The 57,671-nt window shown below is 64.3% G+C and carries 47 protein-coding genes and 13 pseudogenes (1 of these 60 running past the window's edge); 35 read left to right on the forward strand and 25 right to left on the reverse strand.

Annotated elements, in window-relative coordinates:
- Positions 1-79: 79 nt before the first annotated feature.
- Positions 80-292, forward strand: a complete 213-nt coding sequence (locus BVER_RS03310) for a COG4648 family protein (protein ID WP_157055908.1) — start codon at positions 80-82, stop codon at positions 290-292.
- Between the two features lie 244 nt (positions 293-536).
- On the opposite strand, the gene BVER_RS35860 is transcribed toward BVER_RS03310, so the two are convergent.
- Complete coding sequence (locus tag BVER_RS35860) at positions 537-752, reverse strand: hypothetical protein (RefSeq protein ID WP_198155146.1); 216 nt, start codon at positions 750-752, stop codon at positions 537-539.
- 12 nt (positions 753-764) lie between these two features.
- Here BVER_RS35860 and BVER_RS35865 point away from each other — a divergent pair.
- The 16 genes and pseudogenes from BVER_RS35865 to BVER_RS03380 all read left to right on the forward strand — a co-directional run.
- A pseudogene (locus tag BVER_RS35865) lies at positions 765-1,094 on the forward strand (AMP-binding protein); the annotation flags it as partial.
- A 42-nt stretch (positions 1,095-1,136) separates the two neighbouring features.
- Positions 1,137-1,940 carry an ApeI family dehydratase gene (locus tag BVER_RS29780; protein ID WP_232316358.1) on the forward strand — a complete coding sequence of 268 codons (804 nt, stop codon included), beginning with the start codon at positions 1,137-1,139 and terminating at the stop codon, positions 1,938-1,940.
- Positions 1,937-3,151, forward strand: coding sequence for a glycosyltransferase family 2 protein (locus tag BVER_RS03325; protein WP_370444176.1), 1,215 nt, complete (start codon positions 1,937-1,939; stop codon positions 3,149-3,151). The genes BVER_RS29780 and BVER_RS03325 overlap by 4 nt, the downstream gene beginning before the upstream one ends.
- Positions 3,079-3,663, forward strand: a complete 585-nt coding sequence (locus BVER_RS36175; RefSeq protein WP_370444177.1) for a lysophospholipid acyltransferase family protein — start codon at positions 3,079-3,081, stop codon at positions 3,661-3,663. The genes BVER_RS03325 and BVER_RS36175 overlap by 73 nt, the downstream gene beginning before the upstream one ends.
- Positions 3,656-4,090, forward strand: a complete 435-nt coding sequence (locus BVER_RS03330; RefSeq protein ID WP_050452082.1) for an acyl-CoA thioesterase — start codon at positions 3,656-3,658, stop codon at positions 4,088-4,090. The genes BVER_RS36175 and BVER_RS03330 overlap by 8 nt, the downstream gene beginning before the upstream one ends.
- Complete coding sequence (locus BVER_RS03335) at positions 4,087-4,728, forward strand: LolA family protein (RefSeq protein ID WP_050452083.1); 642 nt, start codon at positions 4,087-4,089, stop codon at positions 4,726-4,728. Before BVER_RS03330 ends, BVER_RS03335 begins: the two co-directional genes overlap by 4 nt.
- Before the next feature lie 53 nt (positions 4,729-4,781).
- Positions 4,782-5,384 (forward strand): hypothetical protein, encoded by a 603-nt coding sequence (locus BVER_RS33295; protein ID WP_232316359.1) that lies wholly within the window; start codon positions 4,782-4,784, stop codon positions 5,382-5,384.
- A complete protein-coding gene (locus BVER_RS03340; protein WP_232316360.1) occupies positions 5,338-7,125 on the forward strand; it encodes an MMPL family transporter in 1,788 nt (595 codons plus the stop codon). The genes BVER_RS33295 and BVER_RS03340 overlap by 47 nt, the downstream gene beginning before the upstream one ends.
- 2 nt (positions 7,126-7,127) lie before the next feature.
- Positions 7,128-8,309 carry a beta-ketoacyl-ACP synthase gene (locus BVER_RS03345; protein WP_050452117.1) on the forward strand — a complete coding sequence of 394 codons (1,182 nt, stop codon included), beginning with the start codon at positions 7,128-7,130 and terminating at the stop codon, positions 8,307-8,309.
- A 3-nt stretch (positions 8,310-8,312) separates the two neighbouring features.
- The gene (locus tag BVER_RS03350; protein WP_050452084.1) at positions 8,313-8,798 is read left to right on the forward strand and encodes an ApeP family dehydratase; all 486 of its coding nucleotides are present in this window, start codon (positions 8,313-8,315) and stop codon (positions 8,796-8,798) included.
- A 4-nt stretch (positions 8,799-8,802) separates the two neighbouring features.
- Complete coding sequence (locus tag BVER_RS03355; protein WP_050452085.1) at positions 8,803-9,528, forward strand: 3-ketoacyl-ACP reductase FabG2; 726 nt, start codon at positions 8,803-8,805, stop codon at positions 9,526-9,528.
- A 23-nt stretch (positions 9,529-9,551) separates the two neighbouring features.
- A pseudogene (locus BVER_RS03360) lies at positions 9,552-10,752 on the forward strand (beta-ketoacyl-ACP synthase).
- Complete coding sequence (locus BVER_RS03365) at positions 10,749-12,002, forward strand: beta-ketoacyl-[acyl-carrier-protein] synthase family protein (RefSeq protein WP_050452086.1); 1,254 nt, start codon at positions 10,749-10,751, stop codon at positions 12,000-12,002. Before BVER_RS03360 ends, BVER_RS03365 begins: the two are co-directional and overlap by 4 nt.
- Positions 12,003-12,049: 47 nt before the next feature.
- A complete protein-coding gene (locus tag BVER_RS03370) occupies positions 12,050-12,499 on the forward strand; it encodes a hypothetical protein (RefSeq protein ID WP_050452087.1) in 450 nt (149 codons plus the stop codon).
- A 34-nt stretch (positions 12,500-12,533) separates the two neighbouring features.
- Positions 12,534-13,803 (forward strand): annotated as a pseudogene (locus BVER_RS03375) (NAD(P)/FAD-dependent oxidoreductase).
- Between the two features lie 24 nt (positions 13,804-13,827).
- Positions 13,828-14,424 (forward strand): LysE family translocator, encoded by a 597-nt coding sequence (locus BVER_RS03380; protein ID WP_050452118.1) that lies wholly within the window; start codon positions 13,828-13,830, stop codon positions 14,422-14,424.
- A 192-nt stretch (positions 14,425-14,616) separates the two neighbouring features.
- Here BVER_RS03380 and BVER_RS03385 read toward each other — a convergent pair whose 3' ends face one another.
- The 3 genes and pseudogenes from BVER_RS03385 to BVER_RS33305 all read right to left on the reverse strand — a co-directional run.
- On the reverse strand, positions 14,617-15,129 hold the full coding sequence (locus BVER_RS03385) for a GNAT family N-acetyltransferase (RefSeq protein WP_050452088.1): 513 nt from the start codon (positions 15,127-15,129) through the stop codon (positions 14,617-14,619).
- A 103-nt stretch (positions 15,130-15,232) separates the two neighbouring features.
- Positions 15,233-16,228, reverse strand: coding sequence for a fimbria/pilus outer membrane usher protein (locus BVER_RS33300; protein ID WP_050452089.1), 996 nt, complete (start codon positions 16,226-16,228; stop codon positions 15,233-15,235).
- Positions 16,229-16,667: 439 nt separating this feature from the next.
- Positions 16,668-17,021: pseudogene (locus tag BVER_RS33305) on the reverse strand (fimbria/pilus outer membrane usher protein); the annotation flags it as partial.
- Here BVER_RS33305 and BVER_RS35085 point away from each other — a divergent pair.
- Entirely contained in the window at positions 16,963-17,097 is a 135-nt protein-coding gene (locus BVER_RS35085; protein WP_269750738.1) for a hypothetical protein, read from the forward strand. The pseudogene BVER_RS33305 and the gene BVER_RS35085 overlap by 59 nt on opposite strands.
- Positions 17,098-17,841: 744 nt before the next feature.
- On the opposite strand, the gene BVER_RS03400 is transcribed toward BVER_RS35085, so the two are convergent.
- From BVER_RS03400 to BVER_RS03410, 3 genes are read right to left on the reverse strand one after another with little or no spacing between them, the layout of a single operon-like run.
- Positions 17,842-18,291: a fimbrial biogenesis chaperone gene (locus BVER_RS03400; RefSeq protein ID WP_083452026.1), complete on the reverse strand. Its 450-nt coding sequence runs from the start codon at positions 18,289-18,291 to the stop codon at positions 17,842-17,844.
- Positions 18,174-18,425 (reverse strand): hypothetical protein, encoded by a 252-nt coding sequence (locus tag BVER_RS31145; RefSeq protein ID WP_157055912.1) that lies wholly within the window; start codon positions 18,423-18,425, stop codon positions 18,174-18,176. Before BVER_RS31145 ends, BVER_RS03400 begins: the two co-directional genes overlap by 118 nt.
- Before the next feature lie 11 nt (positions 18,426-18,436).
- The gene (locus tag BVER_RS03410) at positions 18,437-18,883 is read right to left on the reverse strand and encodes a Csu type fimbrial protein (RefSeq protein ID WP_157055916.1); all 447 of its coding nucleotides are present in this window, start codon (positions 18,881-18,883) and stop codon (positions 18,437-18,439) included.
- Positions 18,884-19,220: 337 nt separating this feature from the next.
- Between BVER_RS03410 and BVER_RS03415 the strand changes: the two genes are divergently transcribed.
- The 6 genes and pseudogenes from BVER_RS03415 to BVER_RS03440 all read left to right on the forward strand — a co-directional run bounded on the left by BVER_RS03415 (position 19,221) and on the right by BVER_RS03440 (position 26,011).
- Positions 19,221-20,192: a SphA family protein gene (locus tag BVER_RS03415; RefSeq protein WP_050452094.1), complete on the forward strand. Its 972-nt coding sequence runs from the start codon at positions 19,221-19,223 to the stop codon at positions 20,190-20,192.
- A 239-nt stretch (positions 20,193-20,431) separates the two neighbouring features.
- Positions 20,432-21,517, forward strand: a complete 1,086-nt coding sequence (locus tag BVER_RS03420) for a linear amide C-N hydrolase (RefSeq protein ID WP_050452119.1) — start codon at positions 20,432-20,434, stop codon at positions 21,515-21,517.
- 112 nt (positions 21,518-21,629) lie between these two features.
- Positions 21,630-22,309: pseudogene (locus BVER_RS03425) on the forward strand (DUF3348 domain-containing protein).
- 10 nt (positions 22,310-22,319) lie between these two features.
- Positions 22,320-24,786: pseudogene (locus BVER_RS03430) on the forward strand (DUF802 domain-containing protein).
- Positions 24,783-25,431, forward strand: a pseudogene (locus BVER_RS03435) (OmpA family protein). Before BVER_RS03430 ends, BVER_RS03435 begins: the two co-directional pseudogenes overlap by 4 nt.
- The gene (locus BVER_RS03440; protein WP_050452095.1) at positions 25,424-26,011 is read left to right on the forward strand and encodes a DUF2894 domain-containing protein; all 588 of its coding nucleotides are present in this window, start codon (positions 25,424-25,426) and stop codon (positions 26,009-26,011) included. Before BVER_RS03435 ends, BVER_RS03440 begins: the two are co-directional and overlap by 8 nt.
- Here the strand turns inward: BVER_RS03440 and BVER_RS03445 are convergent.
- The 9 genes and pseudogenes from BVER_RS03445 to BVER_RS03475 all read right to left on the reverse strand — a co-directional run bounded on the left by BVER_RS03445 (position 26,008) and on the right by BVER_RS03475 (position 36,893).
- The gene (locus tag BVER_RS03445; protein WP_050452096.1) at positions 26,008-26,991 is read right to left on the reverse strand and encodes a transketolase family protein; all 984 of its coding nucleotides are present in this window, start codon (positions 26,989-26,991) and stop codon (positions 26,008-26,010) included. The two genes, BVER_RS03440 and BVER_RS03445, sit on opposite strands and share 4 nt — an antisense overlap.
- The gene (locus tag BVER_RS03450) at positions 26,988-27,842 is read right to left on the reverse strand and encodes a transketolase (RefSeq protein ID WP_050452097.1); all 855 of its coding nucleotides are present in this window, start codon (positions 27,840-27,842) and stop codon (positions 26,988-26,990) included. The genes BVER_RS03445 and BVER_RS03450 overlap by 4 nt, the downstream gene beginning before the upstream one ends.
- A gap of 28 nt (positions 27,843-27,870) precedes the next feature.
- A complete protein-coding gene (locus tag BVER_RS03455) occupies positions 27,871-29,202 on the reverse strand; it encodes an MFS transporter (protein WP_050452098.1) in 1,332 nt (443 codons plus the stop codon).
- 80 nt (positions 29,203-29,282) lie between these two features.
- Positions 29,283-30,019, reverse strand: a pseudogene (locus BVER_RS03460) (SDR family NAD(P)-dependent oxidoreductase).
- Between the two features lie 112 nt (positions 30,020-30,131).
- A pseudogene (locus BVER_RS03465) lies at positions 30,132-31,012 on the reverse strand (LysR substrate-binding domain-containing protein).
- A gap of 16 nt (positions 31,013-31,028) precedes the next feature.
- Positions 31,029-31,784: a response regulator gene (locus tag BVER_RS33310; protein ID WP_232316361.1), complete on the reverse strand. Its 756-nt coding sequence runs from the start codon at positions 31,782-31,784 to the stop codon at positions 31,029-31,031.
- Positions 31,785-31,944: 160 nt separating this feature from the next.
- A pseudogene (locus tag BVER_RS35470) lies at positions 31,945-32,596 on the reverse strand (ATP-binding protein); the annotation flags it as partial.
- The gene (locus BVER_RS03470) at positions 32,563-35,895 is read right to left on the reverse strand and encodes an ATP-binding protein (RefSeq protein WP_232316362.1); all 3,333 of its coding nucleotides are present in this window, start codon (positions 35,893-35,895) and stop codon (positions 32,563-32,565) included. The gene BVER_RS03470 and the pseudogene BVER_RS35470, both read right to left, overlap by 34 nt.
- Before the next feature lie 212 nt (positions 35,896-36,107).
- A complete protein-coding gene (locus tag BVER_RS03475; protein ID WP_050452099.1) occupies positions 36,108-36,893 on the reverse strand; it encodes a substrate-binding domain-containing protein in 786 nt (261 codons plus the stop codon).
- Positions 36,894-37,142: 249 nt separating this feature from the next.
- On the opposite strand from BVER_RS03475, the gene BVER_RS03480 reads away from it, so the two are divergent.
- The 3 genes from BVER_RS03480 to BVER_RS03490 all read left to right on the forward strand — a co-directional run bounded on the left by BVER_RS03480 (position 37,143) and on the right by BVER_RS03490 (position 40,158).
- Positions 37,143-38,051 (forward strand): tetratricopeptide repeat protein, encoded by a 909-nt coding sequence (locus tag BVER_RS03480; protein ID WP_050452100.1) that lies wholly within the window; start codon positions 37,143-37,145, stop codon positions 38,049-38,051.
- A 252-nt stretch (positions 38,052-38,303) separates the two neighbouring features.
- A complete protein-coding gene (locus tag BVER_RS03485; protein WP_050452120.1) occupies positions 38,304-38,558 on the forward strand; it encodes a DUF6723 family protein in 255 nt (84 codons plus the stop codon).
- A gap of 205 nt (positions 38,559-38,763) precedes the next feature.
- On the forward strand, positions 38,764-40,158 hold the full coding sequence (locus tag BVER_RS03490) for an MFS transporter (RefSeq protein ID WP_050452101.1): 1,395 nt from the start codon (positions 38,764-38,766) through the stop codon (positions 40,156-40,158).
- Between the two features lie 21 nt (positions 40,159-40,179).
- On the opposite strand, the gene BVER_RS03495 is transcribed toward BVER_RS03490, so the two are convergent.
- The 5 genes from BVER_RS03495 to BVER_RS03515 all read right to left on the reverse strand — a co-directional run bounded on the left by BVER_RS03495 (position 40,180) and on the right by BVER_RS03515 (position 45,952).
- Entirely contained in the window at positions 40,180-41,136 is a 957-nt protein-coding gene (locus BVER_RS03495) for an ABC transporter permease (RefSeq protein WP_050452102.1), read from the reverse strand.
- 14 nt (positions 41,137-41,150) lie between these two features.
- The gene (locus BVER_RS03500) at positions 41,151-42,140 is read right to left on the reverse strand and encodes an ABC transporter permease (protein ID WP_050452103.1); all 990 of its coding nucleotides are present in this window, start codon (positions 42,138-42,140) and stop codon (positions 41,151-41,153) included.
- Positions 42,130-43,692 (reverse strand): sugar ABC transporter ATP-binding protein, encoded by a 1,563-nt coding sequence (locus tag BVER_RS03505; protein ID WP_050452104.1) that lies wholly within the window; start codon positions 43,690-43,692, stop codon positions 42,130-42,132. The genes BVER_RS03500 and BVER_RS03505 overlap by 11 nt, the downstream gene beginning before the upstream one ends.
- 83 nt (positions 43,693-43,775) lie before the next feature.
- Complete coding sequence (locus BVER_RS03510) at positions 43,776-44,774, reverse strand: ABC transporter substrate-binding protein (RefSeq protein ID WP_050452105.1); 999 nt, start codon at positions 44,772-44,774, stop codon at positions 43,776-43,778.
- 104 nt (positions 44,775-44,878) lie between these two features.
- Entirely contained in the window at positions 44,879-45,952 is a 1,074-nt protein-coding gene (locus BVER_RS03515) for a LacI family DNA-binding transcriptional regulator (protein ID WP_050452121.1), read from the reverse strand.
- Between the two features lie 215 nt (positions 45,953-46,167).
- Between BVER_RS03515 and BVER_RS03520 the strand changes: the two genes are divergently transcribed.
- Both BVER_RS03520 and BVER_RS03525 read left to right on the forward strand, forming a co-directional pair.
- Positions 46,168-46,956, forward strand: coding sequence for a phytanoyl-CoA dioxygenase family protein (locus BVER_RS03520; RefSeq protein ID WP_050452106.1), 789 nt, complete (start codon positions 46,168-46,170; stop codon positions 46,954-46,956).
- The gene (locus BVER_RS03525) at positions 46,953-47,909 is read left to right on the forward strand and encodes an aldose 1-epimerase (RefSeq protein ID WP_050452107.1); all 957 of its coding nucleotides are present in this window, start codon (positions 46,953-46,955) and stop codon (positions 47,907-47,909) included. The genes BVER_RS03520 and BVER_RS03525 overlap by 4 nt, the downstream gene beginning before the upstream one ends.
- Positions 47,910-47,919: 10 nt before the next feature.
- Here the strand turns inward: BVER_RS03525 and BVER_RS03530 are convergent, their stop codons facing one another.
- Both BVER_RS03530 and BVER_RS03535 read right to left on the reverse strand, forming a co-directional pair.
- A complete protein-coding gene (locus BVER_RS03530; RefSeq protein WP_050452108.1) occupies positions 47,920-48,183 on the reverse strand; it encodes a hypothetical protein in 264 nt (87 codons plus the stop codon).
- Positions 48,184-48,296: 113 nt separating this feature from the next.
- Positions 48,297-48,518, reverse strand: a complete 222-nt coding sequence (locus tag BVER_RS03535; RefSeq protein ID WP_050452122.1) for a hypothetical protein — start codon at positions 48,516-48,518, stop codon at positions 48,297-48,299.
- Between the two features lie 164 nt (positions 48,519-48,682).
- Here BVER_RS03535 and BVER_RS03540 point away from each other — a divergent pair.
- Positions 48,683-49,892: pseudogene (locus BVER_RS03540) on the forward strand (putative DNA modification/repair radical SAM protein).
- Position 49,893: 1 nt separating this feature from the next.
- Entirely contained in the window at positions 49,894-51,327 is a 1,434-nt protein-coding gene (locus tag BVER_RS03545; RefSeq protein WP_050452109.1) for a UdgX family uracil-DNA binding protein, read from the forward strand.
- 3 nt (positions 51,328-51,330) lie between these two features.
- Here BVER_RS03545 and BVER_RS03550 read toward each other — a convergent pair whose 3' ends face one another.
- Complete coding sequence (locus BVER_RS03550) at positions 51,331-52,122, reverse strand: SDR family NAD(P)-dependent oxidoreductase (RefSeq protein ID WP_050452110.1); 792 nt, start codon at positions 52,120-52,122, stop codon at positions 51,331-51,333.
- A gap of 235 nt (positions 52,123-52,357) precedes the next feature.
- Between BVER_RS03550 and BVER_RS03555 the strand changes: the two genes are divergently transcribed.
- The 4 genes and pseudogenes from BVER_RS03555 to BVER_RS03565 all read left to right on the forward strand — a co-directional run bounded on the left by BVER_RS03555 (position 52,358) and on the right by BVER_RS03565 (position 56,740).
- On the forward strand, positions 52,358-52,876 hold the full coding sequence (locus tag BVER_RS03555) for a DUF4410 domain-containing protein (RefSeq protein WP_332309057.1): 519 nt from the start codon (positions 52,358-52,360) through the stop codon (positions 52,874-52,876).
- A gap of 3 nt (positions 52,877-52,879) precedes the next feature.
- Positions 52,880-53,155 (forward strand): hypothetical protein, encoded by a 276-nt coding sequence (locus BVER_RS35475; RefSeq protein WP_332309058.1) that lies wholly within the window; start codon positions 52,880-52,882, stop codon positions 53,153-53,155.
- 107 nt (positions 53,156-53,262) lie between these two features.
- Positions 53,263-54,543, forward strand: a pseudogene (locus tag BVER_RS03560) (phospholipase D-like domain-containing protein).
- A gap of 118 nt (positions 54,544-54,661) precedes the next feature.
- Positions 54,662-56,740 (forward strand): putative bifunctional diguanylate cyclase/phosphodiesterase, encoded by a 2,079-nt coding sequence (locus BVER_RS03565; RefSeq protein ID WP_050452111.1) that lies wholly within the window; start codon positions 54,662-54,664, stop codon positions 56,738-56,740.
- A 42-nt stretch (positions 56,741-56,782) separates the two neighbouring features.
- On the opposite strand, the pseudogene BVER_RS03570 reads toward BVER_RS03565, so the two are convergent.
- A pseudogene (locus BVER_RS03570) lies at positions 56,783-57,671 on the reverse strand (DHA2 family efflux MFS transporter permease subunit); it runs 599 nt beyond the window's last position.

The following is a 57,671-nucleotide window of genomic DNA, read 5'->3' on the forward strand; positions in this document are numbered from 1 at the left end:
TGGCATGCCTCGCCTCACATAACCTCAACTTCCCGAACCGCCCGGTGCGGACCCGCACGCCGGGTGGTGTGGCAGGGTGGTGTGGCAGGGGACCGGCCAGCTTGCTGGCCGCCCCTATGCCGATCTGTGCAATGCGTGCTTTTCCGCCTACTCGGCATGGCGCTTTTCGCGCGAAGCATGGGCGCTGTATAACGGCGGTCTGGTGTATGGGCTGATCGGTGCGTTGATCGCTGTGGAATGGCTGTGGCGCGTTCTGGTGCTCAAACCATCGACGGGGGCGTTGTCGAAATGAGCCTGATTAGTTTGCGTGAGGTGTTTGTTGTGTCGCCTCGGCGCGCGGTGTGCATCGACCATACCGATGTCATTCGGCTCGACGCGTTCCGCAACCGCGTTGCAACGCACATGTCGCAATTCATGACGATGAGCGAAACGCGCTTCGCGCTGTGTATCGCGGACCCGTACGACTTCGCCTGCGCGCTGTTCGCACTTCTCGCAGCGGGAAAGAACGTGTCGATTCCGGCCAATGCCGGGCGCGGTCATCTGGCCACGCTTTCCGAGTCGTTCGATGTCGTGTTGCATGACTTGCCGGTCGGCGTGCGCACGGACGTGCCCATTTCGATCGCGATCCCCGACGATGCCTCGTTCGTCATGTACACGTCCGGTTCCAGCGGAACGCCAAAAGCGGTGCGCAAATCGACGCAGAACTCGAGGCGCTCGAAAAGCAGTGGGGCGGCCTTCTCGATGGCGCGCACGTGCTGGGGTGCGTGCCGCATCATCACTATTACGGACTGGTTTTTCAGATTCTGTGGCCGCTTGCCGCCGGACGTGCCTTCGATCGTGCGAAGTACGCTCAGCCGATCGACATTGCGCGATGCGTCAGCACGGAACGAGCGACCGCGGTAATCGCCAGTCCCGCCCATCTCGCGCTTTGGCCGCGGATGCTGGACTTCGATGCGTTGGCGTCCACGCGCGTGTTCAGCGCGGGTGGAGTCCTGAGCGCCGATGTCGCGCGGCCTTACATCGAGCGATTGGGGTGTGCACCCGAGGAAATCTACGGCTGCACGGAAGCCGGCGCGCTTGCATGGCGACGACAGGACCGGCACGCGTCATGGACGGTCCTTCCGGGTGTCGAAGTCATGCAGAACGACGACGCCAGCCTCGCCGTTCTCGCGTCGCCGCGCGGTGCGAGCTTTCACACGCAGGATACGGTCCGCTTCGACAGCGACGGCCGTTTTCATCTGCTCGGGCGGATGGATCGCATCGTCAAGATTGACGACAAGCGAGTGTCGCTGACGGAAGTCGAGGGGCGCCTCGCGGGCCATCCGTTCGTCGGGCAGGCAGCGGTCGTCAAATTGTCGGGCGAGACGGCTCGATCGCGCGACCGGCTGGCCGCCGTGATTGAATTGTCCGAAACCGGCTCCCAGGCTTGGATCGAGCATGGGCGACTGGCGATGACACGTCAGTTGACTCAATGTCTCTCCGAGCATTTCACGGTGACGCCTCGCCGTTGGCGCTTTCGTGCAGCCTTGCCTTTCGATGAGCGCGGCAAACTGCCTGCCCACGTCCTCATGCGTGAATTCGAGGTGAGCGAGCTCCGCCCTGAGGTATTTTCCGAGATCGTGGATGGCAAGCGGGTGTGCTTCGATCTGCATATCCCGACTGCGCTGGTCCACTTCGCCGGTCATTTTCCATCGATGCCGATCCTGCCAGGCGTGGTTCAGGTCGATTGGGCGATTGGCTTCGCTTCGCGTCACATGAATCGTTCGAGCGATGTGGCCACGGTGCAGCGTCTGAAGTTCATGGCGCCGGTGCGTCCCGATGCACTGTTATCCCTCGTGCTCGATTGCGACCATGAGCACGCACGCGTGCGTTTCGAATATCGTCTCGAAGACCGCGCCTGCGCGTCTGGCGTGATCGTATTCCGGAGTGCCGGCGCATGAACCAGGGACCGCTGAACATCGCGCCGTGTGTCGTCATTCCGGTATTCAATCATGGACGGGAGATCGGCGGCACGCTCTCGCGGATACTGGCGCACGGTCTGCCGTGCATCGTCGTGGACGATGGCAGCGATTCGCCGACGCGCCGCATCCTCGAGGAATTGCGCGACAGCCATGCGTCGAACGTAATGTTGTTGCGACGCGAAAGTAACGGCGGCAAGGGCGCGGCAGTCATGACAGGCCTGCGCACAGCACGCGACGCGGGTTACACGCACGCATTGCAGATCGACGCTGACGGTCAGCACGATACCGCTGACGTGCCTCGTTTCCTCCAGGCCATGCATCGCGTGCCGACGGCGCTGATTCTCGGGCAACCTGTCTATGACGACAGCGTGCCTGCATCGCGTCGTTACGGCCGCTATCTCACTCACGCGTGGGTGTGGGTCGAAACGATGTCGTTCGAAATTCGCGACTCGATGTGCGGCTTCAGGCTCTATCCGTTGCCGGCGGTATGCGCGCTGATCGATTCGGTGAAGCTCGGCGAACGAATGGACTTCGATATCGAAGTGTTGGTGCAGTTGCACTGGCGGGGTACGAAGGTCGTCATGATACCGACGCGTGTGACCTACGCTGCCGATGGCTTATCGCATTTCGACGTATGGCGCGACAACCTGCGCATCTCGCGCATGCACGCGGGACTGGTCCTGGGCATGCTTCGGCGTGCGCCGATGCTGCTCGCTCGCAAGCTGACGGCCCGCGCCACGACTCAGGGTTGGTGGCGTGCGGCGGAGCGGGGCAGTGCGCTCGGCATGGGTTTCCTTGCATGGTCCACGCGCGTGTTCGGCATAGGTTTTACGAGCCTGTTGCTGCATCCAGTGGTGGCGTACTTCGTTTTGACGAGCCGCACGGCTCGCCTGGCGTCCGCCTCGTATCTCGCGCGGCTCGCGCGCGCCACGCCGCATGCCGATGTGCCGATGTGCCGATGCCCGGCTGGCGTTCGTTCTATCGGCACATCCTGTCGTTCGCTCGCTCGGGGCTTTATAAACTCGTCGCATGGCGAGGCCAGATTCCGCCGGGTCGCTTCGAGTGCGCGTCACCGGAACTGCTGGACGAACTCGCATTCAGTGGCAAGGGCGCACTCTTGCTCGGATCGCATTTCGGTAGCCTTGAGATGGTACGTGCGATGGCGAGTTACCGCGCCATGTCGCGCGTGACGGCGGTGGTCTACACAGAGCACGCGCAGCGTTTCAATTCGATGCTGACGCATGCGAGCGAGGCATTCCGGCGCGGCATGCTGGAAATTGCCGACATCGGACCCGATACGGCCATGCTGCTGAAACAGCGTATCGACGCGGGCGACTTGCTGGTGATCGTCGGCGATCGCGTTCCCGTGGCATCGCAACGAACAGTCGATGTGCGCTTCTTCGGCGAAACGGCGTCTGTCGCGCAAGGACCCTATGTGTTGGCGCATCTGCTCGGTTGTCCGGTCTATCTGATCTTCTGCCCGGAAGAAGAGGGCAAGTATCGGCTTTATCTGGAACGGTTTGCCGAGCGCATCACCTTGCCGCGCCGCGATCGCGAAGTCGCCATCGCGCGATACGCGCAACGCTTCGCCGACCGGCTCGAACACCACTGCCGCAAGGCGCCTCTGCAATGGTTCAATTTTTACGACTTCTGGCGTCAGCGTGAGACCGCGCAAGTGACGAAGGATCAGCCTCATGACTGACGCAAGCATTCTGTCCGCCTGCACGACGATAGAAGTGCCGTTCCACGACGTGGATTCGATGCGCATTTGCTGGCACGGCAATTACCTTAAGTACTTCGAGTTCGGACGCGCCGCGCTTCAGCGTGTGCTGGATTACGACCACGACGAGATGGAAGCCTCCGGATACGTTTGGCCGATTGTCGAATGCAAGCTGAAGTTCGTGCGTTCGGCGCGCTATGGACAACGACTCGAAGTCGAGGCCGCGCTGGTGGAATACGAGAATCGTTTGAAGATCGAGTACCGCATCCGCGATTCGGAAAGCGGCGCGATACTCACCAAGGGCTATACCACGCAAGTTGCATTGAACGCGTCCACTGGCGAGTTGCAGTACGTGTCACCCGAAATCCTGTTTGAAAAGGTGGCGCGGGCGGAGGCGAATCGGGCATGAACCGCAGAGCATTTGTGATAGCGCTCGGCCTTGCGCCGTCCGCGTGGCGTCGGCTTGCCCGCGCGACGCCGTCGGATGCCGATCTTGTGCGTGCAATCGTGCAACGGCTTTCCCAGGGCGCTGGACTGCGCGCGCGTTTTACGCAGAAGCCCACGGTGGCCGCGTTGAACGCGCCGTTGACGAGCCGGGGAGATCTGTTGGTCGCACGCGATCTCGGCGTGGTCTGGCGCGTTACGGAACCGTTTCGATCCGTCTACGTGGTCGGAGCGCAAGGCGTGACGGAACTCGATCCGACCGACATGCGCGTTCGGCGGTCCCCGCGCGGCACGCGTGCGGCGGCGGGCGCGACGCAAGCGTCAGCGATGGCGCGAGCGCTCGCGAATGGCGATTTGTCCTCGCTTTACGCGCAGTTCGAGGTACGCACGAGCGGTTCGCCGGATCGCTGGAGCATGCTGCTCGTGCCTGACCAGCCGCAACTCAAGCAGGTGATCGGCAGCGTGCGGCTCGAAGGCGGCGCGGTATTGAAAAGCCTGTGTCTGAACTCGCCGAACGGAGACGTGACGCTCATCGAGCTTGTCGACGTATCTCCGTTCGAGCGCCTGTCCGACTCGGACCGCGCTTGGTTCGAGGCGCGATGATGAGGATGGTGTTCCAGTCGCGAGCGTGGCGACTGCTCGTCTGGTTTTGCATCGTGCTGGCGGCGGCGTTTTATTACGCGGTGCGCTTTTCCGAAGCAACGCCATTGCAGACGGATCTGCTCGCGCTTTTGCCGAAGACCGAGGCCGACCCGGTCGCGGAACGCTCCGTTCAGCAACTCGCGGGAGCGATGGGCGACCGGGTCTTCTTCGCGTTGTCCAGCACGAACGCCGAGCATGCAAAGGATGCTGCAAGGTCTCTCGGTAAGGGGCTTGCTGGTGACGGCGCGCTGCGCCATGTCGTGGCGGAGTTGCCTCCGTTCGATCTGTCGGGTATCGCAAGCTTCTACTTGCCGTACCGGTTCGGCCTGTTGAGCAATCATGATCGCGCGCTTCTTCGATCTGGCGCACCTTCGTTCGACGACATACTCGCGCGACGTGTGAATCAGCGCGCTGCGCGTCGGTATCTCGACGCCGCTTGCGGCAGATCCGTTCGGCTGGCTCGAACGCTTCCTCGCCGATCTGCCGCTTGTCACCGCCAATCTCACGATCGAGGACAACTTTCTCATCGCGCGTCAGGGTGCCAAGACGCGCGTAATCGTTACGGCGACCTTGCCGGCTTCCGCCTACGAGGGCAAGGTTCAGCGCGCGGTACGTGAATCGGTCGAGCGCGAGAGCCAGCGATTGCAGAAAGCCTTTCCGGACGTCGAACTCTTCCGCGCGGGCGCGGTGTTTTACGCTGATAAAGCGCGCCGTCAAGCCGAATCGGAAGTCCATCTGATTGGCGCGGTGTCGGCGTTGGGCATCGGCGTGATCATGCTGCTCGCGTTTCGGTCGGCAAAGCTGGTCGCGCTCGGTTACCTCTCCACGGCGATCGGCGTGCTGTGCGCGCTGGCCGTGAGGCTTGCCGTATTCGGCGAGCTCCATCTGTTGACGCTCATCTTCGGCGCGAGCCTGATCGGAGAAGCCGTCGACTACTCCATACAGCTCTTCGTCGCGCACCTGGCAATGGGCAGCAAATGGGAAACGCGCCGTGGCCTGAGTCGCGTGCGCGCAGGTCTGACCGTCGCACTGGGAACAAGTCTGTTCGGATACGCGATTCTGGCCGCGATGCTGTTTCCCGCGCTGGCGCAAATCGCAATTTTCGCGATCGTCGGGCTAGGTTCGGCATACGCATCCGTGTTGTGGTTACTGCCCGAGTTGCTTCGTCAGCCTGCGCGACGCGCTCCGAAGCGGCTGTTCGAGTCCGCAACGTTTGTCCTCGATCGATGGCGCGCGGCGCTCGCGGGACGACGCGGTGCGATCGTCGCGGCGACTGTCGTCGTGGTGAGCGTGCCGGGTTGGCTGCGTCTTGCGAGTGACGACGACATTCATCTCCTCGTCAAGCGCGATGCCTCGCTGACGGCGCAGGAGCGCGTCATTCGCGAAGCGATCGGATTCGAAGGCGGTTCGCAGTTCTTTCTGGTTCGCGGCGAAGATCAGGAAACCGTGCTGACGCGAACCGAAGCGCTCGTTGCACGGCTGGACAAGTTGGTCGAGCAAGGCGACTTGCGATCGGTACAGGCGCTGACCCGGTTCGTGCCTTCGGCGCAAACGCAGGCGCGCGACCGGAAGCTGCTCGACGCGCGTCTTTTCTCCGACGACAAAGCCGTTTTCAACGCGCTCGTCGCGTCCCATTTTCGCGACGACGTGGCGCGCGCGTATATCGCCGCGCATCTTGAACCGCATGTGCCGTTGCGCATCGAGACCTGGTTGCGCTTGCCGATGGCCGAGCCGTATCGCCAGCTATGGATGGGGCGTTTGCCTGAAGGCGGTTACGCTGCGATCGCGTTTCCAATCGGCGCGGGCGAGCGCGTGCTCCCCGCTCTGAGCGCCGCGGTGAAAGGCCTTCCGGGCGTCGCCTTCGTCGACAAGGCCGCGAGCGTTTCGTCTGTGTTCGGGAAGTATCGGCGCAGTGCCGGCCTGTGGCTCGTGGCGGCGCTCGGCGTCATGCTGGTTTCGCTCGCATGGCGGTACGGGATGAAACCCGCCTGTGCGTTGGCAGCTCCGGTCACGCTCTCGATCGGCGCGACGCTGGCGTTGTTCGGATACGTGGGCATTCCGCTCAACCTGTTCCATTGGCTGGCGCTCATGCTCGTGCTGTGCGTGGGATCGAACTATGCCGTGTTTCTCCGCGAAGGAATGGTGTCCGATGACGGATCCCGGACTTGGCCCGGTGCGATCTGGGCCGGCGTGCTGTTGTCGGCGCTGCTGTCGTTCGGCAGCTTGTCGTTGACTTCGATGCCTGCCCTGCAAAGCTTTGGAATGACGCTTTCCGTCGGTATCGCTCTGTCAGCCTTGCTTTCGCCGATTGGTTTCGAGACGCCGGTCTCCGGTGCGCTCGCACAGGAGGGATGCTGACAATGCATACATCACGTGTATTTATTCACGGCGTGGAGATGCTCAACGCGCTGGGCAACGATAGCAACGAGGTTGCGTCGGCGCTTGGCCTTGGCGTCGCACCGGGACTCGGACCTGCCCGGCTCGACGCGTGGCGGCAAGGCTATCTGGGGCGCGTAACGGCACCGTTATCGCTGGCTCCGCCGGAGCATCTCTCCCCGTACGATTGTCGCAACAATCGCCTGTTGCTCGCCGCGCTGGCGCAGATTGTCGACGCCATCGAGCATGCGCGCGAGCGCTTTGGCGCACACCGGATCGGCGTTGTGATCGGCACGAGCACGTCCGGCATGGCCGAGGCCGAAGCGGCATGGTCGCATCGTGTGCATCACGGCGTGCTGCCGGCGCTTTTCGATTACCGGCAGATGGAAATTGGCGCAGTCGCGCCGTTCGCTGCAGCCGCACTCGGCGTGACCGGACCCGCGTACACCGTGTCGACCGCCTGCACATCCAGCGCGAAGGCGATCATCAGCGCGAGGCGCTTGCTGCAGGCGAACGTGTGCGATGCGGTGATCGCGGGCGGCGTGGATACCCTTTGCGCACTCACGATCCAGGGATTCGCATCGCTCGAATCGACCAGCGACACCCGCGCCAATCCGATGAGCCGGAACCGGCGCGGCATCAATATCGGCGAAGGGGCGGCGGTGTTTCTGCTGTCGCGCGAAGAAGCGCGCGTGTCGATCGCCGGTGTGGGCGAATCGAGCGATGCGTATCACATCTCGTCGCCGGAACCCGAGGGCGCGGGCGCGGAGCTCGCGTTGCGGCAGGCGCTTGCCGGCGCCGGCATCGAGCCGCGCGCCGTCGGCTACGTGAATCTTCACGCCACCGCGACCATCAAGAATGACGAAATGGAAGCGCGTCTCATGAGCCGCGTCTTTCCGTCAGGCGTGCCGACGAGCGGCACCAAGCCTTTCACGGGCCACACGCTGGGCGCCGCGGCCGCGACCGAACTCGCGCTGGCCTGGCTGACACTCGACGGATCCGATATGCGTTCGCGCATCGCGCTGCCGTGCCACGTCTGGGACCGGCAGGCCGCCCCGGCGCTCGATCTCATCGAAGACACACGCCGTCTCACCGGAGACGCTTACGTGATGAGCAATTCGTTCGCGTTCGGCGGGAGCAACGCCAGCCTGATTTTGCACGGATAGACGATGGATCTGGATCAAGCCATAAAACAGTGCGCCGAGACCTTGCCGCCGATCGACGAGTTACTGCCGCATCGCGGCACGATGAAGTTGCTCGACTCGGTTATTTCTTTCGATCGACTGAGCGTGTGTGTCAGCGCTCAAGTGAACTCCGATGCGTGGTATGCGGATGACGACGGTGCCATGCCGAACTGGATCGGAATCGAATTGATGGCGCAGGCCATCGGCGTTCACGTGAGCCTGTTGACGGGGTGCGAGGGTGGCGTCGCCCGTCCCGGTGTGTTGCTGGGTACGCAGCAGTATGAGGCGAGCGTGAACGCGTTTGCCGCGCACACGCGACTGCACATCAACGCGAAACAGGTGTTGCGAAGCGCGGCGGGGCACGGCGCCTACGACTGCGCGATTTCCAACGACGCTGGCGCGTGCCTGGCGCACGCCATCGTCAAGGTCTACCAGCCCGACGATTTTCGGGCATTTATGCAAGGAGTCTGATGTCATGTCACGACGCGTTTTAGTTACTGGCGCCAGCCGCGGCATCGGACGTGCGATCGCATTGCAGTTGGCCAATGACGGTTTCGCCGTCACCGTCCACTGCCGAACGAGCCGCGAAGAAGGCGATGCGGTAGCGCACGCCATCGTGGCGGCGGGCGGCGGAGCATCCGTGCTTCAGTTCGACGTCCGCGATCGCGAGGCCAGCGTGTCGGCCATCGGAGCCGATATCGCCGCGCATGGCGCCTATTACGGCGTCGTCTGCTGCGCGGGCGTGACACGCGACGCCGCGTTTCCGGCGCTGACGGGCGATGACTGGGACACGGTGGTCGATACCGGACTCAATGGATTCTTCAACGTCGTCCAGCCGCTCACGATGCCGATGGTCCTCGCGAGGGCAGGCGGACGCATCGTCACGATCGCGTCGGTATCCGGCGTGACAGGCAATCGCGGACAGGTGAACTACAGCGCGGCCAAGGCGGGCCTGATCGGCGCGAGCAAGGCGCTGGCCGTCGAACTGGCCGGACGCGGCATCACGGTCAATTGCGTGGCGCCGGGCCTGATCGATACGGACATGCTCGATCAGGTCCCCGTCGACCAGATTCTGCGGACCGTGCCCATGAATCGCGTCGGCAAGCCGGCGGAAGTCGCGGCGGTGGTGGGATTCCTGATGTCGGATCAGGCGTCCTATGTGACGCGGCAGGTCATCGGCGTCAACGGAGGGATGGTGTGAGCAAGCGCGTTGTCGTGACAGGCATGGGCGGCGTTACACCGCTCGGAAACGATTGGGCGGCCATCGAAGCCCACATGCGCGCGGGACGCAATGCCGTGCGACGCATGCCGGAGTGGGATTTTTTCGAGTCGCTGCATACGCGGCTGGCGTGTCCGCTTCCGGCCTTCGACATTCCGGAACACTATTCGCGCAAAAAGACTCGTTCGATGGGTCTCGTTTCGCTTTACGCGACCCGGGCCAGTGAGCTGGCGCTTGACGATGCGGGCCTGAGCGGCGATCCGAGCATCGCCGACGGTCGTATGGGCGTCGCGTACGGTTCCTCGTGCGGCTCCGTCGAGCCGATTCGCGCATTCGGCCGCATGCTCGAAAGCGGGTCGATGGCGGGCGTCACATCGAACTCCTATGTGCAGATGATGCCGCATACGACGGCTGTGAACGTGAGCCTCTTCTGGGATTTGAAGGGACGCGTGATCCCGACGTCGAGCGCCTGTACGTCGAGCAGTCAGGCAATCGGATACGCGTACGAAGCGATCGCCGGAGGCCATCAGACGATGATGCTCGCGGGCGGCGCCGAGGAATTGTCGGGTCCGGCCGTCGCCGTGTTCGACACGCTGTACGCGACCAGTACGCGCAACGACGAGCCGCATCTCACGCCCCGTCCGTTCGACGCCTCCCGCGACGGCCTCGTGGTGGGCGAGGGCGCGGCCACGCTCGTACTCGAGGAATACGAGCATGCGCGCGCGTGGCGCCACGATTCACGCGGAAGTAGTTGGGTTCGCGACCAATTCGGATGGCGCGCATATGACGCAACCGAAGGCGGACACGATGGCGGGAGCCATGCACCGGGCGCTGGAAAACGCATCTCTGGACGCCGCAGCCATCGGCTATGTGAATGCGCACGGCACGGCCACCGATCGCGGCGATATAGCCGAAAGCCACGCGAGCGCGGCGCTGTTCGGCGAGCGTGTACCCATCAGTTCGCTGAAGAGCTATGTGGGACACACGCTGGGCGCATGTGGGGCGATGGAAGCATGGTGGACCATCGAAATGATGAAATGCCAGTCCTTCGCGCCGACGCTCAATCTGTCGAGGGTGGATCCGGCATGCGCGGCGCTGGACTATATCGTGGATTGCGCTCGCCGCATCGATACCGAATACGTGATGAGCAATAACTTCGCATTCGGTGGCATCAACACGTCGCTTATTTTCAGGCAGATCGTATGAGCCGCATGCGGCGCGTCGTCGTGACCGGTATGGGTGTCGTATCCAGCCTCGGCAACACGCTCGATGAATTCTCCGTCGGCCTGCGCGCCGGACGGAGTGGCATCGCGCGGATCGATGCGTGGCGCGCGCTCGGATTGCCGAGTCAGGTGGCGGGACGGGCGAGCGTCGCCGCGTGCGAACCGCTCGATCGGAAAATCGACCGCTTCGTCGGCGATACCGGGCGCTTCGCGTGTATCGCGGCCCGCGCAGCGATCGCGGATGCCGGCCTCGCGCCCGCGCGATTCGCCGCGCCCGATGCCGGCGCAGTGGTGGGTTCGGGCGTCGGCGCAGTCAGCGAATACGACGAAGCGATGGCGCTGGTCGCGCAGCGCGGACCGGAAAGGGCAGGGCCTTACGTGGTCACGCGCGTCATGAGCAGCACCTGTTCGGCGGCGCTTGCCTATGCTTTCGGCGTGCAGGGCGTGACGTATTCGCCTTCCGCGGCATGCTGCACCTCCACGCTCGTGATCGGGCAGGCGATGCAACTGGTCCGTAGCGGCGCACAGCGAATCGTGCTGGCGGGCGGTAGCGAGGAATTGCACACCGGTACGGCGACGATGTTCGGTGCGATGGGTGTGCTTTCGACCAGCTACAACGACGATCCGCATCACGCCTCACGGCCTTACGACGAAGGTCGCGACGGCTTCGTGATGGCCTCCGGCGCGGGCGTGCTGGTCCTGGAAGAGCGCGACCATGCGCTGCGGCGCGGCGCATCCATCTACGCGGAACTGACAGGCTTCGCGCAGGCAAGCGAAGGACGCTGCATGAGCGCGCCGGGACGCGCCGGTATCGCCCGTGCCATACGCGAAGCGTGGCGTGCCGACTGCGAAGTGACCGACAACGCCCGCGTGCCCGACTACATCAATACGCATGCGCCTTCCACGCTCCTCGGCGACGACGAGGAGTTGCATGCGCTGACGAACGTCTTCGGGCACTCGTTGCCGCCTTTCTCTTCGATCAAGGGATCGATCGGACATGCGCTCGGCGCGGCCGGCGCACTCGATGCGATCGCCACGCTTCTGATGATGCGCGACGGCTTCGCCGCCGGAGCCGTCAATTTCTCGACGCCCGCACCGGCGACGTACGGATTGCCGCTGATCGCCACAACCCGTGACGCGCGGATCGAGCACGCCTTGTCCGTGTCCTTCGGATTCGGAGGCGTGGCCGCATGCCTTGCATTTCGCGCAGGTGAACGACAACTCAGCGCGTGAACCGCATCGTTAGACAACCTCAAATTTTTTCAACCGGAGTTAAACACATGTTCAAAAGCATTCTGATCTCCACCGCGGCCGCATGGCTGTTTTTGGCTGCCGCGATGCCTGCGCTGGCCCGCAACACGGTCGACAACTATCCGATTGCCGGCGCGCTGAAGAGCGGTGAAGGCGCGGACAAGATCGATCCGCAGATTTCGCTTTATTTCGCCGGACAGGATCATCCGGAAGTGGTGTCGTCGCTGGGAAATGTGGCGACCAACAAGAAGACAAGCGCTCTGGGCGTCAACGACGAATTCGCGTGTCAACGGGCGTTTTTGTCCGCGCTGATTCAACTGCAGGCTCGCGCGAAACTCGACGGCGCGGATGCGGTGATCGACATCGTGAGCAACTACAAGAACAACGAGCGCGCGAGCGCCACTGAGTTCACATGCGGAGCAGGGGCGCTGATGGCGGGCGTAGCGCTGAAAGCACGCTTGGTCAAATTGCAAAAGTAGGCGAGCGCGTTGCCGACACTAGCGAAAGGAACATATGGTGGTGAATGAATTGATAAGCGAACAGAACGTCGATGTAGCCGTGATCGGCGCTGGCCCGTCTGGCGCGGTGGCGGCGGCGCTTCTGAGAAAGCGCGGCCACTCGGTGCTGGTGCTCGAGCGACAGACCTTCCCGCGTTTCTCGATCGGAGAAAGCCTGCTGCCGCAGAGCATGGCCTATCTCGAGGAAGCCGGCATGCTGCAGGCCGTGATCCAGGCAGGATTTCAGTTCAAGAACGGCGCGTGTTTCGTGCGCGGCAACGAGCGCTCCGTGTACGACTTTCGTGAGAAATCCACGCCGGGATGGGGGACCACGTATCAGGTCGAACGCGCTGTTTTCGATCAGATTCTGATCGACTGCGCGATCGATGCCGGCGCCGAGGTTCGTTTCAATCACGAAGTGCGGGCGATGCGCACCGGCGACCGGCCCATGCTCGAGGTCGTCGACGAGCATGGCGCGCCATACCGCGTGCATGCGCGCTTCGTGCTCGATGCAAGCGGTTTCGGTCGGGTTCTGCCACGTCTGCTGAATCTGGAAGCGCCTACGCGCATGGTGGAGCGCAGCGCGCTGTTCACGCACGTGCGGGATCGCATTCCTGCAGGTACGACGGATCGCGACAAGATCGTGATCGGCGTGCATCCGCAGCATGCCGCCGTGTGGTTCTGGATGATTCCGCTAGCGCACGGCAAGACCTCAGTCGGCTGCGTGGCGCAAAGCGATTTCCTCGATGTGCCCGAGGAAGAGCGTGAGCGCGCGCTGCGCGAACTGATCCGCAGCGAACCGACGATCGGCGGCTTGCTCGGTGACGCGGAGTTCTGCATGCCGCCGCGACATATCGGCGGCTACTCCGCCAATGTCGAACGCTTGCACGGTCCGGGCTATGCGCTGCTGGGCAACGCCGGCGAGTTTCTCGATCCGGTGTTCTCTTCGGGCGTGACGATCGCGCTGCGCTCCGCGCATCTGGCGGCCGAAGCACTCGACAAGCAACTCGGCGGCGAGCAGGTGGACTGGCAAACCGCTTTCGACGATCCGCTGCGGCGCGGAATCGACACGTTCAGGGCGTTTGTGGAGCGTTGGTATTCGGGACGTTTGCAGGAACATCATCTTCTACCCGGATCAGAGCACTGGCTTGCGCAAGATGATCAGTGCGGTCCTGGCCGGATATGCCTGGGATCAGAGCAATCCTTTCGTGGCCGATGCGGCGCGTCGTCTCGACACGCTATGGGCGCTGTGCGCCGGCGCGTCGAAGCAGGCGAGCGCGGGCTGAGCGCCAGATATCGTGATCTCGCCGATGTTGCCATCGATGGCGTTGCAACTCTGGCTCGGCATCGCCGTGCTGCTGATTACACCCGGGCCGACCAACACGCTGCTCGCGGCCGCCGGAATGCAATCGGGCGCGCGACGCGCGATGCCGCTGATCATGGCCGAACTGGCCGGTTATCTGGCGTCGATCTCGGCGTGGGGATGGCTGGTCACGCGCATCGCGGACGGATTCGCGTGGGTGCCGCTCTGTCTGCGCATTCTGAGCGTCGGCTACGTCGCGATACTCGCGGTGCGCATGTGGCGGGCATCGGCTCAGGCTGGGCTCGCACACGGCGCTCCGGTGAGCATGAGATCGCTGTTCGTCGCGACGCTTCTCAATCCGAAGGCGATGCTGTTCGCCAGCGCGATTTTCCCGGCGGCGGCTTTTACCGCGTTGGCGGCGTATCTGCCCGCCATGTCGCTGTTTACCCTCGCGCTGCTGCCGGTCGCGCTGGGATGGATCATGCTGGGTGCGGGCCTGGGTCGCGGTCGACGATCCGTTCTCGGCACGCAACGCATGTACCGGATCGCGGCGTTCGTGCTGGGACTGTTTGCGCTGTGGCTGGCGTTGAGCCTGATCCAATAGATCGGCACAGACGGCGGGCCTTGCCCAAGCCGCTGAGCACCTTCTCAAAGAAAGCAAACTGCAAAAAAACCCCCGCCCAAATGGGGTGGGCGGGGTGAGAACCAGTGCCTTGTTTGGACACTGCGGGGTGCTTCAAACCCGCAGCTATTGTTAGTTAAACAGACGATCTTGCGAACCAGTAAACTCTGAACTTCATTTGACGAGCGGCAGGCGCATCAGCAGGGAGTCGTGGTAGGTATCGCCGATCTTGAGCGCCTGCGGTTCCCGCGCATAGACGGTAAAGCCCGCCGATTCGTACAGCCGCAGTGCCGCCGCGTTGTCCGGCGACACTTCCAGCTTGATTTTCTCGACCACGCCGCGCGCGTGCTCGATCACCTGATTGAGCAGGCCCGCCGCCACGCCCGTGCCGCGCGCGATCGGCCGCACGTACATGCCCCACAGAAAGCCCTTGTGCTTCATCTTGACGCCGGTGGGAATCTGCAGGCCCGCGACGCCGGCCAATACTTCTTCCTCGACGAATGCCCCGAACACCGCATGATCGGCAATGCGGGCGCGGAACCAGTCGGGCGTCTGCGCCCGCTCGTCGCGATGATCGGAGCCGAACGATTCGGGATAGCGGCGCAGCACCTCCAGGCGGATTTCGCGGAAGGCTTCGGTATCGTCGGCGGTGAGGCGGCGCAGGGTGAAAGGGGTTTCCTTTTTCATGGCGGCAGGGCACGCGTGGATTGACCAGGCGAACATCATAAACAAGCTGAGGAAATGGCGCTGCAAAGCGTGCCGAATCCGTCCGGGCGCATTTTTGGCGATCTCAGCGCGTGACCGCCTTGCAGACGAACGGTCCGAGCGTGTCCAGCGCGTGGTCGGCGGTCGGCGCGAAAGGCACGTCGAGTTCGCAGGCGCGGCGGCCTTCGGCCGTGTTCCATTGCGCGAGCAGGTGGTTTTTCGGCTTCAGATCGTCGATGAAGGTCAGGCCGTCGTAGCCGATCACGTATTGCTTACCGGTTTCCGAAACGATCGCGCGCGCGCCCGGCGCGAGCGGCCGGCCTTTTTCGTCGACCAGTTTGAGCTGCGCGCCGCTGAAACTGGCGATGGAAAAGCGCGCCAGCACGCCCGCGCGCGCCTGCGGCGACACGTTCAGGTTGGTCGAACTGATCGACATGGTGGCCGGCAGGCGCAGCGGGTCGATCGACAGATGGTTGGCGTCGTAGGCCAGCAGGTTCGGCACCAGCAGATGGCCGGCGCTGTTGGTCGTGCCGATCAGCCGGTTTTCGTGCAGCACCGGCACGTTCGGCACGCCGTTGGTATCGACCACGGCGAAGGCGTCGTCGATGCGGCGGCCCGCCAGCACGTCGCCCGCCATGAAGACGAGCGAGCCGGAACCGTCGAGTTCGGTCGAGGTGCGGCCGCGATTCTGGTAGACCGAACCGATCAGGTCGCCGTAGCGGCTGCGGTAGGTCGCCTGGCCGAGGCCGATGGTATTGGTGTCCTGACGGCCGCCCTGCAACTGCCAGCCGAAGCCGCCTTCGTAATCCGGCGTGCGCGAGAGCGACGCGTTGACCATCGGCGAATGCTGGTCGAAGCCGCCCGAGACGCTGGCGTTCATGTTGCCGCCGAAAGGCATCGACAGCGCGACGAACACGCCCGTGTTCCGCGTGCCGCCGAAGTCGTGATAGACGCTCGCGGCCATCGACACGCGGCTCGCGATGGTCGACGAATACGCTAGCGAGCCGATCCGCGAGCGGCCCGAATACGGATCGTCGACGCCGACATAGGTCGCGCTGACCGACGCCGGCACCGAGCCCATGCGGGAACGGCACGGACACCGTCGCGCGTTCGGTCGAGCGGGCGACCGGCGTGCCTTCGCTGGACGCCAGATCGCCGTAATGGGAGGTGGCGCGCTGCAATTGCATATCGACGGAGACGTACTGCGCGCGATATTGCCAGCCGGCAGTGAACTGCGCGCCGGTGCCGGAGGTCGTCGTGATCGTCGAACCGGCGGCGGGCGTGTCGGTCTGTGAATCGTTTGCGCCGATGGCGTAGTTGTAGGCGTAGGCGGGGATCGATGCCATCACCTTGCCCGTGCTCGCCGCCGTCGACAGGTTCACCACGCCCATGTCGCCCGCGCGGATCAGCCCGCCGATACCCAGATTGACGATGCCGCGCGTCGCTTCCATGTGCGTTTCGAGCGTCAGCAGATCCGTCATGCCGCGCCGCAGCGACGCCGACAGCGACGGCTCGCCGTAGCTCATCGAATCGACGCCGTAGTTGCGGCGCACCAAACCGGCTTCCATCGAGAAATCCATCAGGCCCGGCGCGAGCAGGCGCGAATCCATGTAGAGCGGCACGGTCGTCATGACGTTGCGGCCGAGCGCGTCGCGCGTGACGATGGTCGCCTCGCCCGCGCCCGTCACCGCGGGCACCGCGTTGATGACGAACGGGCCGGACGGCGCGTTGCCGCTGTACTGGCGCACGTTGTTCACGTACAGATCGACGGCGGTCGGCACGGCGCCCGAGCCGGACAGCGTCGGCACCGGATAGGTGACGAGGTCGGGGCGCAGCGAGAAATCGCGCGACACCTGCACGCCGCCAATGCGCACCGGGCGCGTCCACGACAGCGACGAGCTGATGGTGTCGCCGACGCGCGTGGTGATCATCGTGGACGGATCGGAGTGACGCCACGAGGTATCGAGGCGCGTGTAGCCGGTGCGCTCGCCGTAGCGATAGGCCGTGCCGGTATTGCTGAAGGTGCCGCCGGGATAGAAAAAGCGCTCCTCGCTGTAGAGCGCGTAGCGCGATTCGTCCTGCGGCTGGACCGTGAATTCGTAGTTGATGAGCGCGCCGGTGCCGGTCGCCGAGATCGGGCGGCGTTGCGCGGCGTCGCCGAGCGCGTTCGGCACGCGCGAAGATCGCGCCGCCGATCAGATAGAACTGCGCGACCTGCTCGGTCGAGACGCCGTTGATCAGCACTTCGAGATAGAGCACGCCGTCGCTTTTGACGGGCGCGCCGGTGCTTGCAGTCGGCGCATTCGCCGCCGCCGCGATGTCAGGAGCACCCGACGCGGCAGCAGGCGCGCCGGTCTGTGCCGCCCAACCCGCGTGGATCGCGAAACTCAGGGACGCGCCCACCGCCAGCGCCGTTGGCCGAACCCTGGGCCAACGATTGCGCGAGCGTGCATGCGGTATTCCCCGGCCACACGCGGGGCGATCCCTGAGCTTCACGAAACCTTACTTCGCGGACGAAACCACGAGCTTGCTGTCGAGCGTCACATGCGAGGTCACCGGCGTGCCGTTGACGATCGCGTGCACCGTGGCGCTCGATTGTCCCGCTCCCGCCTCGGCGACCGGCCACTGACGCGACGCGTGCGCGAGCGCGTAACCGAGCAGGCCGGGCGCGACTTCCGTCGTGCGGCCGTCGGCCTATTCGATACGGACCTGGCTCAGTTGCGCGTGCGCGGCGTCGTCGTTCGAGGCGCGCAGCATGACGCGCATCGGCGCATCCTTGCCGCCCGCGGCGCCGGGCATCGGCACCTGTTGCAGCGAGAAATCGATCTTCGGCACGGCGGGACCGGCGGGCGTGCCCGCGAATACCGGCACCGAATAGCGCAACTGCATGCGCACGCCAGTGCTGCGCGCGGCTTCCGCTTGCGGAATCTCGTCGACCAGCAGGCGATAGGTTTCCTCGCCCTGCGGCGCGTCGCGGCCGGTGCGCAGAATCCGCACGGTCTGATCGCCGCCAGCGGGAATCGTGATCATCGGCGGGCTCGCGACGATGCCTTTCGCGTCGTCGAGATGATCCTCGTCGAGCGTCTGCGACCAGCCGAATACGCGGACTTGCGCGGTGATCGGCTGATCGCCGCGATTGTGCAGCTCATCACGGCGGCGGGCTGTTCGGCCGACAGATCGACGCGAATCGGCGACACCTGCAAGGAGCCGGCGTGCGCGTGCGCCGCCATTGCGAACGCCACGGCGGCGATCGCGCGCATGAAAACGGTCTTCGACATGACGGGCGTCCTCAGAACGTGACGGTCGCCGAGATGGTCGACGAGTAGGCGCCTGCGGCCGGTGCGGTTTGCGTGGGAACGCGGCCGTAGACGGTCAGCGACTGGCCGCCGCCGCCGCCGTTGCCGGTGCCCGACAGCGTGTCGGTGCCGACCGTGTTGCCCCAGTTCTGGGTGCGTGCCGAATCGCGATACAGGCCGAAATTGACCGTGTTCGATCCGGTGCCGCCCAACAGGCGCGCGTTGATCGCCGTGCCGCTCACCGAGCCGCCGTCGAGGCCGACGTTGTACGCCGTGCCCGAGCTGCAGGTCACGTTGAGCGTCGTCGACTGGTCGATGTTGCTGGTGATGAGGCCGGTCGTACCGAAATCGAGCGGATTCGCGGTGATCGCGCAGTCCGCCTGAATCGTCAACGACACCGTGAAAGTGGTGGTCTTCGGGCTGGCGGCATCCGCCAGCATGGGCGCCGCGCCGGCGAGCGCGATCGCAATCCCCGTCGCCTTGGCCAAAGCCTTGATGCGACGGTTTCTCTCAGTTTGGGTCCGCATTTTTATCTCCGTATGCGTGTCGATGGAATGCCCTGGGGTGCCCTCCGGCCATTCCTGAATCCATTAACGACAGTCGGAAATAAATCCTTAAGGCTTTCGGCGATTAATTTTCGCTAAGTAAATATGACCCGGTAACTATGGGCGCGCCGGATCGCTTTCGGCGTCCCAAAGTGTGTCGCGGCGTGCTTTATAGCGCGGGAAAATTTGCATATTGCTGGATGCCGAATCGCCTGACAGAAGAGGTGAAGGCATGAAAAAGCCGATATCGCGCGGCATTGCGCTGGCTGCGCTGGCCGTTTCCGCGCTCGGCGCGGCGCTGGGCCCGATTCGCGCCTGGGCGACCGAAGGCGGGCTCGGGCGTCCGGTCGCGGGCACGAGCGCGCTGTCCGGCGTGGGCATCGTGCCGCCGGAGCCGATGTGGATCGTGAGCCTCCAGCAGCTCTATATAGACGGGACGATTTCCGGCAACCGGGAAGTGCCGGTCGGCGGGCGGGCATCGCTCGGGCTCGAGGGCAAGGCGTCTTTCACGCTCGCGACGCTGGTGCGTACGTGGGGCGGCTACGGCGGCTGGGATTTCGCGTCGGGCGTCACGCTGCCGTATGTGTGGACGGAGGTGGGCGGCACCTTCGCCATCGGTCAGGGCTCGAAGGCGCTCGGCGATCGCGCGTCGAATCTCTACGACATGTATTTCACGCCGATCGAGGCGGGGTATCACTTCTCGCAGACGGATCACATCGCGCTGAGCTTCAACTTCTGGGCGCCGACCGGCAATTACGAAGCGGGCGCGCTGGCGAATCCGGGCCTCAATACGTGGACCTTCGTGCCGCAGATCGCCTGGACGCATCTGATGCCGAAATACGGCCTCGAATTCGATGCGGTGCTCGGTCTGCAGTTCTACACGCGCAATACCGCCACCGATTATCAGAACGCGCCGCTGCTCACGCTCGATTTGATGGGCCTGAAGAAGTTCGCCAACGGCGTGGGCGTCGGCGTGGTGATGGGCACGGTGCAGCAACTGGGTCACGACAGCGGGCCGACGGCCGACCGGCTGGACGGTTTCGTCGGCCACGACTTCACGCTCGGCCCGATTCTGACCTACGACTGCAAGATCGGCGGCAAGACGCCGCTATCGGCGAGCCTGCGATGGGTGCCATCGATTCAGAGTACTAATCGATTGAAGAGCACGAAGACGTTCCTGGCGACGGCGACGCTGGCGTTCTGAAGTTCTGAAGGAGGCAGGCGGCTCATTTACCACTGCGCGAAACTCTCCCCCGCGCATTGCGGCGCGCGCGCGACACGGGCATCATGCAACGCGTGCTTCCGCGCTGTATCGATCGTTCGACGCATGGTCCGATTCGAATCCGAAACTGAAACGTCGTCGCCGAGCGGTACTATGCGTCGGATCGAAATAACGATCATGACGCCGCTGAACGAAGAACCATGACATCCAAGGGAGAAGACATGCCTTGTTTTAGCCTCAAGCTCGCCTGTTTCCTGTCGCTCGTACTGCTCAACGTGTCGCTCGCGTTCGGCTGCACGCGCACGCTCTATGTCGGCGACAAGGGCCTCGTCATCACGGGCCGCTCGATGGACTGGTCCGAGGACATGCGCTCCAATCTGTGGGTGATGCCCGCGGGCATCGAGCGCGACGGCAACGCGGGGCCGCGTTCCATCAAGTGGAAATCGAAGTACGGCAGCGTGGTGGTGTCGGGCTACGAGATCGGCACCGTCGACGGCATGAACGAGCGCGGCCTCGTGGCGAACGCGCTGTATCTCGCCGAGACCGATTACGGCAAGCCCGATCCGAAACGCGATTCGATGTCGATCAGCCTGTGGGCGCAGTACGCGCTCGACAACTTCGCGACCGTCGCGCAGGCGGTCTACGTGCTGAGCCGCGAGCCGTTCCAGATCATCGCGCCGCCCTTGCCGAACGGCAAACCGCTGACGATTCATCTGTCGCTGTCGGATGCGCGCGGCGATTCCGCGATCCTCGAATACCTCAACGGCAAGTTGATCATCCATCAGAGCAAGAAGTACAAAGTGATGACCAACTCGCCGATCTACGACGATCAGCTCGCCATCGACACGTACTGGAAGAGCGTCGGCGGTTCGGGCTTTTTGCCGGGCACGAATCGCGCGGCGGACCGCTTCGTGCGCGCGTCGTTTCTGCTCGACGCCATTCCGAAGAAGGCCGATCCCGCCTACATGGCGGGCGTGCCGCAGCAGTCGTATGCGTATCAGGCGGTCGCGAGCGTGATGAGCCTGATGCGCTCGGTGAGCGTGCCGCTCGGCATCAGCACGCCGGAGCAGCCGAATCTGTCGTCGACGATCTGGCGCACCGTCTCCGATCAGCAAAACCTCGTCTATTACTTCGATTCGGCGACGCGCCCGGATACCTTCTGGGTCTCGCTCAAGAAGCTCAACCTGAATCCCGGCGCGCCGGTGATGAAGCTGACCATCGACGGCGGACAGGTGTTCTCGGGCGAAACGGCGGCCAACTTCGTGGCGACGCCGTCGTTCACCTTCATGCCGGCCAAAGCGCCTTGATATTGCCTTGATTCGCGGGGCTTCGCCATCGGCCCCTAAAAACGGCGGACATTTGCAGCCGATCGCATCGCGCCGCCGTGTAAACTAGCGGGTTTTTGTCACCGATGGTATCGTGCAAGCCCCCACGCGCACGGCATTCGGCGGTCCGGCGCTCGTTCGCCTGCTGACCCGCCTCGCCGATCTCGATGTACAAGCACCCGCGTCCTCGTTGTCGGACCGTCTGAGCCAGTGGCTCGGCTGGACCGATGCGATCGCGCTGTCGAACGCGCTCGCAGGCGATTCGCCCGCAAGCGCCGGCGCGCGATCCTCTACGAGCGCGGAAGAAGACGCGAGCGCGCAGACGCGTGCGGCGCTGGTGAAAGCCATCGTGCGCGGCGAGCGTGCCGAGGCCGCCGCGCGCGGCCGGCATCGCGCGCCGGTGCAGCCGCCGCCGGACGATGCGCCGGTCGATTTCACGCTGTTCCGTCAGCGCTATCTGTCTTGCAGCAGAGCATGGAAACCGACATCGGCGCATTGCGCGCGCGTCTGCGCGCCGTGCTCGATGCCGTGATGGAACACGCGCTCGCCGCGCGCGAACACACGCTGCTCGCGCAAGTGCCGCTGCTGCTCGGCCAGTATTTCGAGCGTCTGCGCCGCGCGCAGCCCGGTGCACATGACGCGAACGATGATGCGCCTGCATCGAACGCGTGGCTCGATGGTTTTCGCAACGATATGCAGAGCGTGTTGCTCGCAGAACTGGAAGTCCGTTTTCAACCGGTCGAAGGGTTGCTCGCGGCCCTTCGCGCTCGCTAACTGGCACGCCATGCCCCGATATCTTCTGAACGTTGTAGTTTTCCTCGCTGGTCTTGCCGCCGTGCTGGGCATCGCCGTCGGCTATATCGGCTCGAATGCGCTCGCGTTCGCCGTGACCTTGCTGATTGGCGCGTGCTATCTCGCAGGCGTCGCGGAGTTGTATCGCTACGAGCAGACTACGCGCGCGTTCGCGCAGGCGCTCGACGCCTTGCAGACGCCGCCCAGAAGCCTCGCCGTGTGGCTCGACAACGTGCCGCCGAGCCTGCGCAATGCGGTGCGTCTGCGGATCGAGGGCGAACGCAGCGTGATGCCCGCGCCGGCGCTGACGCCGTATCTGATCGGTCTGCTGGTGTTGCTCGGCATGCTCGGCACGCTGCTCGGCATGGTCGTGACGCTGCACGGCACGGGCGCGGCGCTCGAAAGCGCGACCGATCTGTCCGCGATCCGCGCCTCGCTCGCCGCGCCGGTGACGGGTTTGAGCTTCGCGTTCGGCACCTCGATCGCGGGCGTGTCGACCTCGGCGATGCTCGGCTTGCTGTCGGCCTTGAGCCATCGCGAGCGGCTTCAGGCAGTCGGTACGCTCGATGCCCGCATCGCGACGTCGCTGCGCGGCTTCACCGAAACGCATCGTCGCGAGGAATCGTTCCGGCTGATGCAGCGTCAAGCCGACATGATGCCGCGCCTCGCCGATCATCTCGACAAGCTGATGGCCGCCATCGACGCGCGCAGTATCGCCGCGCACGAGCAGCAGCTGGCGAATCAGCAGGCGTTTCACGCGCAGACGGAGACCGCGTACCGGCGGCTGGCGAACTCGGTCGAGTTGTCGCTGAAGCAGAGCGTCGCGGATAGCGCGCGCCGCCAGCGCCGCGTTGCAGCCGATCATGCAGGCGACGATGGACGGCATCGCGCGCGAGACGACGTCGCTGCACGCGAACGTTGAACAGGCGGTGGCGCGTCAGCTCGACGGCTTGTCCAGCGGCTTCGAGGCATCGAAGGCGAAGGTCGCGGATATCTGGGACCGCTCGCTCGACGCGCATCGCCAGTCGAACGAGGCGCTGGTGGGCGAAATGGGCGCGTCGCTGGCGCGCTTCTCCGAGTCGTTCGATACGCGTGCAACGAGTCTCGTCGACGGCGTGTCGTCGCACATGGATACGCTGAACGGCAAGCTCGACGCATCGGTTGCGCGCATCGCCGATGCCAACGGCGCGCAGAGCGAACACATGGCGGCATCGTTCGATCGCTTCGCGCAGGGCTTCGAGCAGCGCGCGGCGCATCTCGCCGATGGCATGTCCACGCAGATTCGCGCGATGAACGAAGCGCTGGAGTCGTCGGTTGCGCGCATTGCCGAGGCGAACGGCGCGCAGAGCGAACATATGGCGGCATCGTTCGATCGCTTTGCGCAGGGCTTCGAGTAGCGTTCGGCCTCGCTCGTCGACGATGTATCGGTGAAGGCCGCGAGCGTCGCGGACGCGCAGGCGCAATCGATCGAGCGCATCGCACAGACCTTCGACGCGCGCGCCACGACTATGATCGACGGTATCGCCGCGTGTCTCGAACAGGCATCGTCGAATCTGAACGATGTCTGGCGCGACGCGCTCGCGCAGCAGAAAACCGCCTTGAACGGCGCGTCTGCGCATTTCGAACGGCAGGCCGCATCGTTCGTGACCTCGCTCGACGGCGCGCATGCCGACTTGCGCGCGCAGCTCGAAGCCGGCAACGAAGCGCGTCTCGCCGCCTGGACCGACGCGCTTGGCGCGCTGGCCTCGACCTTGCGCGACGAATGGCAAGCGGTCAGCACGGTCGCCGCGACGCAGCAGCAGGCCATTTGCGATGCGCTGGCCCAGACCGCCAGCGATGTCTCCGCGCGCACCGAAGCGCACGCGAACGCGACCATCGCGCAGATCGAAGGGCTGGTGCAGCGCGCGTCGGAAGCGCCGATTGCGGCGGCGGAAGTCATCGGCGAACTGCGCCAGCAACTCTCCGATTCGATGGTCCGCGACACCGCCATGCTCGACGAACGCGCGCGTCTGCTGTCGACGCTCGACACGCTGCTCGACGCGGTCAATCTCGCGTCGAGCGAACAGCGCGCGGCGGTCGATGCGCTCGTCACCGGCTCGGCCGATCTGCTCGAACGCGTCGGCACGCAATTCACGACGAAGTTCGAAACCGAAACCGCCAAGCTCGACGCCATGAGCGCGCACGTGAGCGGCAGCGCGGTGGAAGTCGCGAGCCTGTCGGATGCGTTCGGCGCGGCGGTGCAGGCGTTCGGCGCATCGAACGAAACGCTCGTGACGCAATTGCAGCGTATCGAGGCGGCGCTCGACAAGTCGCTCGCGCGCAGCGATGAACAGTTGGCGTATTACGTCGCGCAGGCGCGCGAGGTGATCGACCTGAGCATGATGTCGCAGAAGCAGATCGTCGAGGACTTGCAGCAACTCGCCGAACAGCGCGCGATGTCGGGAGCGAAGGCCGCATGAACGAGGAATTCGACGGCCACGCCGAATCCTCCGCGCCGGTCTGGGCCGCGTTCGCCGATCTGATGTCGGTGCTGCTCGGCGCGTTCGTGCTGATTCTGGTCGGCGTGATCGGCGTGCAGTTGCAGCTTTCGACGAAGCTCGAACAGGCGGTCAAGCAGCAGCAGGAAGAAGCGCTGCGCCGCAAGACGCTCGAACAGGCGATCGCCGGGCCGCTCGCGTCGGGGCGCGTGACGCTGGTCAACGGGCGCATCGGCATCGCGGGCAATATGCTGTTCGCGTTGAACTCGGATCAGTTGCAGCCGCAAGGGCGCGACGTGCTGAAGAGTCTCGCCGGTCCGCTGTCGGCGTATCTCGGCTCGCACGATCAGATCATGATGGTGAGCGGCTTCGCCGACGATCAGCAGGTGCACGAAAACAATCGCCGATTCGCGGGACAACTGGGAACTGTCGGCCAAGCGCGCACTGACCGTCACGCGCGCGTTGATCGATGCGGGCGTACCGCCGGCATCGGTCTTCGCGGCGGCGTTCGGCTCCGAGCAGCCGGTGAGTTCGAACAAGGACGAGGAAGGGCGCGCGAAGAACCGTCGCGTGGAAATATCGGCGGTGCCGCGTCCGACGAGTTCGGTGGCCAAGCCGCATGACTGATCGCATCGATATCGTGATGAGGGCGCACACGCAGCTCGACGCCTGGCGCGCGCGCGGCGACGATGCGATGGATCGCATGCGTTTTCGCGTGATCGAAGCGCTGGCGCGACGGGCATCGTCGCATGAAGGCGAAGCGCGTCGCGTGCTGGATGCGCGCCTGTCGTCCTTGCTCGACGACTACGCGCGCGATGTCGAACGCGCGGGTGCGTCTGTCGAACCGGAATCGCGTGCGTTGGAAAGTCCGTTTGCGGGCTTGCTGCAAGCGCTCTCGGAGCGCGCCGCGAATCATGCGGTGCCCGCCGAATTGCTCGATTATCTGCGCGGCGTGTGGTCCAAGGTCAGCGCGGAAAAGCGCGTGCGCGAATCGCTCGCGCAAGTGCCGAAGAACGCGGGGCCGCTCAATTCGAGCAGCCTCGTGCATCGCTTGCTTGCGGTGATGCAGGATGTGTCGCCGGAATATTTGCAGTACTTTCTTGGCTATCTCGACTCGCTGGCGTGGCTCGAGGAGATGGCCTGGCCGCAGCGGGAAGCGCCGCGCGCCGTCGTGGCGAAGAAGACGAGGCGCGGCAAGGCGCGTTAGCCCAGCCACCCCTTGATCGACCCCGCCATCTTCTCCGTCGAAATCCCGTAGCGGTCATGCAAGGTCGGCAGCGCGCTCGCATCGAGGAACGCATCGGGCAACGCGATCTGCCGATACGCGCACGATACGCCGGCGCTCAGCAGCGTCGTCGCGACCGCTTCGCCAAGACTGCCGATCACCGTATGATTCTCCGCGACCACGACCATGCGGCCCGAGCGCTTCGCCTCGCGGATGATCGCCTCCGTGTCGAGCGGCTTGATGGTCGGCACGTCCATCACCGCGACATCCACTTTGTCGGCTTCGAGCGCCTTGGCGGTTTCGAGTGCGCGCATCGTCATCAGGCCCGATGAGATGATCAGCACGTCGCGGCCGTCGCGCAGCATCTTGGCGCGGCCGAGTTCGAACTGGTAGTCGTATTCGTCGAGCACGGCGGGCACGTTGCCGCGCAGCAGGCGCGCATACACCGGGCCTTTGTGCGCGGCAATCGCGGGCACCATCTGCTCGATATCGAGCGCATCGCACGGATCGATCACGGTCATGTTGGGCATCGTGCGCATCAGCGCGAGATCTTCCGCCGCCTGATGGCTCGGGCCATAACCCGTCGTGAGTCCCGGCAAGGCCGCGACGATCTTCACGTCGAGGTTGTCTTCCGCGATCGTCTGATGGATGACGTCGTACGCGCGCCGCGTCGCGAAGACCGCGTAGGTCGTGACGAACGGCTGCGCGCCTTCGTGCGCGAAGCCCGCCGCCGCGCCCATCAGCAACTGCTCGGCCATGCCCATCTGATAGAACCGCTCGGGGAATTCCTTCGCGAAGATATGCAGGTCGGTGTACTTGCCGAGATCGGCCGTCATGCCGATGATGTCGCTTTTCGTGCGCGCCAGTTCCGCGAGCGCGTGGCCGAACGGCGCGGATCGCGTGACCTGTCCTTCGCCCGCGATGGAGGCGATCATCGCCGATGTCTTGAGGCGCGTGCTCATGCCTGTCTCCCTTGTTCGTGTCCTTGTTGCAATGCGTCCAGCGCCAGCTTCCATTCGTGCGGATCGACGCGGATAAAGTGGTTCTTCTCGCGCTGTTCGAGGAACGGCACGCCGCAGCCCATCTTCGTATCGCACACGATGATGCGCGGCTTCGCGTCCTTCAGGTTTCGCGCGTTATCGAAGGCCTGCTTCACGGCGTCGATATCGTTGCCGTTCACGCGCTGCGTGTACCAGCCGAAGGCTTCGAGCTTCTCCACCAGCGGCTCGAAGGCCATGATCTGCGTCGACGGGCCGTCGGCCTGCTGATTGTTGACGTCGATCATCGCGATGAGGTTGTCGAGCTTCCAATGCGCGGCGGACATCAGGCCTTCCCAGACCGCGCCTTCGTCGAGTTCGCCATCGGAAAAAAGCGTGTAGACGAAGGACTTCGAGCCTTTGCGCTTCAGGCCAAGGCAGCGGCCCACGGCGATCGTCAAACCCTGGCCGAGCGAGCCGCCCGACATTTCCATGCCGGGCGTGTAGCTGGCCATGCCGGACATCGGCAGACGGCTGTCGTCGCTGCCGTAGGTTTCTAGTTCTTCCGGCGGCAGAATGCCCGCTTCGAACAGCGCCGCGTACAGCGCGATCGCGTAATGGCCGTTCGAGAGCAGGAAGCGGTCGCGGCCTTCCCATTCGGGATCGGCGGCGCGGTAATTCATCGCGCCGAAGTAGGCGACGGCCAGCACGTCGGCGATATCGAGCGCCTGCCCGATATAGCCCTGACCTTGTACTTCGCCCATCAAGAGCGCGTTGCGGCGAATGCGATAGGCGCGCTCGGCGAGCGTCACCTCCTCGAGGACGGGAGTGCTCATGTGCGTTGTCTCCTTTTGAAAAAGCGTGTTAGCGATTGACGGTTTTGGCCGGCACGAAGAACACCAGCACCGCGCCCAGCACGACCGCCGCCGAGATGAAGATCAGCCCGGCCGTGGATTTGCCCGTGAAGTCGTTGAGCCAGCCGACGATGGCCGGCGAGAAAAATCCCGCGAGATTGGCGAAGCAGTTGACCGCTGCGATACCTGCCGCCGCCGACATGCCGCCGAGCACGGCGGTCGGCAAGGCCCAGAACAGCGACGACGACGCGAGGATGCCCGCCGCCGCCACGCTCAGGCAGACGATCGACGCGCCCACGCTGCCCAACATCGGCAAAGTGGCGAAACCAGCGGCGGAAACGAGCATCGGAATGGCGAGATGCAGGCGGCGTTCGCGTCGCTTGTCGGCGCTCGAACCGAGCAGCGGCAGCGCGACGATGGCGCAGACATACGGAATCGCGGTCAGCAGGCCGACCCACAGCGGGTCCGCCACGCCGGTGCGCCGCACGATGGTCGGCAGCCAGAACGTGAGGCCGTATTGCCCGAACACGACGCAAAAGTAGATCGACGCCATCAGCCACAAACGACGATCGCCGATGAAGGATTTGATCGACACGTGCTCCACTTTCTGCGCGTTGTCTTTCTCGACGTTGCGCTTGAGCAGAGCCTTCTCGTCGTCGATGAGGCACTTGGCGCTGGCGATGCCGTTGTCGAGATAGAAGATAATCGCGAAACCCAGCACCAGCGACGGCAGCGCTTCGAGCATGAACAGCCACTTCCATCCGGCGAGACCGTTGACATCGTGGAACGCGTGCAGGATCCAGCCCGACAGCGGACCGCCGACGATACCCGCGAGCGGAATCGCCATGAAGAACATCGACAGCGCCTTGGCGCGGCGCGTGGCCGGAAACCAGTAGGTGAGATAGAGGATCACGCCCGGCGCGAAACCCGCTTCGGCGACGCCGAGCAAAAAGCGCAGGATATAAAACACCGTCGGCGATTTCACGAACATGAAGCTCGCCGAAATCAATGCCCACGTCAGCATGATGCGCGCGAGCCAGTTACGCGCTCCGACCTTGTGAAGCACGATATTACTCTGTACTTCGAACAAAAAATAGCCGAGGAAGAAAATGCCCGCGCCGATGCCGTACACCGTCTCCGAGAAGCGCAGATCGTTGAGCATCTGCAACTTCGCGAAGCCGACATTGACGCGATCCAGATACGCGCCGAGATAACACAGCATCAGAAAGGGGATGAGGCGGCGCGCGACCTTCGCATACGTCTTCGCTTCGAAGCTCGCGGCTGCATCGTCGGGCGGCGCGAATTCGGCCGTGCTCGCCGTCGTGGCCAGTGGATGTTTCATGATCCTGTCTCCGTGATCGCCCCGGGTTCGCCCGGGTGCTTGACTGTGTCGATCGCTTTGCCGATCGCTATGCCGATCGATCAATGAATCAGCATGCCGCCGTTGACGTCGAGCGTGATGCCCGTCAGATACGTCGACAGACCGCTGGCGAGAAAGAGGCACGCATTGGCGATATCGTTCGCCTCGCCGAGCTGGCCGAGCGGAATGCCCTTGATGATGTCCGCGCGCATTTCCGGCGTGAGCTTGTCGCCGGTGATATCGGTTTGAATCAGGCCCGGCGTGATCGAATTCACGCGGATATGGTCGCCGCCGAACTCGCGCGCCATTGCTTTCGCGAGCCCGAGCACGCCAGCCTTGGCCGCGCTGTAATGCGGTCCGCCGAAGATGCCGCCGCCGCGTTGAGCCGACACCGACGACATGCACACGATGCTGCCGCCTTGCTGCTTTTTCATCTGCGGAATCACGGCTTGCGACATGTAGAGCGTGCCGCGCAGACTGACGTCGACCACGGCGTCGAAGTTTTCGGCGGCGATCTCCAGCGTCTTGATCGGCTGCGTGATGCCCGCGTTGTTGATCAGCGCGTCGATGCGTCCGTACTTGTCGATGACCGCCTGCGCGGCGGCGACGCACGCGGCCTTGTCGGTGACGTCGCAGGCGAGGCCGAGGTGGCCCGCGCCGAGATCGGCGGCGGCTTTTTCGGCGTCTTCCAGACGCAGATCGAGGATCGCGACACGCGCGCCTTGCGCGGCCATCGCCTTCGCGGTGGCTTTGCCGATGCCGCGCCCGTGACGATGACCACTTGATTCTCGAGCAACATGTCGTGTCTCCGTTGATTGATTGGTTGGTGTAGGCACAGTGTGGACCGCGCGCACCTGAGCATCAACGGAGTTTGGCTCAGCTATGGCTGAGAAATTTTCAGCTATCGAGGGTTATCCCTTGGGCCGGCTCGGAAGCTGCTCGTCCATCCACGCGAGAAACTTCGCCACGCGCGGCAAGCCCGCGTTTTGCGGCGGATAGACGAGATGATGCGCGCCCACTTCGACCGCGTGTTCCGGGCCGAACACGGGCACCAGCGTGCCGCGTTGCAGATGCACCGACGCGAGCATGGTGCTTTCCAGCGCGATGCCATGCCCGAGCGCGGCCGCTTCGAGCGACATATACGAGCGATCGAAGGAAAAATCGAACAGCTTGTGGCGCACCGCGACGCCGAACTTGCCGAACCATTGCTGCCACTGCACGAGCGGCGATTCGGAAAAGATCAAACGCCGTTCGAGCAGATCGTGCGGCGTCTTCACCTGGCATCGTTCGAGAAAGGCGGGCGAGGCAAGCGGCGCGATGGTCTCGTGCCGCAGCGTCTTTACTTCGACATCGTTCCAGTGCGCATAGCCGTGACGCACGTCGATATCGTAATAACCGCTGGTGAGCGAGATATCCTCGTACGAGCACGCGAGAGGTTGATCTGGATATCGTTTGCTTCCTGGAACGCGGCGAGACGCGGCAACAGCCACATAAAGCCGAAGCTCGGGCCCGAATGAATCCGCAAGATCTCGACCGAGGTTTCGCTCGACGCGCGTTCGGTCGCGCGATTGAGTTCGGTGACATCGGACAGATATTGCGTGCCGGTCGGCGTGAGTACCAACCCGCGCCCGAGCCGCGTAAACAGCGGCCGTCCGACGATGCTCTCCAGATTCGCCAGTTGATGGCTGACCGCCGACGGCGTGAGGCCGAGTTCGTCGGCCGCGCGATTGACGCTTTTGGTTCGCGCGACGCTTTCGAACGCGATGATGGATTTGAGCGGAGGCAGGCGCATGAACGAAGCCCGACGATTACGCCGCCGCCGAGTTCAACGCATTGATCAGCGCGAGCGGATCGTACGGCTTGCGCAACTGAATGGCATGGGGCAGGGCGCGCCGTTCGGCGTCGCTCAGGACGAGATCGTAGCCGGTGACGAACACCACGCCGAGCGCGGGCTTCTCCTTGCACGCGGCGATCGCGAGTTGCACGCCCGATTGCCCCGCGAGATCGACATCGGTCAGCAGCAGATCGAAACGCTGATTGCGCAGCAGCGCGAGCGCTTCGTCGACGCTGGCCGCTTCTTCGGTCAGATCGAGCCCGAAGGTGCGCAGCAGTTCGGCGCTGCTGGCGCGGACCATCTCGTTGTCTTCGACGAACAGCACGCGCATATGCGAGAACGCGTCGTCCTGCGGCGCTTTCGATACGACGGGCACGTCTTCCGGCGCGGCTTCCGGCGCGCTGTCCTTCGCCTGCTGCGTAATCACGAGCCGCACCTTGCGCGCCAACGCTTCGTGCGTATAGGGCTTGCTCAACAGATCGATGCCTTCGTCGAGCCGTCCCGCATGCACGATGGCGTTATCCGTATAGCCCGAAGTGAACAGCACCGCGATGCCCGGCACGCACTCGCGTGCCTTGCGCGCGAGTTCGGTGCTGCGCAGCGGGCCGGGCATCACGACATCGGTGAAGAGCAGATCGACCGGCACGCCGCTTTCGACGATGGCCAGCGCGCTTTGCGCATCCTTCGCGCGCAGCACGCGATAGCCGAGATCCGCGAGAAGCGCGACCACGGTCGCGCGCACTTCCTCGTCGTCCTCGACCACGAGGATGGTTTCGCTGCCGCCCTTGGCGGGACCGGCGTCGATATCGGTTTCGAGGTCTTCTTCCTCGCGCGCGCGGCAGATAGATGCGCACCGTGGTGCCGTGGCCTTCCTCGCTGTAGACCTTCACATGGCCGCCGGATTGCTTGACGAAGCCGTACACCATCGATAGCCCGAGGCCTGTGCCTTGCCCTTCGCGGCTTGGTCGTGAAGAACGGCTGCTCGAAGGCGCGCTCCAGCACTTCGGGCGACATGCCCGAGCCCGTGTCCGTCACCGCGACCATCACGTACTGGCCCGGCGTGACCTCGGCGTTGCGCAGCGCGTAGGCTTCGTCGAGCGAGGCGTTGCCCGCTTCGATGGTCAGCTTGCCGTGGCCGGTCATCGCATCGCGCGCGTTGATGGCGAGATTGAGCAGCGCGTTCTCGACCTGAAACGGATCGACCAGCGTATTCCACAGGCCGCCCGAAACGATGGTTTCGATCTCGATGCCGTCGCCGAGCGCGCGGCGGAACATATCGTCGAGACCGCGCACGAAGCGGCCGAGGTCCACCACCTTCGGCGCGAGCGGCTGACGTCTGCCGAACGCGAGCAGTTGCGAGGCGAGATTCGCGCCGCGCGCCACGCCCGCCAACGCGCTCTTCACGCGCTGCTCGGACTTCTCCTGTCCGGCGACATCCTTCGCCAGCAGTTGCAGATTGCCGCCGATCACCTGCAGCAGATTGTTGAAGTCGTGCGCGACGCCGCCAGTCAGCTTGCCGATCGCTTCCATCTTCTGCGCCATGCGCAGCGCTTCCTCGGCGTGACGCAAAGCATCGGCGGTTTCGCGGTCGGCGGTGACGTCGCGGCCCACGCCGTGAATGCGCCGCGTCTTCGGATCGAAGGACAGATTCCACGCGATCCAGCGCCAGCCCCCTGATCGACGCGACCGAGCCGGCATTCGTAACGCACCGGCTGCCCGCTGCGGCGCAGCTTGTCGAATTCCGCCGATACCGCGACGGCATCGTCGGCATGGACGAGATCGAGCATCGTGCGCGCGTGCAGACGTTCGAGGTCCATGCCGAGCACTGTCGACCACGACGGGCTCACGCGCAACAGCGCGCCGTCGTAGCTCGTCACGCAGAACAGGTCTTCGCTCAGTTCCCACAGCCGGTCGTGATCCGCAACGGCATCGGCGACGCGCCGCTCCAGCGTTTCGTTCAGATCGCGCAGCGCGGCTTGCGCCTTCGAACGCGCGCCGATTTCATCCTGCGCCGCCTGAAACAGCCGCGCATTGTCGATGGCAATCGCCGCCTGCGCCGCGATGCCCTTGACGATGCGCTCGGCGCGCTCGTCGAACACGCCCGCCTCCGGATGCCCGAAGAACAGCCCGCCGAGCACTTCGCCGTCGCGCGAAAGCACCGGCGACGCCAGATAGCTGCACACCGCGAGATGACCCTTCGGCATGCCGTGATGCGGCGGATTGCGCCCGTAGCGCGGGTCTTTGGTGATGTCGTCCGAACGCACGATGCCGGTGCCTTCGAAGGTCGGCGCGAACACTTCGGTGTTGCGCGGCATCGGAAAGCTGGCGAAGGTGTCCTTCGGCACGCCCGAGAGCGTATAGAGCGTGTAGCGGCCGCCGGCTTTGTCGAGCACGTTGTAGAAGAACGTGCCGAAAGACGCGCCGGTCAGTTCGGTCGCGGCATCGACGACGACCTGCACCGCGCGCGACAGATCGAGTTCGCCAGCCACCGCCGTGCCCACGCGATTGAGCACTTCGAGCATGCGCGATTCGTCGCGCAGCTTCTGCTCCGTTTCGCGCCGCAGCCGCGCGAGCCGCAGATTGCTCGCCACGCGCGCCAGCAGTTCGCGCGCGGAGAAGGGCTTGGTGAGATAGTCGTCCGCGCCCGCGTCGAGACCGCCCACGCGCGCTTCCTCGCCCGCGCGCGCCGACAGCAGCACGACCGGCGTCTCGCGCAGGGCGTCGTCGTCGCGCACGGCGCGCAGCAGGCCGAAGCCGTCGAGACGCGGCATCATCACGTCGGACACGATGACGTCGGGCGGCAGCGCGCGCCAGGTCGAGCGCGGCCGCGCCATCGGCGGCGACGCTGACGTCGTGGCCCGCCGTCGGCGCATGTAGTCGCGCAGATCGGCGTTGTCGTCGACGATCAGCACGCGGCCGGGCGCGTCTTCGGCGAGATTCGCGTCCAGATCGGCTTCATTGGGATCGATGGACGCGGCGGGCGCGGCTTCGTCGGCGTCGGGAATCCAGCGCAGCGCGGCATCGACATAGGAATGCGCGCGGCTGCTGGCGCGGGCGAGCGGCGCGTCCGGTTTCGTCTCATGCGATGCCGCCGCCGGCAGCGTCACGGTGAAACACGCGCCCGCACCGGGCTCGCTCGATACCGCGATCGCGCCGCCGTGCAGCTTGACGAGTTCCTGCACCATCGCAAGGCCGATGCGGCTGCCTTCCACCGAACGCCCGGTCGCGCCCGCGACGCGATGAAAACGCTCGAACACGCGCGCGAGTTCATCCTCGGGAATGCCGATGCCGGTATCGCGCACGTTCATCTCGATGCCGTCGTCCGCATCGACTGCCAGCGCAATGCCGATCGCGCCTTCGAAGGTGAACTTGAACGCGTTCGACAGCAGGTTCATCACGACCTTTTCCCACATGTCGCGATCGATTCCGGCAATCACCGGCGTCGACGGAATATCGATCAGCAACTGCAATCCCGCCGACTCGATCGCCGAGTGGAACAGCGACGCGAGTTCGGCGGTGAAGGCGGCGATATCCGTCGGCTGCCGATGAATCTCGATGCGCCCGGCCTCGATCCGCGAAAAGTCGAGCAGCGCGTTGACGAGCTTGAGCAGACGCAGACCGTTGCGCTGCATGATCTCGATAAGCCGCGCGTCTTCCTCGCCGACGCGCTGCGGATTGGCGAGCAGCGCTTCCATCGGGCCGAGCATCAGCGTGAGCGGCGTGCGGAACTCGTGGCTGATATTGGAGAAGAACGTGGTCTTGGCGCGATCGATTTCGGCGAGCGCTTCGGCGCGGCGGCGTTCCTCGTCGTAGGCGTGCGCATGGCCGATGGCCGCGCCGATCTGCCCGGCGACCAGATTCAGGAACGCGCGATAACCGTCGTCGAAGAGGCGATACGGATTGAGCGCCGCGATCAGCACGCCGGCGCGCCCGGTTTCGCCCGACGGCGCGCTCGGCAGCACGATGGCGGAAGTCGGCTGCGCGTTCCATCCGCCGGTCGGCAGCGCTTCGTCGAAGCGCTCGCCGAGCGTGTCGACGATGCGCGGCTGGCCGTCGCGCAGCGTGTCGAATACCGGCCACGGCGCGGCGTGCGTCGCGTGCAGCGTAAGCGGCGCGGCGGCGTGGCCCGGCTCGATGCCGCAGGCGCCGGTCAGCGTGGCGGTTTCATCGCCGGATTCGGCGGCGTAGAGCAGCGCGAACGGCACATCGCGCGGGGACTTGCCGAGCGCCTGGATCGACCGCGTGCTGGCGTCGCGCCAGGTGCGCGCATCGACGGCGGAGGTGGCGAGTTCGCGCAGCACCAGCATTTGCCGCTCGCCGCGCACGCGCTGCGTATCGTCGCTATTGGCGCAGATGATGCCGGCGGGCGCGCCGTCGTCGTCGTCGGGAATCGGGCTGTAGGAGAAGGTGTAATACGTCTCTTCGGGAAAGCCGTTGCGTTCCATGATGAGCAGCTTCTGCTCGACGAAGGTGCCTTCGGTGCCGGCAAGCGCGATGTCCAGCAGCGGGCCGATATCGTCCCAGATTTCGCGCCACACGACCGACGTCGGCTGGCCGAGCGCCCGCGGATGCTTGCCGCCGATGATCGAGCGGTACGCGTCGTTGTAGAAGAACAGCAGCTCCGGACCCCAGCCGACCCAGATCGGCTGGCGCGAGGTCAGCACGATGCGCACGGCCGTCTTGAGACTCTGCGGCCAGTGTTGCGGCGCGCCGAGCGAAGTCCGCGTCCAGTCGAAGCCGCGGATGAGCGCGCCCATTTCGCCGCCGCCCGCGAGAAAGCTCGGCATGGCCGCGTGTGGGCCGCCTGTCCTCGTCTCCGGAATCGACTGGTCAGCTTTCATGGACGCTTTTTCTCCTCGCGGCTTTTCTCGTGCATCGCCGGGGCGATGACGCGCGCGTTCTCTCAGGTATCGGTATTTCGCCGCCGGAAACGGCAGCGCCGGAAACGGCAGCGCCGGAAACGGCAGCGCAGGATGTAGGCGGATTCTCGCACGGAAACGGCGTTCGCCTCGGATCGCCGGTTCCGCGCGCGTCCGTGCCGGGTCAACGCGTTTTAGTGTGCGGCGACCGGATCGAGGCCGGTGGCGCGCACCGTATCCTGCACGTCGGGCGATGCGAGATAGCGCAGCAACGCGCGCGCCTCGTCGGGATGTTTCGCGCCGACCGGAATGCCGGCCGCGAAGCGCGTCACCGATTGCACCGATTCCGGCACCCGGCCGACGAACTCCGCGCCTTTCACCGGCAGCAGTTCGCTCACTTGCTGAAAGCCGATTTCGTACTCGCCGTTCGCCACCACCGACGCAACCGGAATCTTCGGCACCATCTTCGCCTTGGGCCGCACCTGATCCTCGATGCCGAGCTTCTTAAACATCTCGTTCTGGATATAGACGCCGCTCGCGCTATCCGAATAGGCGATCGACTTCGCGTGCAGCAGCGTCTCGCGCAGCGCCGCTTCGCTGCCGATATCGGGCTTCGGCGCGCCCGCTTTCACCGACATGCCGATACGCGAATCCGCCAGTTCCACGCGCGAATTGGCCGCGACCTTGCCCTGCTTGATCAGATCGTCGAGCGCGTAGCCGACCATGATGACGACATCGGCCGCTTCGCCGCGCGCCAACCGGTTCGGGATGGCTTCGGGCGCGTGGCCCATCGACGGCCCGAGCGCGGTGTCGAGCGTATCGCCGGTTTGCGCGCTGAACTTCGGCCCGAGGATTTTGTAGGCGGCGGTGAATCCGCCCGAACTCATCACATGCAATTCGACCGCGTGCGATGCGACCGGCAACGTCGCCGAGGCAGCAACGAAACTGAAGGCGGCAAGCTTGCTGAAGAGGGACTTCAACGGAGATCGTGCCATGCGGAGCGCTCTGATTGACATAAGTTTTTGCACTATAGCGGATCGAATCCGATATCGTTCCCGTCCCCTCGATTTTCGAAGCGATGCGCTTTGCGAAACAGCCTTCTTCAAATCGTTCATTGTTCCAGGCAATGAGACCGGGTTAATGTCTCAGGCGTCATTGAACGCCGTTCGATTTGCTAACGATCGATGCACGGCCTGAATCGGATTTATCGCAAAAGAGAAACACGTCCCATGAATGAGCAAACTAACCAGAACGCCATGACGCTGGAAGAAGCGGAAACGAAGCTTCGAGCGGAGTTGGCGCAACGGCCGGATTCGGTCGCGGCCATGAACAATCTGGCGCTCGTGCTGCGTCGGCAGAGCCGAGCGGCCGAGGCCGAGCCGCTGCTGCGTCAGGCCATGGCATTGCAGCCGGAATCCGCCGAAGTGTCGCTGAATCTCACGCTCGTCTTGCTCGATCTCGGGCGCTTCGCCGAAGCGGAAGAGACGGCGCGGCGCACGCTCGCGATTCGTCCGGATATGGCGTTCGCGCGTCTGCTGCTCGGCGGCGCGTTGAGGTCGCAGGAGCGGATCGCACCCGCCGAAGACGCGTTCAGACAAGCGCTCGTCGATCATCCCGATATGCCCGAAGCGCTGTGCGCGCTGGCCGATGTGCTGCGCATCCAGAATCGCTTGAGCGAGGCTGAAACGGCGTTGCGGCGCTGTATAGAAGTTCGGCCGGAGATGGTGGAAGCGCATCTCGGCCTGGGCGACGTGCTCTTCGCCGCCAACCGTCTGCGCGACGCCGACGCGATGTTCGAGCGGGCGCTGGAATTGCACCCCGGCTGCGCCGAAGCGTATTGCGGTCTCGGCAATGTCTCGCAGCGCCGCTTCGATCTGCCCACCGCCGAGTTGCAGTTCAGGCGAGCGCTGGCGTTGCGTCCGGTCTTTTTCGAAGCGAGTCGCGGTCTGGGCAACGCGCTGCTCGACATGGGGCGTCTGGACGAAGCGGAAGCCGCGATCAGGCAAGGGCTCGCGCTGCGTCCGGACGATGAAGTGTCCAACGGTATGCTGAACTTCGTCCTCAACTGTCGCGCCGGCGAGAAGCAGGGCGTGCAGTCCAGCTTCAACGTGTTGCAGGCCGCGTCCAAAGACGCGTAATCTCGCGGCCGAGCGCCGCACCACGGGCGCAACGCCCGCTTCACCTCAGCTCGCGCGGTACGCTAATTGCTGTTCCCTCCGGACATTCACGGAGTAGACATATGGCAGCAGCGTGCCGCCCCGAGCGCCCCGATTCCCTTCCTTTTTCCCCGTTCATCGCGCCCCATGCGACGGCGCGACGCCGCGCTCGTCCGCGTGTTTTTCGTCCGGCTCGGCATTGCTGAGCGCTCTTCGTCCGACTCGTTCCAACCCATGCCGAAATCCACGCCCATCTCCGAAGGCTCGATCTATGAAGGCTTCGATATCTATGCGTCCTATGTCGTCAATGCGACGGGCATGCACGTCGGCACGTTGAAGGTGGTGAGAAAGCGCGACAAGCGCCAGCTCTATCCGTTCGATGGCTGCGAGACCATCGGCCCGTTCGAATCCAGCGAGGATGCGCGACGCGCCGCGCAGGCGCTCGGACAACGGCTCGTCGAAGCGGATATCGTCAATCCCGAGCCATAAGCGGGCGATGCGGCAAGAAGCCCCGCAACATCGGCGGCGCACGCGGCAATAACACCCGGAAGTTCGGGGAAAACCCCAGCGTTTCGATCGTCCTAGGACATGCGGTTCGAGTGTCATGCGTCTGTATCGTGGATTCATGGAGGTGTCGTGCCTGATGAATCCGTGAGGCGCGGCACCGGATCACTGACGCATCCGGAAGACGATCATGAGCGACGTGAAAGCAATCCCGACCCAGGCGGAGCCCGGCTCCTTCGATGCGCCCGCGCGCGGACCGCTCAAGCGCGCGGTCGCCGCATCGGCAATAGGCAATGCCACCGAGTGGTTCGATTACGGCATCTACAGCTACGGCCTCACGTATATTTCGGCCGCGCTGTTTCCCGGCAGCACCGCGCAGGCGACGCTGTTCGCGCTCGCCACCTTCGCGATCTCGTTTCTCGTGCGTCCGCTGGGCGGCCTGTTCTGGGGACCGCTCGGCGACCGGCTCGGGCGCAAGCACGTGCTCGCGCTGACCATCGTCATCATGTCGCTGGCGACGCTCGCGGTCGGGCTGTTGCCGTCGTATGCGAGCATCGGCGTGTGGGCGCCGGTATCGCTCGTCGTGCTGCGGATGATTCAGGGCTTCTCGACCGGCGGCGAATACGGCGGGGCGGCGACCTTCATGGCCGAATACGCGCCCGATCACAAGCGCGGCTTCTGCGGGAGCTTTCTCGAATTCGGCACGCTCGCGGGCTTTTCGCTCGGCGCGCTGCTGATGCTCGCCTGCTCCGTCACGCTCGGCCAGGACGCGATGCACGCCTGGGGCTGGCGTCTGCCGTTCCTCGTGGCCGCGCCGCTCGGCTTGATCGGTCTGTATCTGCGTTCGAAGATGGAAAACACGCCGGTGTTCCGCGAATGCGCCGAAGCGGCGGAGCGCAGGCAGGAGGACGTTCCGGGCGTCTCGCTGGGCGAACTGTTCGCGAATTACTGGCGTCCGCTGCTGCAACTCGGCGGGCTGGTGGTGGCGCTCAATGTCGTCAATTACGTGCTGCTCGCCTATATGCCGACCTTCATGAAGAAGGAACTCGGCATGAGCGAAAACCTGTCGCTGTTGCTGCCGCTGATCGGCATGCTGTCGATGATGGTGCTGCTGCCGTTCTCCGGCGCGCTGTCGGATCGCATCGGACGCAAGCGCGTGTGGTGGCTGTCGCCCGTCGGCCTGTTCGTCGCAGCCGTACCGATGTTCTCGCTGATGTCGCACGGCATCGCGGGCGCGCTGATCAGGCTGGCGGTGCTGGGTCTGCTCTACGTGCCGCAACTCGCGAGCATTTCGGCGATGTTCCCGACGCAGGTGCGCTACGCGGGCATGGCGATCGCCTATAACGTGTCGACGTCGATCTTCGGCGGCACCGCGCCGATGGTCACCGACTGGCTCATCGGCAAAACCGGCAGCACGCTGGTGCCCGCGTACTACATGATGGGCGCGTGCGCGGTCGGCGCGGTGGCCTTGCTGTTCGTCACCGAGACGGTCGGTTGCTCACTGCGCGGCCGCGAGATTTCGGGACAGCCGCACGAAGGCGAACACGACGACGCATGGCATGACGCGGAGCATCGCCACGCCTAAAACACGGCGATGGCGTGGCGCTCAATGCGCGACCTTGACCGCCGTCCCGCCGCGATTCAGCACGCGCGCCTGCAGCACGATCACCAGCAGCAGGAACGCGCCGCGAATCACCGACTGCCAGTACGCCGACAGGCTGATATACCCGAGCCAGTTCTCGAAATTGAGCAGGTTGAACACCAGCCCGAGCAGCGCGACGCCGGCGATGGTCATCGCGATCGAGCCATCGCCGCCGGTCAGGCGCGTGCCGCCGAGCACGACGGCGGAGATCGCGAACAGTTCCCAGCCGACGCCTTTGTTCGGCTGGCCCGCGCCGAACTGCGCGGCGAGGATCGCGCCCGCAATACCGGCAAGCAGCCCGCTCACCGCGTACACGGCGACGAGCGTGCGATCCACGTTCAGGCCCATCAGCCGCGACGCTTCCTCGCTTCCGCCGATCGCCAGTGCATGCCGCCCGAAGCGCGACGACCGCAGCGCGATCCAGCCGACGATCGCCGCCGCCAGCGACACGAGTCCGGGAATCGGCAGGCCGAACAGATCGCCCTGGCCGAAGTTCGCAAAGCTCGTATCCGACGAGATGGCGACCGCATCGTTATGGCCGAGCAGCAGCGCGAGACCGTGCGCGCCGAGACTCGTCGCCAGCGTGACGATAAACGGCAGAATCCGCATATGCGTGATGACCATGCCGTTCAGCACGCCGACCGCCAGCCCCGCGCCCGCGCCCGCGAGCACCGCGACCACGCCGCCATGCGGACTCGCCAGCGCCGCCACGACGCTTGCTAATGCAGCCACCGCGCCCACCGACAGATCGATGCCGCCCGTGATGATCACGAACGCCATGCCGATGGAAATCAGCAGGAACATCGAGTTGTAGCGCCAGAACGACGTGATGTTGTACGCGTCGGCGAAGTGCTCGTAACGCGTCACGCCGAGCAGCAGCAGGGCGGCGAGCGCGATGAGTATCGGCAGGTTCTTTTTCATCGTGGAATCCGGAGTCAGCCTCGCTTGCGTTGCACGTACACCGCCGCGATGATGATCGCCGCCTTCATCACGAGCGCGGCCGCATCGGGAATGCCGTGCGCGAGCAGCGTGTAGCGCAGCAGTTGAATGATCAGCGCGCCGGTGATATAGGCCTTGCCGCCTGTCAGCGCCGTGCCGCCGACCGCGACCGCCGCGATCGCATCGAGTTCGACGCCGAGCCCGACCACGTTCGCATCCGACGACGAATTCACCGAGATCGAAATCAGCCCAGCGAGTCCGGCGAGCGCGGCGCACGCGGTGTACGCGGTGTACGCGGTGTACGCGATCATCTTGACGCGTGCGGTCGGAATGCCGGACAGATACGCCGCGTCCTCGTTGCCGCCGGTGACGAGCAGATACTTGCCGAACAGCGTCTTGCGCACGATCCACGTAAAGACCGCGACGAGCGCGAGCATCAGCAGAATCTGGAACGGCACGCCCGCGACCTTGCCGAGCGCGATCCACTGAAACGCCGGGTTGGTGAACGCCTGCAAACTGCCGTCGGTGACGACCTGCGCGATGCCGCGTCCCGCGATGAACAGCACGAGCGTCGCGACGATCGGCTGCACGCGAAGCCGCGTGACGAGAAAGCCGTTGAACACGCCGCACAGCGCCGCCGCGACGATCGGCAAGGTGAACGCCAGCACGATGCCCGTCGGCCCGGCGATATTCATGAAGAGCATCGGCGCGAGCGCGCCGGAGATCGCCATCGACGCGCCCACCGACAGATCGATGCCGCCCGTCGCCACGACCAGCGTCATGCCGATGCCGACGATCACGATCGTCACCACCTGCGTGAGATTCACGTTGAAGGTCTGCAGCGACCAGAAGTGCTCGGTAAACAGCAGATTGAACACGATCATCGCGACGAGCACGACGATCTCTCGCTGGATCGCGATGCCGCGTTTCTTTCTGGGCGGTTCCGCCGCCATCACGGCCGCCGCGGGTTGCGTCTTATCGATCATGCTTGGCGTCCTCCACCGCTTCGGCGAGCGTCGATTGCTCGCCCGCGCCGTAAGCGATCGCATCCATGATCGATGCCTCGCTCATCTGCGCGCCGTCGAGCGTGGCGACCGTTTCGCCGTCGCGGATCACGACCGCGCGGTCGGCCACCGCCGTCAGTTCTTCCAGTTCCGATGCGGACAACAGCACCGCCAGTCCCGAATCGCGCAATTCGCGCACGATCTTCGCGACGTCCGCCTTCGCGCCGACATCGATGTCGCGCGTCGGTTCGTCGAGCAGGAGCAGTCGCGGATGCGTCGCGAGCCAGCGCGCAAGCAGCACCTTCTGCTGATTGCCGCCCGACAGTTCGCGGATCGGCTGATCGGGCGAGCGCAGCTTGATGTCGAGCGATTCGATAAAGCCGTCGACGATTTCCTTCTGCTTCGCCACATCGACGACGCCGCGTCTGGTCAGCGCGGGCAGGCACACGAGCGTGAGGTTGTCGCGCACGGACAACTCCGGCACGATGCCTTCCGCCTTGCGGTCTTCCGTGAGATAGGCGATGCCGCGCGCGATCGCATCTTTCGGCGATTTGAACGCCGCGTCCCGGCCGTCGACGGCGACCGTGCCCTTCGCGGGACGATCCGCGCCGAACAAAAGACGCATGGTTTCCGTGCGCCCCGAGGCGAGCAAACCGGCCAGCCCGACGGCTTCGCCCGCGTGGACATCGAGCGTGACGTCGGTGACTTTCGTGCCTGCCGCGAGCCCTTGCGCGCTCAACGCCACTTCGCCGCGCTTGGCGAGATTCGCTTCCTTCACCGCGCTGTCTTCCTGCACGACGGCGGCGAGTGTGTGCCCGAGCATCGTCGTGACGAGCTTGAGCTTGTCCATCTCCTGCATGCTGCTTTCGGCGACGGTCTGGCCGTCGCGCATCACGGTGACGCGATCGCACAGCGCATACAGTTCGTCGAGCCGATGCGACACGAAGATCACCGCGCGGCCGTCGTCGCGCAGACGGCGCACGACGTTGAACAGCAGTTCCACTTCGCGTTCGTCGAGCGAGGACGTCGATTCGTCCATGATCACCATCTTCGCGTCCGACGACACCGCGCGCGCCAGCGCGATCATCTGCTGAATCGCGGTGGAATAGTCGCGCACGGGCTTCTTCACGTCGATCTTCAGCCCGAACGATTCGAGCAGTTCGTTGGCGCGATGCTGCACCGTCTTCCAGTCGATCAGACCGAACTTGCGCGGCTCGCGGCCAAGAAAGATGTTTTCCGCGACCGAGCGGAACGGCACCAGATTGATCTCCTGATAGATCGTGCTGATGCCTGCCGCGCGCGCTTCCTTGGGCGTGCGGAAATCCGCTTCGCGTCCGTCGAAGCGGATATTGCCCGCGCTCTTGCGATACGCGCCGGTCAGGATCTTGATGAGCGTCGATTTGCCCGCGCCGTTCTGGCCGATCAGCGCGTGCACTTCGCCGGCCTTGACCGTCAGACGCGCGCGCTTCAACGCGGCGACACCGCCGAACGCGATGTCGATATCCTGCATGTCGAGTAGGGGAGTGTCTGGCATCGCGTGGCGTTCCGAATCAGATGAAAACGCGAGCGCGCCCGGTTAAGCCGGGTACGCTCGCCAAGCACCTTCACAGCGAATGCTCAGTACCCGTACTTCATGCTCTCGTCGACGTTGCTCTTGTCGTAGAAGCGGTCCGAGACCTTGACCCACGGCGGAATCGTTTCGCCCTTGGCGTATTTCTGCGCGACGTCGCAGGCCAGCGGGCCGAAGAACGGGCTCGACTGCACGCTCGCGCCGAGTTCGCCGGCCTTGATCGCCTCGAGTCCGCCCTTGGTGCCGTCGATCGTGACGATGGTGATGTCCTTGCCCGGCTGCTTGCCCGCGGCCTTGATGGCGGCGATCGCGCCGAGCGCCATTTCGTCGTTGTGCGCGTAGACGGCGGTCACGTCGGGATGCGCCTGCAACAGCGTTTCCATGACCTGACGGCCCTTGTCGCGCGCGAAGTCGCCGCTTTGCGACGCAACGATCTTCATGCCCGGATTCTTCGCGATCACGTCGTCGAAACCCTTCTTGCGATCGTTCGCGGCGGAGGCGCCCGTCGACCCTTCGAGTTCGATGATGGTCGCCTTGCCGCCGGTCGACTTGACGAGCCAGTCGGCCGCGCGCTGTCCCTGATCGATAAAGTCCGAGCCGATGAAGGTGAGGTAATCGCGGCCGGCCTTCGCCATCGACTGATCGATGTTGCGGTCGACGAGAATCACCGGAATGCCGGCCTTTTTCGCCTGCATCACGACGGGCACGAGCGGTTTCTCTTCACGCGGCGGGAACACGAGCAGATCGACGTGCTGCGCGATCATGCTCTGGATATCCGACACCTGTTTGGCGGCCGAACTGTTGGCGTCGGTCATCACCATCTGCCAGCCGCACTTGGCGGCGATGTCCTTGAAGCTCTTGGTCTCCGCGAGACGCCACGGGTTGTTGCTCTCCGTCTGCGCGAAGCCGACCTTGAGCGGCTTCTTGTTCGGGATTTTCGGCAGGCCGTCGTTGGCGTGAGCGGCGGTCAGTCCGGCGGCGAGCGTGAGTGCGGTCAGTGCAGCGACGAGCGGGCGCAAGCCCGGTTTCTTGTTTGGCGACAGCATGTCTTCCTCCGATAGGGATGGTTGCTTCTTTCTATCTTGTTGTGATGCCGATGCTTGTGTTGCCCGGTCTGCATTGCTGCGAGAGTTTTATTACCTGATGCCTGTCATTCGTTAATATTATTAGCCGCGAATTGCTGCGCTTCGCTCAGCACCTTGACCGAGCCGCGCTCGACCAGCGGGCCGTCGAGTTTGACGGTGCGGCGACGTACCGGCGCGCCGGCCGCGCGATTGTGTTCTTCCTGTAGCAGCGTTTCGACGGCCCAGCGGCCGAGGTCGTAGTTCGGCAGCACGACGGTCGAAAGCGGCGGATGCGTATGACGGGCGATTTCCTGATCGTCGTAGCCGAGCACGGAGACGTCGTCGGGCACGCGCAGGCCGAGTTGCTTGATGGCTTCGATCGCGCCGATCGCCATGAGGTCGTTGGCGCAGAAGATGGCGGTCGGCGGATTGGCTTCGCGCATCAGCGAGAGCGTGGCTTCGAAACCGGTGGCCGGACCCCAGTCGCCTTCGCGGACCAGTTCGGGCGCGAACGGCAGATCGGCGGTTGCAAGCGCGGTGCGATATCCCTTCAGACGATCGCGCGCGGCGTCCTGCCACGGCTCGCCGTTGATATAGCCGATCCGCCGATGCCCCGCCGCCAGCAGATGATCCGTCGCCGTGTGGCCGCCCGCGACTTCCGCCGGCACCACCGAGGACACGTTGGCATCGTTCGAATAGCAGTTGAGCAGCACCGTCGGCATTTGGGCGAGCGCGGCGGGCACCGTCACGCGGCGCGTGAACACCGTCGCGTAGATCACGCCGAGCACGTTCGGATTGCCGAGCGTCGCGTCGAGCACGCGCGCTTCGATCTCGGCGTTGCCGTGCGTCGAATAGACCGCGAGCATGCGATTGTTGGCGAAGGCGGCATCGCGCGCGCCGTCGATGCTCACGACCGGATGCGGGCTGGTCGAGATTTCGTCGGCGAGATAGACGATCAGATTGCGTTCGCTGGGCGTGTCGGGCGTGTCCTGCGGCGTGAAGGCGACCGGCTTGCGCTGCGTCATGCGATAGCCGAGTTCGTGCGCGGCGCGCAGCACCTTGTCGCGCGTGGCGTCGGAAAATTTCGCGCCGCTCGCGTTGTTCAGCACGAGCGAAACCGTCGACTGCGAAACTCCGGTGAGTTTCGCGATATCGGTCATCGTCGGGCGGCGTTGCGCGGTTTTTTTCATCGACTCAACTGACTTTGAACAGGGGCTCGAAACATCGGGTCGAGCAAAGTTACCACTAATATTAGTCATGGAACAGCCCCGCGTCAGGCCAATCGAATCGGGGTTTTCACCGACTATTACTAATAATATTGACGACTGGATTACAGCCGTGTGATTCTCTGTTCGAACCGACGGAGAAGACGCGCATGGGCCGATACGACGAACGCACGCGAGACGCGCTGGCTGCTTCCTTCGAGCGCGATGGTTTCGTCGTGCTGCGCGAGCATTTTCCGCGTGCGCTGATGCTGGCCTGGCGCGAGGCGTTCGAGCCCTTGCTCGCGCCGCATGTCGCGGAGAACGCGAACGGCAATCGCGGGCCGTGGCGCTATTACGTGACGCTGCCGTTCGAAGGCCTGTTCGCCGATCCGTCGATCGTTTGCGATGAAGATGTCGTCGGCATCGTCGAGCGCGTGGCCGGGCGCGATCCGGTGATGTGCCAGCTCGCCACCGACACGCCGATGCTCGGCTCGACGCATCAGGACTGGCATCGCGATACGCCGCCACTGTTCGACGACGCGCCGGAAACGCCTTCGTTTCAACTCGCCGTGAATTTTCCGCTGGTCGATGTCGACGATGAAAACGGCCCGCTCGAAACCACGCGCGGCACCCATCGCCTGTCGCGCGACGAAGCGATGGCCGAACTCGAAGCGGGACGTATCGCTGCCGAACGCATCCCGATGAAACTCGGCGACGTGATGATCCGCGACGTGCGCGGGCTGTATCGCGGCACGCCGAATTTCACCGGCACGCCGCGTCCGATGGTCGTGATCGGCTATAGCCGCGCGTGGTATTTCCGGCCCGAGGTGCATATCGACGTGCCGCGCGATGTGCTCGCCGGCTTGCCGCCGCGCGCGGCGCGTTTGCTGCGTTTCAATCCTCAGGTCGAAAAAACGGCGCGCATTTTCGACGAAAATTACAGGCAGTTTGCATATTGAGCGCCGATCTCTTTTCTCTCGCCGCGCCCGCGGGCGAACCGCTGGTCGAGTTGCGGCACGGCGCGCGCCGCGTGTTGCTCGCGCCGCATGTCGGCGGCGCGGTGGCGGCGTTCTACGAGACGCGCGGCGCGGACGTGATCCACTGGCTGCGTCCCGCCACCGAGGCGATGCTCGCCGCGCACAACGCGCTCGGCATGGCGAGCTTTCCGCTGTTGCCGTATTGCAACCGCATCCGCGATGCGCGCTTCGTGTTCGATGGCGAGCCGGTCGATCTGTCGGACGATGGAAACCGCTTTCCGCATGCGCTGCACGGCAATGCATGGCGTCGGCCGTGGCGCGTGGGCGAGTCGACGGAGACGCGCGCGACGCTGCATTTTCAGCACGCGCTATCGGATGAAGCGGGGCATCGGTGGCCGTTTGCTTTCGAAGCGTCGCAAGAGATCGTGCTCGACGCCGACGCGCTGCATATCGCCATGACGCTGCGCAATCTTGCTGATCGGCCGATGCCGTTCGGGATCGGGCATCACCCGTATTTTCCGCGCACGGCGAACACATTCGTCCATGCGCACGTCGATGAGATGTGGCACGGCACGCCCGATCCTTTGCCGACGCATCTCGCCGCGCACGGCAGCGTCGAAGCGCTGAAGTCTCCGCAAGGCTTATCCGCCGATGCCTTCGATCTCGACAATCACTTCGTCGGCTGGAATCGCGCGGTGACGATCGCGTGGCCCGACGAACATCGCGCGGTCACGCTGAGCGCCGGCGCGCCGTTCGATTTCATGGTGATCTATGCGCCGAAGCAGTTGCCCGACGAGCTATGCGTGGAGCCGGTGAGCAATGTCGCGGACTGGATCAATCTGGATGTGGCGCGCGCGCAGAAGGGCGGCGGCGTGCTGCAACCGGGTGAAACGATACGCGCCGCGTTCGCCTTGACGACGCAGCGCGTGGTGTGAAGCACAAGATTTAGTTCGAGCTATCCGACGACTGCTTCTTCTTGTGCATCATCTTGCCGTTGGATTTCGACGAGTCCATCGTGCTTGCGCCCGACGCACCGGATGTCGAGCCGGTGACGCCGTTTGCGTTCGGCGTGCTCATGCCCGCGCCGCCCTGACCCGCGCCGTTGCCGCCGCCATTGCCGCCACCGCCGCCCGCGCCCTGCGCAAACGCGACGCTCGACAGACTCATCACCAGCGCCGACATCAGCAAGCTTTTCTTGACGTTCTTCATGTTGTCCTCCCGTGAGTGGATTCGCTTTCGCGTCTGATTGCGCCGCATGACGAAAACGCGCGGCGTCGCTTACATTCCGCAATCACCGTGCCGCGCAGGAAAGGACACACGAGTCAGGCGAGCACCTCGTCGCACCATTCGATGGCCCACGCGCGCGCGCAATGCACGGCGTCCCATTCGCTCGCGAAGCCATCGAGATCGCCCGACTCGAAGACCTCGACGTGCGGCGCGGCTTCATCCGGCGCGCGCGTGATGCGGGCGTGCGCATAGTAGGAGCCGTCGTCGTCGTGGCGAGCGGTGCAGTCGATATGGAACGTGCGGTAGTCGAAGCGCATGCGGATCTCCATAAACGCATCCGGCGGGACCGGATGTTCGTATCGAACGAAGAGCAATGCAAAAGCAGGCGCGGCGCGTGCGACTCATCAGCCGGAAACAACTTGATTGCGTTCTCCACGCCAACTTCTTAGAATACTGTATAAACATACAGTATTACACCTGAATGGAACTGTCTGAAAAGCTCGAAGTGCTCGCGGACGCCGCCAAATACGACGCTTCCTGCGCCAGCAGCGGCGCGCCGAAGCGCGAATCGCGCGGTATCGACGGACTGGGCGCGAGTACCGGCTCGGGCATCTGTCACAGCTTCACGCCGGACGGGCGCTGCGTCTCGCTGCTCAAGATACTGCTGACGAACTTTTGTCTTTACGATTGCCAGTACTGCGTCAATCGCCGTTCGAGCAATGTGCCGCGCGCACGCTTCACGCCCGATGAAGTCGTCACGTTGACGATGGACTTTTATCGCCGCAATTACATCGACGGCCTGTTCCTCAGTTCCGGCGTGATTCGCTCGTCGAATTACACGATGGAGCAACTCGTGCTCGTCGCCAAGACGCTTCGGCAGAAGCACGGTTTTCGCGGTTATATCCATCTCAAGACCATTCCGGATGCCGACGCCGAACTCATCGAACAGGCCGGGCGCTATGCGGACCGGCTGAGCGTGAATATCGAGTTGCCGACGGAGATCAGTCTCGCGCGGCTCGCGCCGGAGAAAAGCGGCCGCACCATCAAGCTCGCGATGGGCAATATCCGCATGGCGAGCGAAGAGTCGGAAGCGGAGCCGCGCGCTGCGTTTCGCGCCGGCTGGGCAGAGCACGCAGATGATCGTCGGCGCGGACGAAACCGACGATCGCACCATCCTCGGCACAGCGGAAACGCTGTATGGCTCGTATCAGCTCAAGCGCGTCTATTACTCGGCGTTCAGCCCGATACCCGATAGCCTGTCCGGCGTGCCGGCGAAGGCGCCGCCGCTGTTGAGCAAGCATCGGCTGTATCAGGCGGATTTTCTGATGCGCGGTTACGGATTCGCCGCCGCCGAACTGCTCGGCAACGAAGGCAATTTGCCGCTCGACGTCGATCCGAAACTCGCGTGGGCGCTGCTGCATCGCGAGCAATTTCCGGTCGATTTCAACCGCGCGCCCTTGCGGATGATCGCGCGCGTGCCGGGCATCGGCATGCGCAACGCCAAGCGCATCGTCGAATTGCGGCGCGCGCGGCGCGTGCGCTATCAGGATCTCGTGCGGCTGCGCTGCGGCATGGAGAAGGTCAAGCCTTTCGTCGTCACCGACGATTACCGGCCGCCGCTGCGCGAGGCGCAATCGGACCATTTGCGGCGCTCGCTTTCCACCGGTCCGGTGCAGCTTTCGCTGATCTGACGTGCACGTCATTTCGATCGACGACGACTTCGACGCGTGGCACAACGCCGCGCGCGATGCGCTCGCGCACGGCTGGACGCCCGAATCGATCGAATGGCGCGTCGAGCGTCACGATGCCGCCGCGCTGTCGCTGTTCGATGCGCAAACCGATGCCGAAACTGCGCCGCCAAAACCCGCCGAAGCATCGCCCGTGCGCATCTCCAAGGAACTCGCCTCGCAACTGAAGGACGCCTCGCACTTTCGCGATCCGAATCGCTGGGGCTTTCTGTATCGCGTGCTGTGGCGCTGGGCGCAGGGCGATCGCTCGTCCGCCTCTCCCGCCGATGAAGACGGCGCGCGTCTCAACAAGATGGCGAAATCCGTGCGTCGCGTACAGCATGACATGATCGCCTATGTGCGTTTCCGTCAGCGCGATGCATCGCTCGGGCCGCCGGAATATGTCGCGTGGTACGAGCCCGATCACGACGTGCTCGCGTGGGGCGCGGAGCATTTTGCGGCGCGCATGGGGCGCTCGACCTGGCTGATCACCACGCCCGATGGCGCGGCGATGTTCGACGTCGCGCATCTGCATCTGGAACGCCGCCGCAACTTCGCCGCCGATCACCAATGCGACACGCCCGATGCCGCCGAAGCACTGTGGATGACCTACTACCGCAGCATCTTCAATCCGGCGCGGCTGAACGAATCCGCGCTCGAGCAGCATATGCCGGTGCGTTTCTGGAAAGGCTTGCCCGAAGGCGCGCTGATTCCCAGCCTCGTCAGTCAGGCGCGCGGCGGAGTGCGCCGGGTCGGACAGGCGCAGCATGTTGGCGCGCTCGGCGGCAAGGCCGTTCAGGTCGATGCGCTCGATGCCCAGCCCGCCCGGGATGCGCCGACATCGCTCGACGACTGCCGCCGCTGCGATCTATGGCGGCACGCGACGCAAGCCGTGGCAGGCGAGGGTCCGTCGGACGCGCGCATCATGCTGCTCGGCGAACAGCCGGGCGATCAGGAGGATTTGAAGGGCGAGCCGTTCGTCGGTCCGGCGGGCCAGTTGCTCGACGACGCGATGCGGCGCGCCGGCGTGCCGCGCGAGCAGGTGTATCTGACCAACGCGGTGAAGCATTTCAAGTGGGAGCCGCGCGGCAAGCGCCGTCTGCACAAGACGCCCGGGCAGCAGGAAGTCGAGGCATGCGCGTACTGGCTGGAGCGCGAGCTGCACGATATCGGCGCGCGCGTGATCGTCACGCTCGGCGCGACGGCGCTGGCCGCGCTGCTCGGCCACCGCGCGACCTTGCAGGCGCATCTCGGCCGGGTGACGCCGTATGGCGACAAGGTGATCGTCGCGACCTATCACCCGTCATACGCGCTGCGTCAGAACGACGATGCCGCGCGCGAAAAAAACGTCGCGGCCATCGTCGCGGCTCTGGAACAGGCGCGCTCGCTTACCGGTTGAACCTCAGCCGAATGCCGCGCGGACCACGCCGCCATCCGCGCGCAAGGCCGCACCATTGGTCGCGGACGACCGTTCCGAGCACACGTACACCACCATATTGGCGATTTCCTCAGGCGTGATGAAGCGCTTGAGGATCGAACTCGGGCGCGCCTGTTCGAAGAATTCCTTCTGGAATTCTTCGAAGCTCTTGCCGCCGCTCAGCTTGTTGACGAACTCGGTGACGCCTTCGGAACTCGTCGGTCCCGGCAGCACGGAATTGACGGTGACGCCGGTGCCCGCGCACGTCTCCGCGAGGCCGCGCGACAACGCCAGTTGCGCGGTCTTGGTCATGCCGTAATGAATCATTTCGACGGGAATCTGAATGCCGCTCTTGCTGCTGATAAAGACCACGCGCCCCCAGTTCTTTTCCTTCATCTTCGGCAGATACGCGCGCGACAGACGCACGCCCGACATCACGTTGGCATTGAAAAAGCGCTGCCATTCGTCGTCGGAAATCTCCTCGAAGGGCTTCGGATCGAAAATGCCCATGTTGTTCACGAGGATATCGACTTCGGGAAAGCGCTTGACCAGCGCATCGACATCGGCGGGATTGGACATGTCGCCGGCGAAACCTTCGGCGCGCGCATCGGGCACGAGTTCCTGAAGCCGCGTGATGGCATCGTCGACGGACGATTGCGAGCGGCCGTTGACGATCACGCGCGCTTCCTCGCGCGCGAGCGCCACCGCGATGGCGTGACCGATGCCCTTGGTCGAGCCCGATACCAGCGCGAGCTTGTTGGCGATCTTGAGGTCCATTCTGGCTCCTTCGAAAAATATGGCGAAAAGGTGCATGCGGGGCGCGCGCGAGTGCGCATGCGTGAGCAGCAGTTAACCAGAAGCCGGAAAAGTCTACTCAAACCGTGCCGCGAACACGCGCCTCAAATAATAAGGATGCCGTATCAAATGGATGAAACATCGCGACATAATTCGTCGATAGCCACCTCGGAAGCCTTCGTCCATAGTGTCGTCAAACGATTCCTGGAGGTGTGACATGTCTTACCCGATTCGACGTATCGCGGACAAAGCCAAACGCGCGCTGGTCGCGAGCCTGCTGGTCGGCACGGCGCTGGTCGCCGGCTGCGCGAGCACGGTCGCGGATGCGGATGCGGATGCGGATGCGGACGGCATCGTGCCGCCGGCGGCCGCGGCCGTCGCGCGTCCCGACAACATTTACGTCTACGCATTCTCGAGCGACGCCGGCAACGTGCAGCTCGACAATCACGGCATGGTGACCAAACTGACGAATGCCTTCTCCGACGACAGCGCCGCCAAGCAACAGGCGCAGCAGGTGCAAAAAGCGGGCGAGGCGCGCAACGAAGTCGCCGATGCGATCGTCGCCAAACTGCAGTCGATGGGCCTGCGCGCGATCCGCGCCAACGTGCCGCCGCCCGACGATCAGAACGTACTGGTCGTCACCGGCGATATCGACAGCATCGACGCGGGCAATCGCCGCCGCCGCATGCTGATCGGCCTCGGCGCGGGACAGAGCAAGGTCGGCGCGACCGTGTAACTGATGTACAAGCCGGCGCACGGCACGCCGCGTCTGATCGAAGCCTTCGACGCCGATGCCGACAGCGGCCATGCGCCGGGCATGGCGGAAATGGTCGGCATCGGCGCGGCGGCAGGGCATGCGGCGACGTCGCTGGCGGTCTCGGGCGGCGTGCATGCGGCGACCGAAACGAAGCGCACGACGGTGACATCGGACGGCAAGCGTCTCGGCGACAAGATAGCGGAACAGATCGGCGAGATCGGCGCGGCGCAAGGCTGGATGGGCAAGACGGGAGCGTAAGCTTTTCGACAGCGCAATCGGCATGCCATCCGACACCTTCAGGCACCAGCAGGCACGCGTCTTGCAGTCAGCGAAGGCACGAATCTCCGCCCACGCGAGGCCCGCGCATGCCGATGATCGCTGCCATTCTCCTGACGGTCGTCGCGACCGTCATCGTCGTGCTGGTGATCGCCAATCTGACGAGCGGCGAAAAGAAGGTCGAACACAAGATCGAACGGCTCTACGCCAGCGACGAACCGCAATTTCTCCGTTCGATGGGCCTGCTGCTTGGGCCGCCCGTCGTCGCCGGCAACCGCTTCGAGGTGCTCGTCAACGGCGACGAAATCTTTCCGTCGATGCTCGACGGCATCCGCGCTGCGCGGCATACGATCACCTTCGAAACGTTTATCTACTGGTCGGGCGAAATCGGCGAGCGCGTGGCGCAGGCGCTGGCGGATCAGGCGCGCGCGGGCATCGCGGTGCATGTGCTGCTCGACTGGGTCGGTTCGTCGAAGATGGACAAGCGCTACCTGAGCATGCTGTGCGACGCGGGCGCGCAAGTCGTGCAGTATCGCCGCACTGGACCGGGCTCGGCCGCATGAACGACCGCACGCACCGCAAGCTGCTGGTGATCGACGGACGCATCGGTTTTACGGGCGGCGTCGGTCGGGATCGCGGAGGAATGGACCGGCCACGCGCAGGACGAAAAACATTGGCGCGATACGCATTTTCGTGTCGAAGGCCCGGCGGTCGGACAGATGCAGGCCGTGTTCATGGACAACTGGGTGAAGGCGACCGGCAACGTGCTGCACGGCGCGCAGTACTTTCCCGATATCGCGCCGCTCACCGGACCTGGCGACGGCCTCGCGCACATGTTCAGCAGTTCGCTCTCCGGCGGCAGCGACGACATGCAGTTGATGTATCTGATGGCAATCACCGCCGCGACGCATTCGATTCATCTGTCGAGCGCGTACTTCGTGCCGGACAAGCTGACGATCAACGCCATCGTCGAGGCGCGCAAACGCGGCGTGCAGGTGCGCGTGATCACGCCGGGCAAGCGCATCGACACGCATACGGTGCGCGAGGCATCGCGCGCGTGCTGGGGCGATCTGCTGGAGGCGGGCGTCGAGATGCACGAATATCAGCCGACGATGTTCCACTGCAAACTGATGGTGGTCGACGAGTGGCTGGTGTCGGTCGGCTCGACCAATTTCGATCCGCGCTCGTTTCGCCTCAACGACGAAGCCAACCTGAACATTTACGATCGCGCGTTCGCACGCCGTCAGACGGAAATCGTCGCGGAGGATCTGAAGCGTTCGCGGCGCATCACGCTGGACGAATGGCGTCGCCGGCCCTTGATGGAAAAGGCGCTCGAGCGCGTGGCCGCGCTGCTCGATCCGGAGCTTTGATCGGCGCCTTATATCAGACAAAAGTTCATCGAAAAAAAGTACCGGACCGGGCTAAAGGTCCGGGGTGCCGCGCCGATAAGACGCTTACGCAAACGAGTCTGTCCTTAACGGCATCCATATGCACGGCACCTACAACTTATGGCTCGTCGCGGCGTCACTGGTCGTCGCGACTCTGGCTTCCTTTACCGCGCTCGATATTTCGGGCCGGCTTGCAGCGCTTTCGAATTCGCGCACGCGCCACGTCTGGCTGGCGGGCGGCGCGGCATCGATGGGCATCGGCATCTGGTCGATGCACTTCGTCGGCGTGCTGTCCTTCCAGTTGCCCATTCCGCTCGGCTACGACATCGGGATGACCACCGGATCGCTCGCGATCGCGGTCGTCGTGTCGTACTTCGCGCTGGGCGTGATCAACGGCGCCAAGCTCACCGCGCGCCGACTGATCGTGTCGAGCGTGGCGATGGGCATCGGCATTGCCGCGATGCACTACACCGGCGACGCCGCGATGAAGATGTTCCCCGCGATCAGCTACGATCCGCTGCTGTTCGCCGCGTCGATCGTGATCGCGATCGTCGCGTCGGGCGCGGCCTTGTGGATCGCCCGGACGCTGTCCGATTCGAACCAGCAGAACGTGTTGCTCAAGCGCACGGGCGCGGCGCTGGTGATGGGCATCGCGATCTGCGGCATGCACTACACCGGCAACGCGGCGGCCAACTTTCTGCCCGGCTCGGTGTGCGGCGCGGCCAACGGCATCGACGCGCGCTGGCTCGCGACGACGGTCGCGCTGTTCACGCTGGCGATTCTGTCGATCACGCTGGTGCTGTCGCGCTACGACGCGCACACGTCGGTGCTGGCCGGTTCGATCTCGCGCCTGAACGGGCAGATCGTCCATATGGCGAGTTTCGACACGCTGACCGACTTGCCGAATCGCCGCACGATGACCGAGCGCATCGAACGCTCGATTCTGAACGCGACGAGCACCGGCAGCCGTTTCGCGATCCTGTTCATGGACCTCGACGGTTTCAAAACCATCAACGATTCGCTGGGCCACACCGTCGGCGACGAAGTGCTGAAGGCGTTCTCGAAGCGTCTGCTGCAATGCGTGCGCGGCGGCGATACGGTCGCGCGTCTGGGCGGCGACGAATTCGTCGTGATGCTGGAGAACCTCAACGTCGCCACCGATGCGGAAAAAATGGCGGAACGCATCCTCGATTCGATGCGCAAGGGCATTCTCGCCGGCAGCCATCCGTTGCAGGTGATGCCGAGCATCGGCATTGCGCTGTTCCAGCAGGACGGCATGTCGGTGGATTCGCTGCTCAAGCACGCCGACGTCGCGATGTACGAAGCCAAGCGCGGCGGCCGCAGCACCTATCGCTTCTTCGAGGCGAGCATGAACGAGGCGGCGGTGCGCACGCTGCGCATCCAGCAGGCGCTGCACGAAGCTTTGGGCTCGGGGCATTTCTATCTGCTGTTCCAGCCGAAATTCTGCGGCAAGAGCGGCGAACTCGCGGGCGCCGAAGCGCTGATCCGTCTCAATCATCCGGAGATGGGCCTGCTCACGCCGATGGAATTCATCCCGATCGCCGAGCGTTCGGGGCAGATCGTGCAGATCGTGCAGATCGGCTACTGGGTCGTGCGCGAGACCTGCCGGCATATTTCGAAGTGGCGCGCCGAAGGCCGTCCGGCGGTGAAGGTCGCGATCAATCTGTCGCCGCGTCAGATAAGCGAGGCCGATCTCGTGCAGAGCATGCTCAAGATCGTGCGCGAGCAGGGCATCGCGCCCGAGCAGATCATGTTCGAAATCACCGAGACGGTGGCGATGCAGGACGCGCCGCGCACCATCGAGATGATTCACGCATTCCAGGAGAACGGCTTCGAGATCGCCATCGACGATTTCGGCACCGGTTATTCGAGTCTCGCGTATTTGCAGCGCTTCCGCGCCAAGCAGCTGAAGATCGACCGCTTCTTCACGAACGGGCTGGACGAGAACGGTCAGGAAGGGCGCGCGATCGTATCGGCGATCATCGCGCTGGCGCATTCGCTCGATATGGATGTCGTCGCGGAGGGCGTCGAGACGGGCTCGCAGCTCGATCGTCTGGAAGACATGATGTGCGACGAGATGCAGGGTTTCCTGCTGGCGAAACCGCTGTCGGCGGATGCGTTCAGCGATTTGCTGGAGAAGAAGGAAATCGATGCGTGAAGCGCTTGCGCGCTGAACGCATCAAGCCGCATCAATCGCGCATCAATCCATCGCCGCATGCGCGATCGACTCGTCCGCCACTTTCTTCATCGGCCGGATCAGCAGAATCAGCGGCACGACCAGCAGCGTCGCCACGAACATCAGCTTGAAGTCGTTCAGATACGCGATCATCGCGGCCTGCTGCGTGATGCTTTGATTGAGCATCGCGATATCCTGCATCGAGCCGTTGGCGAGCATCGGCTGCATCAGCGGATTGAAGGGCGTGATCTGCGCGGCGAGGTCCGCGTGCGCGACCTGCGTGTTGCGCGTCATCAGCGTCTGCACGATCGAAATGCCGATACTGCTGCCGATATTGCGCATCAGGCTATACGTCGCGGTGCCGTCGGCGCGCAAGTGCGCGGTCAGCGTCGAGAAGGTCAGCGCCGATAGCGGCACGAACACGAAGCCCAGCCCGAAGCCCTGAATCACCCCCGGCCACACGATATCCGACGCCGACAGCACGATGGTGCATTGCATCATCTGCCAGAGCGCGAAGGCGGAGATCAGAAAGCCCGCGAGCAACAGCACGCGCGCGTCGATGCGCTTGAGCAGCCGTCCCGCGATCAACATCGCCACCATTGTGCCGGCGCCGCTCGGCGCGGTAACGAGACCGGTCGTCGCGACGGGATAGTTCATCAGGTTCTGCAGCATCGGCGGCAGCAGCGCGCGGGTCGCATACATCACCGCGCCGATCACGAAAATGAAGCAGGTGCCCGTCGCGAAGTTGCGATCCTTCAGCAACTCGTATTTGAAGAACGAGCGCGCGCCCGCCGTCGCCGTATGCGCGATAAAGAACACGAACGCGACCGCCGCGAGAATCGCCTCGACGCGGATTTCCATCGAGCCGAACCAGTCGAGCTGTTCGCCGCGATCGAGCATCGCCTAAAACGCG

Origin of the sequence: Candidatus Burkholderia verschuerenii (assembly GCF_001189365.1) — a bacterium.
GTDB lineage: Bacteria > Pseudomonadota > Gammaproteobacteria > Burkholderiales > Burkholderiaceae > Caballeronia > Caballeronia verschuerenii.

Excerpts from the sequence above, each read along its gene's own strand:
- BVER_RS29780 (WP_232316358.1), top strand. The coding sequence starts at position 1,137 with ATGCAGAACGACGACGCCAGCCTCGCCGTTCTCGCGTCGCCGCGCGGT.
- BVER_RS03325 (WP_370444176.1), top strand. The coding sequence starts at position 1,937 with ATGAACCAGGGACCGCTGAACATCGCGCCGTGTGTCGTCATTCCGGTA.
- BVER_RS03330 (WP_050452082.1), top strand. The coding sequence starts at position 3,656 with ATGACTGACGCAAGCATTCTGTCCGCCTGCACGACGATAGAAGTGCCG.
- BVER_RS03335 (WP_050452083.1), top strand. The coding sequence starts at position 4,087 with ATGAACCGCAGAGCATTTGTGATAGCGCTCGGCCTTGCGCCGTCCGCG.
- BVER_RS03345 (WP_050452117.1), top strand. The coding sequence starts at position 7,128 with ATGCATACATCACGTGTATTTATTCACGGCGTGGAGATGCTCAACGCG.
- BVER_RS03350 (WP_050452084.1), top strand. The coding sequence starts at position 8,313 with ATGGATCTGGATCAAGCCATAAAACAGTGCGCCGAGACCTTGCCGCCG.
- BVER_RS03355 (WP_050452085.1), top strand. The coding sequence starts at position 8,803 with ATGTCACGACGCGTTTTAGTTACTGGCGCCAGCCGCGGCATCGGACGT.
- BVER_RS03365 (WP_050452086.1), top strand. The coding sequence starts at position 10,749 with ATGAGCCGCATGCGGCGCGTCGTCGTGACCGGTATGGGTGTCGTATCC.
- BVER_RS03370 (WP_050452087.1), top strand. The coding sequence starts at position 12,050 with ATGTTCAAAAGCATTCTGATCTCCACCGCGGCCGCATGGCTGTTTTTG.
- BVER_RS03380 (WP_050452118.1), top strand. The coding sequence starts at position 13,828 with ATGTTGCCATCGATGGCGTTGCAACTCTGGCTCGGCATCGCCGTGCTG.
- BVER_RS03385 (WP_050452088.1), bottom strand. The coding sequence starts at position 15,129 with ATGAAAAAGGAAACCCCTTTCACCCTGCGCCGCCTCACCGCCGACGAT.
- BVER_RS33300 (WP_050452089.1), bottom strand. The coding sequence starts at position 16,228 with ATGGGCTCGGTGCCGGCGTCGGTCAGCGCGACCTATGTCGGCGTCGAC.
- BVER_RS31145 (WP_157055912.1), bottom strand. The coding sequence starts at position 18,425 with ATGTCGAAGACCGTTTTCATGCGCGCGATCGCCGCCGTGGCGTTCGCA.
- BVER_RS03410 (WP_157055916.1), bottom strand. The coding sequence starts at position 18,883 with ATGCTGGCGGATGCCGCCAGCCCGAAGACCACCACTTTCACGGTGTCG.
- BVER_RS03415 (WP_050452094.1), top strand. The coding sequence starts at position 19,221 with ATGAAAAAGCCGATATCGCGCGGCATTGCGCTGGCTGCGCTGGCCGTT.
- BVER_RS03420 (WP_050452119.1), top strand. The coding sequence starts at position 20,432 with ATGCCTTGTTTTAGCCTCAAGCTCGCCTGTTTCCTGTCGCTCGTACTG.
- BVER_RS03440 (WP_050452095.1), top strand. The coding sequence starts at position 25,424 with ATGACTGATCGCATCGATATCGTGATGAGGGCGCACACGCAGCTCGAC.
- BVER_RS03445 (WP_050452096.1), bottom strand. The coding sequence starts at position 26,991 with ATGAGCACGCGCCTCAAGACATCGGCGATGATCGCCTCCATCGCGGGC.
- BVER_RS03450 (WP_050452097.1), bottom strand. The coding sequence starts at position 27,842 with ATGAGCACTCCCGTCCTCGAGGAGGTGACGCTCGCCGAGCGCGCCTAT.
- BVER_RS03455 (WP_050452098.1), bottom strand. The coding sequence starts at position 29,202 with ATGAAACATCCACTGGCCACGACGGCGAGCACGGCCGAATTCGCGCCG.
- BVER_RS03470 (WP_232316362.1), bottom strand. The coding sequence starts at position 35,895 with ATGAAAGCTGACCAGTCGATTCCGGAGACGAGGACAGGCGGCCCACAC.
- BVER_RS03480 (WP_050452100.1), top strand. The coding sequence starts at position 37,143 with ATGAATGAGCAAACTAACCAGAACGCCATGACGCTGGAAGAAGCGGAA.
- BVER_RS03485 (WP_050452120.1), top strand. The coding sequence starts at position 38,304 with ATGCCGAAATCCACGCCCATCTCCGAAGGCTCGATCTATGAAGGCTTC.
- BVER_RS03490 (WP_050452101.1), top strand. The coding sequence starts at position 38,764 with ATGAGCGACGTGAAAGCAATCCCGACCCAGGCGGAGCCCGGCTCCTTC.
- BVER_RS03495 (WP_050452102.1), bottom strand. The coding sequence starts at position 41,136 with ATGAAAAAGAACCTGCCGATACTCATCGCGCTCGCCGCCCTGCTGCTG.
- BVER_RS03500 (WP_050452103.1), bottom strand. The coding sequence starts at position 42,140 with ATGATCGATAAGACGCAACCCGCGGCGGCCGTGATGGCGGCGGAACCG.
- BVER_RS03505 (WP_050452104.1), bottom strand. The coding sequence starts at position 43,692 with ATGCCAGACACTCCCCTACTCGACATGCAGGATATCGACATCGCGTTC.
- BVER_RS03510 (WP_050452105.1), bottom strand. The coding sequence starts at position 44,774 with ATGCTGTCGCCAAACAAGAAACCGGGCTTGCGCCCGCTCGTCGCTGCA.
- BVER_RS03515 (WP_050452121.1), bottom strand. The coding sequence starts at position 45,952 with ATGACCGATATCGCGAAACTCACCGGAGTTTCGCAGTCGACGGTTTCG.
- BVER_RS03520 (WP_050452106.1), top strand. The coding sequence starts at position 46,168 with ATGGGCCGATACGACGAACGCACGCGAGACGCGCTGGCTGCTTCCTTC.
- BVER_RS03530 (WP_050452108.1), bottom strand. The coding sequence starts at position 48,183 with ATGAAGAACGTCAAGAAAAGCTTGCTGATGTCGGCGCTGGTGATGAGT.
- BVER_RS03535 (WP_050452122.1), bottom strand. The coding sequence starts at position 48,518 with ATGCGCTTCGACTACCGCACGTTCCATATCGACTGCACCGCTCGCCAC.
- BVER_RS03550 (WP_050452110.1), bottom strand. The coding sequence starts at position 52,122 with ATGGACCTCAAGATCGCCAACAAGCTCGCGCTGGTATCGGGCTCGACC.
- BVER_RS03555 (WP_332309057.1), top strand. The coding sequence starts at position 52,358 with ATGTCTTACCCGATTCGACGTATCGCGGACAAAGCCAAACGCGCGCTG.
- BVER_RS35475 (WP_332309058.1), top strand. The coding sequence starts at position 52,880 with ATGTACAAGCCGGCGCACGGCACGCCGCGTCTGATCGAAGCCTTCGAC.
- BVER_RS03565 (WP_050452111.1), top strand. The coding sequence starts at position 54,662 with ATGCACGGCACCTACAACTTATGGCTCGTCGCGGCGTCACTGGTCGTC.